Origin of the sequence: Halanaerobium sp. ST460_2HS_T2 (genome assembly GCF_003337665.1) — a bacterium.
Lineage (GTDB): Bacteria > Bacillota > Halanaerobiia > Halanaerobiales > Halanaerobiaceae > Halanaerobium > Halanaerobium kushneri.
The window spans coordinates 1-45,993 of sequence record NZ_QPJF01000024.1; the positions used below are offsets into that span (position 1 = coordinate 1).

Sequence of the window (45,993 nt, forward strand, 5' to 3'; positions counted from 1 at the left end):
AGAGCACCAATATCAGCACAGCCAATTGGCATTCCTGGATGTCCGGAATTTGCCTTTTCTACAATGTCTGCAGATAATCCTCTAACTGTGTTCGCAATTTTTTTTAGCAAATTAATCACTCCTGTTATTTTTTATAAATAAGATAATTATAAACTAATGTTCTTTAGTTTATCCTGTTTTTATGATATAATTAAACAAAATTAAATGGATTGAATCCTCAAAATTAAACATTTTGACTTTATTTATAAATTTATTTTTTATTACATTATAATCAATTTAGAATGGGTTGGTGATTATGTTAAAAGAAGAACGACAACAAAAAATCTTGGAAATTTTAAATGCTGAACAAAAAGTAATTACTAGTGATCTCAGTGAACGTTTATCTGTTTCTGAAGATACTATTCGTCGGGATCTAAAAGAACTCGATAATCAGGGCTTAATTAAAAGAGTCTACAGTGGTGCTCTCAGAAAGGGGCCACCGGTTGTTGATTTTTTTTCAAGACAGAATATCGCCAGTGATATAAAAACTAAATTAGCTCAAAAAGCACTTCGCTTTATCGAAGATGGTCAGGTTTTATTAATAGATGGAAGCACAACTAATCTCCATCTTGTAAATCAACTTCCTCTTTCATTAAAAGCCACAATAATAACAAATAGTCCCCCGATTAGTATGGCTTTGTCTAATCATAAAGATGTTGAGGTAATAATGTTAGGTGGAATTTTATTTAAACAATCAATGATAAATCTTGGCATCCAGACGGTAGAATCTTTAAATACAATGGTAGCTGACTTATATATTATGGGCATCTATAATATTGATGCAGAAATGGGAATCAGTGTTCCAACTTTGTCAGAATGCCTGGTAAAAAGAAAAATGGTTGAAGTTTCAACTGAAAAAATTGGTCTGGTAACTAAAGATAAGTTAGGAACAGTATCCAGTCAGATTATCTGCCCTTCTGAAGAGCTAACTTATATGATAACAGAAGATATTGATTCTGATATTAAAAATTTATATCAGAAAAAAAATATCATTGTTGTTACATAACTAAATAAACTTATATAGTCTCAGTTTTAAGTAATTAAAAACTGAGACTATTATTTATAATCATTCTTCCATTTCAGTTTTAATAAAGGACTCCAGTTTATTGATCGCTTCTTCTTCATCTTCCCCTTCTGCTTTAAGTATAATTTCGGTCCCCTGACTAATTCCCAGACTCATTACCCCCATAATACTCTTGGCATTAACTTCTTTTTCTCCAAACACAATTTCAATTTTTGATTTAAATTTATCAGCCTTTTTAACAAATTGCGAAGCAGGTCTTGCATGTAAACCAGTTTCGTTTGTTATGGTTACCTTTTTTTCAAAAGCCATTTTATTTAATCATCCTTTCTAATCATTTTATTAGTAGTCAATATTATTGGTTTATATCAATTTTCCTAATTTTAAAGTTAAAAGAAAACCCCACTAAAAATGTTTAACTATATTTTTAGCAGGGAGGTCTCAAGACCAATTTGTTATTTTAATTCAGCAAGCAGACTTTCAAGATTAGGATCACCAATAAAGTTCTCTATAGTAACAATTCTCTTCTTCTGATGTGAACGTCTGGCTCTATCTGCCAGATTTTTATGCACAACTATAATATCTGCATCTTCAGGAACATCCTCGATATTATAATGCTCTACTTCAATTCCTTCAATATTATTTTTCTTTAGCTTCTTTCTAAAGGTTGTAGCACCGAGAGCACTACTACCAGCACCCGCGTCACAAGCAAAAGCAATTTTACTAATGTTTTCAGCTGCAATAGTACTGCTTCCACCCCTGGAATTAAGAACTTTTTTACCTTCTTCTTTCATTGATTTTGACTTTTCAGCAGCCTGTTCAAAGCTTTCTTTGTCATCTTCTTCTTTTTCAGCACCAATAGCCTTTAAGGTAAAGGAGGTGATTATAAAGGAAACTACTGTAGCTACCAATACTCCAGCAATAATACCTAAAAAATTACCTTTAGGTGTCAGAGCAAGATAGGCAAAAATAGAGCCTGGACTGGGACCTGCTACCAGGCCAACATTAAATAGTTGGAAGGTTGCGATACCCGACATTGCACCACCAATCATACCGATAATTGTAATCGGATTCATTAAAACATAAGGGAAATATAGCTCGTGAATTCCACCAAAGAAATGAATAATTATAGCACCTGGAGCAGTACGCTTGGAAGTTTTAGAACCAAAAAATGTATAGGCTAACAACAAACCAAGACCCGGGCCAGGATTTGAAGCCACTGTAAAGTAAATTGATTTTCCAACTTCTGCAGCTCTCTGCATACCCAGAGGATAATAAATACCCTGGTCAATCGCATTATTTAGAAACAGAACTTTTGCAGGTTCATTAATCAGAGATAATAATGGCAGCATACCGGTATCAATCAGGACCTGAATACCACCTTTAACTAAATTATTAGCAAATTCAATAGCCGGTCCTGTAAAAAGATAAGATGAGATCATTAATAAGAAACCTAAAATACCCAGAGAGAAGTTATTAACGATCATTTCAAAACCAGCTGGAACTTTTCCATGAATGGCCTTATCAAACTTTTTAATAATCCAGCCACCCAGTGGTCCAACAATCATTGCCCCCAAAAACATCGGGATATCTGCACCTACTATTAAACCAAAGGTACCAACGGCACCCATTACTGCACCTCTTTTACCCCCAACCATTTTACCCCCAGTATAAGCAAGAAGTAAAGGTAGTAAGTAATTAATTGCCGGACCAACTATGTTAGCAAGACTCTCATTGGGGATCCAACCTGTAGGTATAAATAAAGCTGTTAAAATACCCCAGGCGATAAAGGCGCCAATATTAGGTAAAACCATATTTGTTAAAAATCCACCAAATGCCTGAACTTTAGCACGAATACCAGAAGACTGATCTGGAGATGGAGCTATATCTTTCATATTTATCACCTTTCTTAAAATAATTTTTTAATAAATTTTGATAATCTATCAAAATTACTCTTCTACTGTTTTAATAAGCTCTATTAACTCTTTTTCACTTTCAACATTTTTAAACTTAGTCAAAACTTCATCATCAGCTAAAATAGAAGATAAGTCAGCTATTAATTCCAGATGTTCAGAATTATCCTTTGCCGCCAGAACAAAGATTATTTTGACTTCTTTTTCTTCGGGATATTCTACTGCTTTTTCCAGCTTTAAAAAAGACATCCCTGTTTTATTAACACTTTCTTCATCCTTGGCATGAGGCATAGCAATTCCAGGCACTAAAACAATATAGGCACCATACTCATGGACATTATCAATCATTGACTTAATATATTTTTCTTTGATAAAATTCTTGACAAGTAATGGTTCTGCCGCTATTTTGATTGAATCTTCCCAGGATGAAACTTCTCCCATAAATTTAGTATTCCCCTTTAAATATTGACCTAACATTTCTTCACCCCTTTCATTTTTAATATTCAGACAGATATTAAGCCTCGTTTTTAATTAACTCTCCAATTTCTGTATTCTCTAATTTAAGATAATATTTTTCAATTTTATTTATAAGTTCTTCCTCTACAATCCCGGTAAAATGCGGTATTGCCTGTTCTATTCCCTTTTCCTGAATATACTTCTGTAAGCGGACTGCTTCTTCGTCTTCCGAATTATCAAATCGAAAGGCGGCTGCAATTACAATAGTTAACGATTCTAAAGGTAAGTCTAATTCAAATAAATTTCGCAGTGGTTTTACTAAACGCTCATCAGAACCCAATTTCCTGATTGGAGCTCTTCCAACTCTTCGAACATCATCACTAATATTTTCATTTTTAAAGCGACTGATTGTTTTTTCAATATAGGCATCTAATTCCTCAGCTGAAAAATGTGAATCTATCACGATATATTTTTTTACTTCATTTAGGACTGATTTAATAAATTCTCTCATTTTAGGATCTGCCAGAGTGCTCTGAATTGTTTTTTCTCCTGCCCTAAAGCCAACATAAGCAGTTGCAGCATGGGCCATATTAATCATATAAAACTTCCTATTAATATATGCTTCTAAATCATCAACATAAATAACATCTTCTATTGGCGGAAGATCGGTATTCTTCATTTCAGATTTATTAATTACCCACTCATAAACTGGTTCAACCAGAGCAACCTCTTCTCCATTAATTTCTTTTGATAAAGCCAGGCGATCAATAGCTGAATTTGGAAATCCCACATATTTTGATATTTCCTTTATTTCCTCTGCCGAGAGATTCTTTTCAACTTCTTTTTTTAAAGTTGAAGAGGCATTAACAGCATTTTCATTTGCTATTACATCAATCTCTGTTTTATTATTCTCTATTCTTTTCAGCAGTCCTGCAGCTATTAAACCCGCAATTTTCGGTAAATTTTCGATCCCCACTGAAGTCGTAATTAAGTCGGCTTCTGTAATAGAATCAATTACTCTGTCTCTCTGCTTAATGCTGTTTAAAGCTGAGACAGGCGAAATAATTTCTCTGGTTGAATCATCATCAAGTAGCTCAATTTTATAACTATTAGTCTTATTTATGGATTCAATAATATCTTGATTAACATCAACAAAACAAACTTTATAGTCGCTTTTGTTTAACAAATAACCAATAAATCCTCTTCCTATGTTCCCAGCACCAAAATGTAGTGCCTGCATTAGAGTTCCTCCTTTATTCTAAATTAGCATGATACTGCCAGAGACTTTCCATCTCAATATCTCTTTCTCTGACCATCATTAATGCTATTGTATCCCCGAATAATAATAAAGCCTGTTCAAATAAACTGGTCATTGGCTGTACTGATTCTACTCCTTCAACTTCCAAGTTAGCTTCCTTACTGGCGGGTATTCTAACAAAGAAATCCGAAAACTCTGCCATTGGACATTCTGGATTTCTTCCGATATGAAAAACAGTTGCATCATACTGCTTTGCTTTTTCGGCAATTGCCAGGGGAAAGGCAGTTCCTCCACTTCCTGAACCAACAATTAGTAAGTCATTTTCGGTAATTGCCGGTTCTGTTACCTGACCAACTATATAACAATCTACACCTAAGTGTGCCAGCCGCTTTGCAACTGATTTGAGAGAAAGCAGTACTCTCCCTACAGCTACAAAGAAAACTTTATCTGCCTTTTTAATTTCTTCTACTAATTTGTTAGTCTCCTCCGGATCAACTCTTTCCAGAGTTTTTCCAAGTTCTGAAACTATATCTTTTTGCGCTTCGTAATATTCTGACATCTTAGTTGTCCTCCCTCAATTTTAATCCTTTTTCTATTCCTTCTTCCATAATTTTTTTATTTTCAGAAAGACTTCTTTCTGTTCTGAAAAGACTTGTACTTCCTGCTACCAGCATATTTGCTCCAGCTTCAACAAGATCCGGGATTACTTCTAAAGAAACTCGGCCATCCACTTCAATATTAGTATCCAGACCTTTTTTCTGAATCATCTTATATAAATCACTGACTTTCTCTTTCGCATAATCGACCTGAGTCTCATTTTTATCGGCTGCAAAGCCAGGATTCATTAACATTAACATCACTGTATCACACATCGGCAGTACATAATCTAGATCATTAAGTGAGGTAGCTGGATTCAAAGCTATTCCTGCTTTAATTCCATTTTTCTTGATTAATTTTAAATGACGATCAATATGAGTACTGCTTTCATAGTGAAATGTAATCTGCTGCACACCAATGTCGATCATTTCTTTGATGAAAAATTCATTATTGTTTGACATTATATGAACATCAAAATCCATATCTGTAATTTCTCTAAGAGCTCTAATTGTACCTATACCTAAGGGCATACTCGGGCTAAATGCTCCATCTAATACATCAATATGAAGGGTGTCAATTCCTTCACTTTCAATTTTTCTAACACTTTCTTCCAGATTAACTAAATCTGCACACATAATTGACGGGCTAATTGTAACTTTTTCTCTGCTCATTTTTTTCCTCCTTTATTTAATCCATCTTCATTATAAAACAATAATTATGAAAAGTAAAGCACAAACATGCATATTTTTTAACTTTTTATGCATTTTTTATAGTTTTTTTGCGTTTTGTGTGCCAATTCTAACAATTATTCTGAAATATTTTACTTATTTTGCCAGTAAAATATTTTGATATACCTATTTTGAAATATTTATTTTAAAATTATTCGACTAAAATTTTTATAAATAAAAAGCCTGGCAATAAAAATCAATTTGCCAGGCTTTAAATTTAATATTATATTTTTATTTTAATTAATTGCAAAATTATAAACTAGCCTTTATTTTTTTTGCTATTTTTTCTGCTGTCAGGCCAAATTCTGCTGCTATTTGATCTCCATCAGCACTAAATCCAAAATCTTCAACTCCAAAAGCCAGTGCTTTTCCCTGCAGCACTCTGTACCAACCGTTTGGATTACCTGCTTCTATAGCTGCACTTAATTTTACATTCTTAAACAGCTGCTCCAGATATTCCGGCTTATGATATAATTTTTCTTTTTCAGGAGCAGAAATTATTCTAACTTTATAATCCTTTTTTAGAATCTCTTTAATTTTTAGAGCAGTCTCAACTTCACTTCCAGCAGCCATGATAGCAATATCAGGATTAATTTCATCAGATACTATAAAGGCTCCCTTATCAAATTCTTCATTATTAATTTCTTTATTATAGGCTTTTACAGCCTGTCTGGCCATAACCAGAGCAACTGGTCCATCTTTTTCGTTAGCCGCAGATTTCCAGGCCAGTTTAACTTCAGCAGCTGTGGATGGTCTAATGACTCTCAAATTAGGAATCATTCTTAAAGACTCCAGCTGCTCTATAGGTTGATGAGTTGGACCATCCTGTCCAACATGGATTGAATCATGAGTAAATACATAAATAACCGGCAGCCCCATCATTGCTGCCATCCTGATTGAAGGCCGCATATAATCAGAAAAGGTTAAATAAGTTGCAATAACAGGTCTTAAACCCCCATGCAGCATTAAACCTCCAGCTGCTGCAGCCATTGCGTGTTCTCTAACCCCAAATTTGATATTTCTGCCAGCAAAATTTCCTCTTTTAATATCAGCATACTGATCCAGATTTATTCTTGTTGAGGCAGAAAGATCTGCGGTTCCACCAATTAAATAAGGTAGTTTTTCCGCCAGCTTCTGATAATATTCACCTGCATAATTTCTAATTGCTTTTATTTCATTTAAATCAATTTTTAAATCATCGAAATTAATATCCACTTTAAGTTCAATTCCTGATTTAAATTCCTGATAATCTCTGTCAAATTTAATCGCATAATCGCTTTTTATTTCCTGCCATTCAGCAAATCGACTTTTGCAATCAGAAAGATGTGCTTTAAAATAATCATAAACTGCTGTCGGAACTTCAAACTCTTCTGTAGGCAGACCAACTTTTTTCTTCATTTTAATTATTTCTTCTTTTCCCAGAGGAGAAGCATGGGCTGAGCTGTCACCTTCTTTGGCTGCTATTCCTTTTGCAATTACTGTATCTGCAATTATTATAGTTGGCCGCTGCTTCTCTTCTTTAGCCTTCTTAAAAGCTGACTCTAAATCGGAAAAACTGCTGCCGTCTATAGCCGAAATCACCTGCCAGTTAGCAGAAGAAAACCTTTTTTTAATATCGTCTATAAAAGTTATATCGGTTGGACCATCAATTGAAACCTGATTATGATCATAGATGACTATCAGTTTATCAAGCTCCAGACTTCCAGCCAGAGAAGCAGCTTCATAACTAATGCCTTCCATTAAATCACCATCACCGGCAACAACATAAGTATAATGGTCAACTAAATTGTAATTTTTTTTATTATATTTTTTGGCTAAAATTTCTTCAGCCAGTGCCATTCCTACTGCATGAGCAAACCCCTGGCCCAGAGGACCAGTTGTCATTTCAACTCCAGGTGTAACTTTATATTCCGGATGTCCGGGAGTTTTAGATTGAAACCTCCTATACTGCTTTAGATCTTCAAGACTGAGATCATAACCGGCAAGATGAAGCAGTGAATAAAGCCAGATAGACCCATGTCCGGCAGATAAAACCAGCCGATCTCTATTGAACCAATCTGGAGCTTCTGGATTATATTTGATCTCTTTTGCAAATAAATAAGCACCAATTTCTGCACAGCCCAGCGGCATCCCGGCATGACCTGAGCCCGCAGATTCAACCGCATCGGCCGAAAGTGCCCGGACTGTATCAGCAATTTTCTGTAGCATTTATTTCACTCCCTTATTCTTCGGCCATTTGTTCGTGCAGAAAGTTAATCAGTTCTTCCAGCGCTGTTTCAGCATCTTCACCTTCACATTTTATTTTTATTTGATTGCCCTGACTTACTCCCAGACTCAAAACCCCCATAATACTCTTGGCATTAACTTCTTTTTCTCCATAAACAATTTTCACATCCGATTTAAATGTACCTGCTTTCTGAACAAATTTGGAAGCAGGTCTTGCATGCAGACCAGTTGCGTTAGTAATTTCAACATTTCTTTCTGCTTTCATATTAACACTCCTTCTACTTTGTAAAACTATTAATTTTATGGTCTTACAAATAAATAATATTTGCTATCATTAATCTATAAGTTTATCAACCAATCGTTATCTGGCAAAATCTTTTTCAAGCAGCTCATAAACTTCTGCTTCTGACTTAGCCGCTGTTATCCTGTTTCTTAATTCTTGGTTATTTGCAAATTCCATAATATCCGTCAGTGCTGGCATATGACCTTTTTTATCAATAGGTGCCAGCACAAAAACAAATTTTATTGGATCAAATTGATGACCAAGTTTAATTCCATTTTTAATAACCAGCAGACTAATTGCTGGCTGCCTGACACCATCTTCAATCCCTGCATGAGCAAGACAGATCTCCGGTGCAATTGCAATATATGGACCTTTATCCTCAACAATTTCGATCATTCTTTTAACATATCTGGCTTCAATAAAACCTTTATCCAAAAGCAGCTGGCCGGCTTTTTTTATCGCCTCTTTCCAGTCAATTGCCTGATCTATAATTTTAATTTGATCTCTTTTTAACAATTTTAGGAGATCATGTTTCTGGTTTTCAATTTGATAATTAACTGCTTTCCGATTTTTTTCTGCAGCAAAATAATTTTTTATTTTCTCTAAAGCTGCAGGAATCTGATTCTGATTCAGAAATGGGCGCAGTAAATCAATTATTTCTTCAGGTTTTAGATTATAATTTTTTGCCAGCAGAGACTTATAATCATTAGAGAATCTATCCTGACTTGCTTCTAGTTTGTCTTCAGTAAAAATGCCATATTCCATTTTTCTCTGCTGGAGATAGGATTTAATTTTATCAATATCATTTTCCTCCAGAAAAGGATTGACCTCAATTACATCCTTGGCCTCCAGACTTAAGGGAATAGTAGAGATCACAAAATCTATTTCTTTCAGGATATCGCTATTCTCTAAATCAAGACTTGAGAGACTTTCAATTATTTCAATTGCCTTAAACTCATTTTTTAGACGAACCTCTAAAAGATTGGTAGTTCCTACCCCACTTGAGCAGACAATTGCAACCTTTGCTTTTTTCTTTTCCTGATAGTTTATTCTCTCCAGGGCCGCCCCAAAGTGAATGGTAAGATAACCGACTTCATCTTCACTAATTTCTACATAAAACTCACTCTGAATTAACCTTGCTGCCAGTCTTGAGGCCTGAAACACCTCTTTATATTTTTCTTTAATATCTTCTAGAAGAGGATTCTGGATTGGCAGATCAAAAATAATACGATTTACAATCGCCTGCAGATGAACAAGCAGTCCTGAATATAACTTCTGATCCCCAGCCAGACTGGTAGAAAAATATTTTTCTACAACTCTAATCATTTCTTTGACCAGATATTTAAGCTCATTTTCTTTTAGTTCAGTGTTAACTTTTCCTTCTCGCATTTTTGCTCCCAGAAGATGAATTGTTATAAACCCGATCTCATCTTCAGGAATTTCTACTGGAAATTTGCCTTCCAGTAAATTTGCTATTTTTGCAGCAATTTCAAATTCCTTTTTCTTTTTTATAATTTGTAATCTTTCAGCACCAATTTTAATATCCTGTTCTGCCAGAAGTCTTGAGATTGCAAAAGCTATGTGAACAATCAGCCCGGTAAAAGCACTATCAGTAAAGCGGATGCCAAGATCATTTTCTGCTGCTTTTACAACAGCTTCGATTTCCCCCAAATTTAGCTCACCTAAAAGATTTTTTATTTCTTCATTATAACCGTGCTCCAGGCGACTTTTAAAATTCACCTTTTTATTACTTTTATTTAAAAGCTCAATCATATTACCTGTTTCATAACTTTCATTAAGCAGACTTTTCATGGCATGCCTGATATCAATTTCCGCTCCTTCAATTTGGACTCCATAATTTCTGCGTCTGATCAAAGCCAGACCTCTTTTAGTCAGCCATTCTTCCACCTGATCTAAATCTTTGCTAACTGTTGCAGAACTAACATCTAAAAGATCTGCCAGCTCAAAAATTAAGATTGGTTCCTTTTTCTGAAAAAGTCTGTATAAAATTAAATATTTTCTCATCTTAGCCGAACGAAAATGACGGCTATTATAAAATTCATTGAATTCTGCAAAAACTTTAAACTGTTCTTCCGCTTCGCCCTCTAAGAGTACACCAAAATTAGGTTTTTTAATCAGCTTTAACTCGTATTTTTGAATCAAGTCTTCAATCTCATTCAGGTCATAGCGAATTGTTCTACTGCTTACATCCAGAATTTCAGAAAGAACCTGTATAGATACAGGCTCTTTCTGATCAACCAGATATTTATATAACTCAAATAACCTTGTACTCTTTTTCATTTTAAGCGAACAGCTTCGCTATATAACCAATTATTATACCAACTACTCCGAAATCTGCATCACCAAAGGTTGTATTTGCAAAACCCAGTGATCCAAGAACTGGTAGCAAGAGAGCTGGTAAGAATGAGATTAAGATACCATTAACAAAAGCCCCCAGCATTGCTCCTTTTTTACCACCTGTGGCATTACCAAATACTCCGGCGGTTGCTCCAGTAAAGAAGTGGGGAACCATACCAGGAATAATTAAGGCAAGCCCTATTGGACCAAGTAAGAACATGCTGATAAGCCCACCTAAAAAGCTGAATAAAAAACCAATAATTACTGCATTTGGTGCATAGGTAAAGGTAATCGGGCAGTCCAGTGCAGGTTTTGCATCTGGAACTAACTTTTCGCCAATACCCTGGAAGGCCGGAACAATCTCACCAATAATCATTCGTACACCAGTTAGGATAATGTGTACACCTGCAGAAAAAGTAATACCCTGCATCAGTGAGAACATAAATATACTCTGACCATTTGAATATTGAGAGTAAATGTCACGGCCAGCAATTAAGGAAACTATAAAGAAAATAATTATCATAGTCAGCATTGTAGAAAGAACTGATTCTTTTAAGAAGCTTAAAGTTTTAGGAACTTCAATATCTTCAGTACTATCTTCCGGATCTCCAACTAAGTTACCAACCAGACCGGCTGCAACATAACCTGTGGTTCCAAAGTGTCCAAGTGCGACATCAGTACCTCCAGTTATTTTTTTCATAAATGGTTCTGCCAGAGCCGGGAAGAGAACCATTACAAAACCTAAAATCACAGCTCCAGCAACTATTAATGGTACTCCTGTTAAACCTGCAGTACTTAAAACAGCTGATAATAAAGCTGCCATAAAGAAAATATGATGACCGGTCAAAAACACATATTTTAATGGAGTAAATCTGGCAAAAAGAAGATTGGCTATAAAACCAAATGCCATTATTAAAGCTGTTTGAGTACCAAGCGTCTGCTGTGCAAGAGCAACTATTGCCTCATTGGTTGGAATTACTCCCTGAATATTAAATGCATCCTGGATCATTGGTCCTAAATTATTTAGACTTCCGATTAAAACATTGGCACCTGCACCCAGAATTACAAATCCTAAAATACTCTTTAAGGTTCCTGACATTATTTTAGAAAATGGTTTTTTTAGCAATATTAGTCCTAAAAATGCCATTAAACCAACTAAAGTTGCAGGTTGATTTAAAACCTCGTAAACTAAAAAATTAACAAAAGACATTAAAAAATCCATACACTATTCCCCTCCTTAAAGTTTTTTATAAGCAGCTAATACTTTTTCTCTAATCTCGTTTTTATCTGTCATATTTTTGACACTGATTACTTCTGCTGGATGTTCAATTTTTTCTCCAATTTCTTCACTGGCAAAAATATAGTCTGCCTGTTCCCCCTGAATTGAAGATAAATCCTTAACCTCGACTGACCCTTCAATACCTTCCTGTTCCATAATTTTTTCTATATTCATTTTTAAAACAAGACTGCTACCCAAACCCATTCCACATACTGCTAAAACTCTCATGCTTTTCTCCTCCTATTTTCTTTTTGATTGTTTTATAAAATTTAAGAATTTTAAAATTATTTTAAATAAAATTATTGCTGTGCCAGAATATCTTCAATATAGGTTAAGATTTCCTCCGCACTTCCCTTTTCAGCTATGTTATCAACTGCTGAATCTTCCATTAAAACTACGGATAGTTCTGAAATTGTTTTAACGTGTTTTTCATTATCCACTGTACCAAAAGCAAAAGCAATTTTTACAGGATCATTATTTTCATTCCCAAATTCAACTGGCTCTGCAAGTGTAATTAAACTGAGACAATTTTCTTTAACACCATCCTCCGGTCTGGCATGTAAAAGTGCAATCCCTTTTCCGATTACCACATAGGGGCCATTATCAATTATTGACTGTTTCATTGCTTCAATATATTTTTTTTCAATTTGACCAGCTTCCAGTAATAGCTTTCCAGTTTCATCAACTACTTCTTTCCAGTCGGCTGCTTTTACATTTACTGCAATGTTTTTCTTTTTCAAAAGATCTAAAATCAAATCTTTTCACCTCCTGATTTAATTCTTTTCTTTAACTTCTGTTTATATTATACTCCCAGGATCCCTGAGATGGCAAGAGTTAATAAACTAGTTCTTTTTCTAACCATTGTGGCAAAGCACTTTATTTATTAAAAAAAAAGACACCCTGTTGCCGGATTTTAACCGAATTTAAGGTGTCTTTAAATCTAATTATTTAACTATTTAGTATTAAACTTTGAGATATTTTAGCTTTAATTTTTATTTTTTATTTTAAAACGATCAGCTCTTAAACCCTTTACTCCGGCCTGATACTTAAAAATTCCACCCGCCAGCGGCTGCTCTCTCTTTTCCTGCTCGCTAAGTCCAACACTGGCTGTAGTGATATATAATTCATCTAAATTTCTACCGCCAAAGCTGCAGGAAGTAACATTTGAGACCGGTAAATCAACTCTGTCTATTTTTTCTCCAGTTTCCGGATCCCACCTTGAAACTTGAGCTCCCCCAAAGTGAGCGATCCAGAGCTTACCCTGATTATCAATTGTCATTCCATCAGGCACTCCTTTTCCTTCAGCAACTTTAATTATTTCCCTTTTATTTGAAATTTCACCAGTCTCTAAATTATAATCAAAGGCAACAACTTTTTTGGTCGGAGAATCTATATAATACATTGTCCTATTATCCAGGCTCCAGGCCAGACCATTAGAAATTTTTATGTCTTTAGCTTTCTCTTCTAAGGTTAAATTCTGATTCAAGCAGTATAAGGAGCCGATAGGTTTATCTTCTTCTAAATCCATCGTCCCTACCCAGAAGCGTCCATCTGGATCACATTTTCCATCATTAAATCTGGTCTCTTCAGTATTTGATTCTGGATTAACTAAAAACTGCTTTTCCAAAGTTTCCAAATCAATTATGTAAAGACCATCTTCCAGAGCTGTCAGCAATTCCCCTGGCTCAGTGGTAGGAATAAGAGCACCTATCATCTTATCCAGCTGAATAATTTTATTTTTAGCAGCTGCAGGATCATAGATATTTATTGTCTTTTTTAAAATATCTATCCAATATAATAACTGTTTATCCTGATCCCAGAAAGGGCCTTCTGCAATTTGAGCTCCAGCATCTAAAACTAAATCAAGTTTATCAGTAATTTTTTTCATTAAACTCACCTTTTATTATTCCATATTTTTGATTAAAGATAAATCACCAGTTTTCGCAGCTTCCAGTATTGGAGCCATATATTCATCTACCATTGAGGCATCAAGTGGGATCGGCATATTTTTTAATTTCATCTCCAGCTGGGGATCTTTAGCAGCTTTTAAGGCTCTTTCGATATGTCGATCAGTAAACCCATCTAATTCCGAAAGTTTTGTCGGGAAATTAATATCTCTGGCAAAATTAATCATTCCTGCCGCTACTGCCTCTCCCAATTCTCTCCCCTTGAGATTATCAATTTCTCTTTTTAAATATCCATTTCTTTTAAAGATATCTCCAATAACCTGTAACTGAGATTCTATAGCTGGAGCAAAAAAGACTGTATAATAGATATTCATTATTCCACAGGCCCGACCATGACTGCTGACATCAACAAGGGAAAAACTTGTTAGGTGACCGCCGTTAGTCCCACCAACCATAATCGAATAAGCACCTAAATCTGTAGCCAGTCCAAGTGCTTCCCTGGCTTTAGTATCTTTTAAGTCACTTATTAATTTTGGCGTATTTTCAACTATCAATTCTACTGCTGTTGAGGCAATATCTTTTTCTAAATCATAATGATCCTGATCAATACCATAAAAAACTTCCAGACAGTGGGCCAGACCATCAAAAGCACCATCAACTGTGACATCTAAAGGCATCGTCTCACTTATTTGATAATCAAAAATAGATTTATGAGGTATAATCGCATCATCAACAATTAATTTCTTCTGGCCGCTAACCAGATCAGTCACATTAGAATATTTAGTCAGATGGGCACCGGAGCTGGAAGCAGTCTGCACAGCAATAGTTGGTATTAGATGATTTTTGCTGTGTTTTAAGGCCTCAGTTACCATTCCGGTCCCAAAATAAGTATCGATCTCCGGACTGTAGTGTCCGAGAGAGGCCAGTACATTGGCTGCTTTAAGAGCATCAATGGTGCTGCCACCACCAACAACTATTATACTATCGGGCTCAAAAATATTAATATATCCTGCCAGTCGATAAACATCCTCTCGAGGTGCATTTGGATCTGCTCCGCGAAAAACTCTATTTCCTGCCAGCTTTAATTTATTCTGTTTAAGTGATTTTTTAATTGGCCTTACCGCTGAATCAAGATAAGTATCGTTGGAAATTAATAACACACTTTTACCATAATCTTTAGCATAATCACCAATTTCATTTAGAATGCCTATTCCTAAAGCATAATTATCTCCTCTAAATTCAGATAATAATTTTCTGGCTTTATCTTTTAAACTCATAAATTATCATCACCTCTTTAAAAATTATTTATTTCAATTTTAGCTGACTTAGTTTTTCTAACTTACCACATTCTGAGGCTCTTCTTTAAGCCAGGCTTCAATATTATTAAAGACAATTTCCGCCCGCTTAATGAAGGCTTCTTCGGTCGCAAAAGCTGTATGAGGAGTTAAAATAGTATTTTTAGCATTTAAAAGTGGGTGATCTGATGGAATTGGAGGCTCCATCTCAAAAACATCAATACCTGCTCCAGCAATCTTTTCTTTATTTAAAGCTTCAGCCAGCGCTTCACTGTTTACAACCGGACCGCGGGCTGTGTTAATCAAAATTGCATCCTTTTTCATTAGTCCAATCTCGTCTGCACTTATTAAATCTACAGTTGAATCTTTAAGTGGTACATGGAGACTTATAATATCACTCTTCTGCATCAGCTCAGAAATCGGTAGATATTCCACTCCCAGCTCCTCACCCAGCTGATGTTTTTTATGGTCATCAACCAGAATATTACAGCCGAAGGCAGCGGCAATCCGGGCAGTTTTCTGGCCAATTGAACCAAAACCAATTATACCAAAATTTTTGCCTGCCAGTTCATTACCAATTAGCCCGGCTCTTGTTTTACCAGCCCTCACAGCCTGATCGGAATCCTTAATCTTGCGCATTAAATCAATGGTCAGTCCAAAGGCAAGTTCTGCTACCGCCTGATTGGCATAACCGGAAGAATTGGAAACTAAAATATCATTTTCCCTGCAGGCATCCATTGCTATGTGATCAAAACCGGTAAAAGCAACTGAAATCATCTTTAAATTTTCTGCAGCCCTGATAACCTCTGACGGTAAGGGCTGATTGGCAATAATTAAAATATCCGCATTTTTAATTCTTTTAATCATTTCCTGATCATCTTCTGCCCGCGTGGAATAAGCAATTAGCTCATGTCCCTCAGCTTCCATTCTCTGCCTGCACTCTTCAATCTTCATCATTGAAATATTAATTGGCTCTATCATTACAATCTTCATTTTTTGCCTCCCAAATTTAATTTAAGCACCCTTTTCTTCTTTTATTTTCTCATAGGCCTCATTGATTTTTTTGAATTCCTGTTCAGCAAAATCAACAAATTCTTCCGGCAGTTCTTTAGCAGTTAACTTTTAACCTTATATCCTATTTTGAAGAGATAGGTAACTATAACAAGTAAAAATACCGCCAGACTGGAAATGACCAGCGCTGAAAAGTAAGGAGACATATCCGATTGTCCGATAAAAGCAAAGCGAACTGCATCCACCATATAAAATACCGGATTAAATAGAGAAACTTCACTCCAGATTCCAGGCAGACCCTTGACTGAATAAAAAACTCCACTTAAAAAAGTCAGGGGGGTGATAAAGAAATTAGAAAAAATCGAAACATGATCAAACTTTTCCGCCCAGAGGCCAGCAATAATCCCAAAGAGGGAAAATATCGAAGAAACTAAAATAGCAAAAAATAGAGCTAAAAACGGATGTGCAATTGCTCCTCCGTAAAAATAAATTGAAACTAGATAAGTTACAGTAGCAACCAGCAAACCTCTAACCATTCCCCCAATCATAAAACCCAGACTCAATTCAATATAGGAAAATGGGGCCAGCAGAAAATCAATGATAATCCCATTATATTTAGCTCCAATTAAGGAAGAAGATGTATTGGCAAATGAATTCTGAATTAAGCTCATCATAATTAAACCCGGAACAATAAAACTAATATAGGGAACTCCATATCCTGCAACTTCCCGATTCTGAAAAGAATAGGAAAAGATTATTAAATAAAGACCGGTGGAAATTAAAGGGGCAAAGATAGTCTGAATAGCGACTTTGGTAAATCTAGCAACCTCTCTTCTAACCAAACTTAAAAAGGTAATAGAATTAATTGTCATCACCTCCTAAGCTGGTAAGCTTAATAAAGACATCTTCTAATTTAGCACTTTCAATATTCATATCAACAATATCTAAATTTAACCTATTTATTTTTTTCAGAATCTTATCTAAATCCTGTTTGGCAGTTTCAATTTCAATCTCTCTTTTATCCTTATTTAAATCAAAATTAATTTCCTGCAGTTCATCTTCCAATCCCTGGACTGAATCAGCAAATTGAATTTTGATCAGCTTTTTATCAATGGAGTTAATCAGATTCTCTTTTGTGTCAACCTTAACTATTTTTCCCTTGTTCATAATAGCAATTCGATCACATAAGGCCTCCGCTTCTTCCAAATAATGAGTCGTTAAAATAATTGTTTTGCCCTGATTATTAAGATTAATTACATATTCCCAGAGGCTATTGCGCAGCTCAACATCCACTCCCGCCGTTGGCTCATCTAAAACAATAATCTCCGGATCATGAACAAGAGCTTTGGCAATCAAAAGCCTCCGCTTCATTCCACCTGATAGCTGCCGCGGACCAATCTCTGCTTTATCTGATAAACTTAAAGCATTGAGCAGTTCATCTATTTTTTGATCATTATCTTTAATGCCAAAATAACCAGAATGAATCTCTAAAGTTTCTCGCACAGTAAAATAGGGATCAAAGGTTATCTCCTGGGGAACAATTCCCAGAGATTTTTTAGTTTCCCTGTAATTTTTAATAATATCCTTACCTAAAACTGTCACATTACCCGAATCTTTTTTTACCAGCCCTCCCAGAATTCCAATCAGAGTACTTTTACCGGCCCCATTGGGACCCAAAAGCCCAAAAAATTCACCCTTTTTAATATCTAAATTCACATCATCTAAAGCCTGTAATTCTCCATATGTCTTATTAATATCTCTAATTTTAATTGCAGTCGTCACAAAATCCCCTCCATAAATATCTCTCAATCTATCTGAATAAACCATATTTGTTTACTAATTTAATACTTTCAATTACAGACAACAGTCTATAATAATTACAAAGTTTCTCTCATTTCGGCTACTGACTTTTTAATAACATAACTCAGCCAGATTGCAAGAATCACAAACGAAATTGATTCAGCCATCGGAAAAGCAAACCAGGTGGCATCAAGGCCGGATAACTCTCCCAGAATATACATCCCGGGGACTAAGAGAATTGCCTGTCTTAAAAATGTAATAGCAAAACTGGGCATTCCTTTACCAACAGCCTGAAATGTAGCGACTCCAATAATATTTAAAACCATAAAGAAATAGGAAAGACTAACCTTCTGTAAAGCTTCAACTCCTATATTTAAAAGTTTTGGGTCACTGTTAAATAATTTAATGATCGCTGTTGGAAAAAGTTGAAAAACAATAAAACCTAAAGTACCAAAGGCAAGAGCAGTTGAACTTCCAATTAAAATTGTCTTTTTCATTCTCTCCGGATTATTATGTCCATAATTATATCCTACCAGCGGCAGATATCCCTGGGTCAGACCAAAAACCATCATTAAAAAGAAAGACTGCATTCTAAAAATCAAACCCATTACTGCAATGGCGGTCGAATTAAAGGCACCAAGAATTAAATTAATAAATACAATTGAAACACTAAACAGAAGTCTATTAGCCATTGCCGGAATACCTACATTATAGATTTCTTTAATAATCTGAAAATCGAATTCAAAATCTTCCAGTCTTAAAGTCAGCTCATTCTTATCACTAAATAAGACAGAAATAATAAAGATTCCACCTATAATCCGAGAAAAAACTGTTGCATAGGCAGCACCAGCTACCCCCAGCTGTGGAAAAGGACCAAGTCCAAAAATTAAAAAAGGATCAATAATCATATTCAAAACTGCTCCAATAATCATTGTCAGCATTGGTAAAAATGTGTTTCCCTCTCCCCGCAGAATATAATTAAAAGTAGCGGGTATAAAAATTGCAATTGAGCCAGTTAAAATAATATTTATATACTGATAACCAAGATCAATCAAAACTGAATTATCAGTAAACAATCTTATAATATTTTCAGAAAAGAAAATACCAATTAAACCACCCAGAATTCCATAAATAATAGCGATAAAAAAGACATGTTCCGCTACATTATTCGCCCTGCATTTTTCTCCTCTACCTAAAAGTCTTGATATTAAAGAACTTGTTCCCACACCGGTACCTACCCCAATTGCAATTAAAAACATCTGGACCGGAAAAGAAATAGATAAAGCCGAAAGAGCATCTGTGCTGAGGCGGCCCACATAAATACTGTCAACAATATTATACATTGCCTGAATAATCATTCCAATTATTGCAGGTACCGATAATTTAAAAAGCAACTTTAAGATTGGTTCATTACCCATCCGAGCAGATTTTGATTTTAATGCCATACTAACCCTCCATTATTCAATCAAGATATTCATTTATCATTTTATAAAGTTTTTCCTTTTTTATTGGTTTAGTTAAATGACCGTCAAAACCAGCCTGAAGAGCTTTTTCTTTATCAGAATCCAGTGCATAAGCCGTTAGCGCAATTATTTTATTTCTGTTAATTTTATCTGCTTTTTCCAGTTCTCTAATTCTTCTAATTGCCTGGTAGCCATCCAATTTAGGCATCTGAATGTCCATCAGCACAAGATCATAATTATTTTTTTCAATTTTTTCTACACCTTCAAGCCCATTTACCGCCATTTCAACCTTATAATCTGATTTACTTAAATAAGCCCTAATTAACATTCTATTATCTGCATTATCTTCTACTATTAGTAATTTCTTTTCTTTATCCCCTAAATCAGAGGCTGCAGTTGTTTTTTTATCTAACTCTAGGGCCCCTTGATCTAATTTTTTATTCTTTTTACTTGCTTTATTCCTGCTTTTCCCAATTTCATCAGTTAACCTGTTTAATAAAGAAAAAAGCTCCTTTTTTCTGATTGGTTTCATAATATAATCATCAATATATTCTTTTTGAGCCTCAATATATTTATTTTCAAAATCAGATGAAGTAATAACTATTTTAATGTTATTTAATTCATATTTTTCTTTAATCTCACGGGCAGTTTCTAATCCAGTTTTTTGAGGCATAAAATTATCCATCAAAATTATCTTAAAAGGATTATTACTGCTAATACTTTTTTTCAGAGCAGATAGAGCTTCCTCTCCACTACCTGCAGTCTCAACTATTGCTCCCTTGTCAGAGAGCATTTCTTCCAGTATAAATAAATTAGTTGGATTATCATCTACAGCCAAAATACTTATGCTATCAAAATTAATATTTTTCTTTTTCTCAAATTTAACTGTGGTTTTTTCAGCTACCTTAAATGGTATTGAAAAATAAAAAGTACTGCCCAGACCTGGTTGACTTTTTACCCAGATTTTACCTCCCATAAGTTCTACTAACTGTTTAGAAATAGTCAGACCTAAACCAGTTCCCCCATATTTTCGGGTACTGGACGAATCTGCCTGAGTAAAATGATTGAATATTGTTTCCTGCTTTTCTTCTTCAATACCAATGCCGGTATCTTTTACCATGAAAGTAATCATCTTTTTACTTTCAGATTTAAAATTAGATTCTATTCTTAAATCTAAAAAGATTTCTCCTTGCTCAGTAAATTTCACCGCATTACCCAGCAGGTTAATTAATATCTGTCTCAGCCTTTCTGGATCGCCTATCACACATTGAGGAACCTCAGAAGAAATTCTTAAAGGCATCTCAAGCCCTTTTTTATAAGCTCTAACCGCTATCATCTCTGCAATACTTTCCACAGTTTCAATCAGATTAAATTTCTTCTTTTCTAATTCTATCTTTCCCGCCTCAATTTTTGATAGATTAAGAATATCATTTATTAAATTTAAAAGACTTTCCCCTGCCTTCTGAAAAATATCAACATATTTTTGCTGCTGTTTACTCAAATCAGTTTCTAAAAGCAATTCTGCCATTCCAATAATAGAATTCATCGGAGTCCTTATTTCATGACTCATTGTAGCCAGAAATTCAGATTTAGCTCTGGAAGCTTCCCAGGCTTTATCTCTCGCCTGCTCTAATTCAATATTTTTTATTTTAAGTTCCTTCGAATATTCTTCCAAACCTTTTAAGGCCTTAACTTTTTCAGTAATATCATAATTTACCCCAATAACTTTCTTACCACTGTCATAAATTGATTTACCAAAAGCTTTGATATGTTTTATCTTACCGGAATCTGTTTTGATTCTAAACTCATCTTCAAAAATATTCTCCTTATCCAGGGCGCGATTAAATTTAGCGACTACTCTTTCTTTATCTTCGGGGTGAAGATGTTTAACCCAGGCCTGGAAAGTTTTATTTTCTTCAGAAGTTAATTCATAAATCTTATTCATCTGCTGATCCCAGAGCAAAAAATTGTCTTTTAAATCTAATTTCCAGACACCTATTCCAGCAGCCTCTGTAGCCAGCTTATAGCACTGACTTAGCTCTCTATTTTCCATTTCTAACTTCTTTCTTTCAGTTATATTTCTGGCACTACCAACAATATGAGTAACTTTTCCTTCGTTTATAACAGGACTCAATTGGGTAGCCCAGGTTTTTTTGCCAGAGGGTAGATCTAAAACTTCTTCATAACTTATGGTTTCTTTTTTCTCCAGACATTCCCGATAATGTGACTCTACAATTTCTCCAATCTCCGGGCCAACTGCTTCTACTGGTGTTTTACCGGCAACATCTTCGGTTTTTAAACCTGTTAAATTCTCATGAGCTGGATTTAATTTCAAAAATCGAAGATCCTGATTTTCATCCACTTCCATTATAAAAAGTGCATCCTGAGTATTATTAAATAATATTTGATATCCCTGCTCAAAATTAAGCTCTACCACTATATCCCCCCTAATCTTCCTGATAAATAATCTCTAAATTATCCAGATAATTCTCTAATTTATTAATAATTAGCTCAATATCTTCTCTGTTTTTTAGTTCTGCATTTTTTTCTATCTGACTCCCTAATTCAGTTAAATAATCAAAACCATAGCCACCACCAGACCCCTTAAGACTGTGTCCAATTATTCTTATTTTTTCATAATTTTCTGCTTCTATTAAAGTCTTTAATCTTCTAATATCTTCTTCTCTATTATCTAAATATTGAGGGATTAAAGTCCCAAGGTCCTGATCAATATATACTTTATTTTTCTTCATTTTAAAACTCCTTAAATTTATTCAAAGTCAAGATAAACTACTCTATTTTTTCCTTTTTCTTTAGCCTGATACAATGCCTGATCAGCCTTTTCTATAAAGGAATTAACCATTTCTTCCGTTATTTCCCTTTTTACTTTAATACAGCTTACTCCCAGACTTAAAGTAACATATTTATCGGTATTCGAATTTCGATGTTCAATTTCTAATTCTCTAATATCTTCTCTGATATTTTCAGCAACTTTTACTGCCCCATCTTTATCTGTATCAGCCAGAATAACAGCAAATTCTTCTCCACCATAGCGGGCGGCAAAATCCGAAGCTCTTTTGGCATTTTTAGCTAAAACTGAAGCAACTTTTTTTTAACACTCATCTCCCTGCTGATGACCATAAGTATCATTATAAACCTTAAAATTATCTATATCTGCCATAATTAAAGCTAAACTATTTTTATTTCTTTTAGCTCGATTTAGTTCATCCTTTAAAGTTTTATCAAATAGCCTTCGATTTGCCAGACCTGTTAATCCATCCTGAAGAGCTATTTTTTCTAATTTTTTATTTACTGCTTTCAATTTAGCTGATATTTTAAGCAGCTCTTCTTCCCTTTTTATTCTCTTTTTCATTTCTTTTCTTAATTTTATGGCAGAATTAATTCTGGCCATAAACTCAATCTTATTTATTGGTTTTTTTATAAAGTCAAAGGCACCAGCCTCAAAAGCCCTCTTTAAAAATTTTGAAGCTTTTTGGGCAGTTACCATTATTACAGGAATTTCTTGATAAGTTTCTGAACTTTTTATTTTTTTACAAATTGCAATCCCATCTTCATCCTCTAAAATGATGTCCAGAATAATTAAATCAATTTTAGCTTCATTATTTTTATCCTTTAAATTCAGGAATTCATAGGTTTCGGCCGCAGTTTCTGTAAAATGAATCCTATCAACTTCTAATTTTTTTAAATAACTCTCTAATAACAATTTAATATCCCGGTCATCATCAACAACTAAAATGTTTATTTTTACCACCTCAGCAAAGTTTAAATATCTAATTACTAATCATTAAATTTTTTTCTTTTTTGACTTCCCCAGCTTTCTTTTTTAGAAAATAGATCAAATAAACCTCTCAATCTCCAGAAAGTATGCAGCTGGCGGTAGCCAAAATTTTCTAAAAAAGCATAGAGAACTAAGCTTAATTTATCTTTCAATTTTGTGTATTTATGAAAAGTCATCTCTTCAAAAAACAGTGAGAGAATAGATAAGAGTACCCCCATTAAAATAGCTGTTATAAAAAAGAGGATAACTACCTCATTGATTCTACCCCTGATAACTACTGTTAAAATAATGCTTATATAACCCAAAATTTCAATAACAGGCCCTAAAAGTTCTACAAAAAAGTAAAATGGATAGGTAAAGAGACCCAATAATCCATAATTTTTATTAAAAAATATTTCTTTATTCATCAACAGACTCTGTCCCAGGCCTCTCTGCCAGCGCCTTCTCTGGCTGGAAAGAATTTTAATCTCTTCTGGAACCTGAGTCCAGCAGACAGGGTCCGGAAAAAACAGCACTCGATAATCTCGATCACTTTTCTGCATCTCTTTATTTAGTTTTAAAACGAGTTCCATATCTTCGCCAACTGTCCTGGTGCTGTAGCCACCTACTTTAAGTAAATATTTACGTTTGAAAACTCCAAAAGCACCCGAAATAATCAATAAACTGTTAAGAGAAGCCCAACCTACTCGTCCAAATAAAAAAGCTCTTAAATATTCTAAAACTTGAAACCTGACAATTGGTTTTTTAGATAACCTGACTTCTTTTACCTGACCCCCTTTAATTCCACACTCATTAGCAACCCTGATCGTTCCTCCTGCAGCTATAACCCGCCAGTCACGATAAAAAGGTTCTACAATTTTTTGTAATGCCTGATCATCTATCAGAGAATCTGCATCTATATTACAGACCAGGGGAAATTGAGCAATATTTATGCCTGCATTGAGCGAATCAGCTTTACCTCCATTTTCTTTATCAATAACTACTAGATTTGGATAATCAAGAGAGTCATAAACTTTCTTTACCGGCTGAGTTGCTAGATCATCTCTGTAAGTTCTGCTTGATTCAACTAGACTGAAATAATCTTTTAATTCTTCAATTGTATTATCTTTTGATCCATCATTAACAACAATCACTTCCAGTTCCGGATACTGCAGTGATAAAATAGAAATAATATTATCGACAATTGTTAATTCCTCATTGTAGGCCGGAATTATAATTGACACCGGTTTATAGAACTCACTCTGAAATAAATTTTCAATATCAATTATCTCTCTGGAAGTCCAGTAATTTTTAATTGAAAAAAAGGCCTTCACATTTAAAAAAATATATGTCCCATTAACTAAAAAGAAGTATAAAACTGCAAAATAGTCAAATACTAATAAAAAATAATAGAAGTTCTCCACTACCTTCACCTACGTTTTTAAATATTATTTTGAGCTAAAACATATTCGCTCATTTCTTTCCCCTTTTTTTCACTCTTAATGATATCTTTTAAAACATCTATATTCCCAGTTTTTAAAATAGCCCAGGCAGAATAATAGCGAACCCACCAGTTTGAATCGTTAATTAAAACCTGCAGTTCTTCTAAATACCCGTCAGCGTTTATCACACCAATATAACGAGCGGTCTGACTTCTTACAACCCAGTCATCATGACTTAAAAAAACACTTAAATCTTTATCAACTGGATATTCCATCTTTACCAGTGATTTAAATATATGAATTAATACTTCATTATTATATTCCGGCATTAAAACTGGCTCCATTAATTGAACTCCTGAATGATATCTATAATAGCCAAATATGTCAAAAAACAGAGAAAGAGCTTGATATTCTGGTACCCCGAGAATAACTTCTAATTTATTTTCTTGATAAAAATTTTCTTTTAAAAAAACCTCTATTTCTCCACAGATATCTCTACCAAATCTAATTAATATTTCCGTTAAAATTTCAAACGTAAATCTGCTTTCCTTCAAAACGATTTTTAAAATCTTAAAGAAAAGACGCTGTTCACCAATGTCAGCAATCGCCCAGATACTGACTGTCTGTAAATCTTTATTATCTGAATCAAGATAAATTTCCAGTAATGGCAGTGCCTTTTTTTCTTCAACTTTACCCAGAAAAACAGCTGCTTTTATTTTTTCTTCTTTTCTCCCCTGCTCCAGCTTTTCTAAAAAAAATTTATTCATTCCATTTTCTTTTACAAGTTGCTTTATTTTTTCAAAATCATCGCCCTTTAAGTTTTTTAAATAAGGTTTTATAAAATCATATAAATAAAAATAATTACTGTTTAATTTTAAAGCTGCTTCTTCAACATTTATTTCTTCTGCCAGATATTTAAATAAATAATGCTCCCACTTTTTCTTTTGATTTTGATATTTTTTTTCTTTTCTCCTGTTTTTTAAATGATAAACTATAATAATTAATATCACCAGGACTATTAAAAACATTATGATCGAAGCAGCATAATATAAAATAGTGCGCAAAATTAATCAACTCCATCCAGCAGCATTTTTAATCTAATAATTAATTCATCCGGTCTAAAAGGTTTGGTTAAGTACTCATCAGCTCCGCTTTTAAGTGCTTTGAGTATATCTTTTTCCTGGCTCCTGGCCGATAATATTAAAACTGGTATTTCAATATTATTCTCCCTAATTTTATTTAAAATACTCATCCCATCTAAAACCGGCAGCATGAGATCTAAGATTAAAGCATCATAGACACCCTTTTCTATTTCCGGCAGCACCTGATCACCATCAGTAACTACTTCACTTTCCAAATTTTGATTTTTAAACTTATAAGATATTAATCGTGAAATTGACTCATCATCTTCAGCAATCAAAATCTTATAATCTCTCTCATCTCCCATTATAACCCCACCTTTAAACATTTTCTTTTTATCTTAAATTTAATCTAAAATCTAAATTACCAGTCTGCTGATTATTAAACCAGAGATTAAGATTTTCGAAAGAATATTTATGCTCAGAAAATAGATTAGAAAATTCAAAACCGACTCTAAATAAATTTTCTCCATCCTGATAATGACTTATTCTAAAATTTAAAAGATAATTATCACGCGGATAATAAAAATCTAAATGCTGGGAAAAATCAGAAATCCAGCCAGTGGAATAATGCCTTGACGAATTTTTTAATACCATTATTATTTTTTTAAATCTATATTCATATTCTAATTCAAGGTTTTGATAACTAGCATCATCTTTTACTATCTCAAAGCTGATGCCGGCTCTATTTTTGGAATTAAAGAAGTAATTAAGACTGTTATTTAATTCAATTTTATCCTTACTATCCCCCTGATAGAAGTTAAAAGTAGAACTAAAATTTGTTTTATTAAAAAGCAAAGGAGGAGCTAATTCAATTTCTGCGCCTAAAAGCAAATTAAACTCATCTTTAAAATGATTTACACCAGCAGAAATTTCAGAATTAATACCATCATTTAATGGCTTTTCTAAACCAAGTCGCAAACTTATATCGTCCCTGGCAGCTGGAGAATAAATAAATTTACCTTTTATAAATAATTCTGTCCTGATTTTCTGATTAATTATCTTTAATCGGCTTTGATATTCATTTTTTAATTCATTTGATTCTGCTTTAGTTAGAGCGATTTTAATCAATTTTTGTGCTTCAAACCAGTTACCCTGCCATTCTGCATGTCTGGCTAAAAGAGCCATTCTGGTTGAAGAATATTCCCTTTGCTGGGCTCTTGCAATAATTTTTTTGGCCTTTTCAAATTTCCGCTGCCAGCCATATATCCGGGCTAAATGATTATAAAATTCAAGCCTTTCCGGATAATCATCAATTAATTGCAGCAAAATTTTTTCGGATTCTACATATTCTTTTTCCCAGCTCAACAGAAGAGCTTTGTAATAGAGAAGATCAGGATTATTATTCAGATTATTCTCTGTCAAAATTTCTAAGGCCTGCTTATTATTATTTTCTGCAATTAATTTCTGTATATTTTCTAAACTTATATCTGAAGCTAATATACAGCTGCTACTTAAAAACACAAAAATAAAGAGCAGAATTATTATTTTTTTCAGCATCTACTTATCACCCTATATCTGGTATAGATTATTATTTTTAAATCCATAATTGCTATTATATATAAACTTATTTATAAATTCTGTATTTCCTCTTTTTATTCTGGAACTAATACTTAATCTGCTTTTATCTTCTTTTAGGTTATTATACCATTATTATATTAAATTTACTAAAAAAAGTCTGTAAGATTGATAACTATAGAAAAAGCCTACCAGTTAAGGTAGGCTTAGAATTAAATTATATTATCTAATAAAAATGTTTTTCGACATTTTTATTCATAAATCAAGTTTTACACGGCACCTGTACTTTATCTTACCGGACAGGCTCCTCCTTCACAGGAAGATTCATCGAGTTCTCTTTCTAAATACTCTGTTTCGTACTTAGATACTAAGGAAGGATTAAAGCGCTCCATCTCTTCCACCCGCTGATTGTATTCTTCCTCTGTAATTTCTTCATAAGGCATCAGATCATAGAAGTTATCATTGTAGGAAATAAAGGAAATACCAACTACGCTGTTCCAGTTTTCCCAGAGCCATTCTTCTACATCTTCCCATTCATCATCACGAACATGAACAGTAATTGAAGCATTATGATCAACATAATTTTCCATAAACATCTTATAAGTTTCCAGCTGATCAATTGCATTCACATCTCCTTTAACCTGTCCTTCAGGAGCTTTAACAGGGAATTCTACCACTAAAGTTTCTGGATCATCTGGATCCTGACCCACTTCTGGATGAATAGGATAGTCCAATTCTTCACAGACCCGGGCCAGCGGATCAGAAGCAGAAATTCTTACCCGGCGAACATAATGGGCACTGTGTGAATAATGAAGACCACTGGAAACTGTAGGCATCTGAGTCTGAGTTCCCTCAGGTTTAACAGTTGTAATCAGTTTAGGTTCATTATCTCCCACCTCTTTGGCAATTTCTCTTGCAGCCTGATGTGCAATCTCACGCAGTTCTTCCAGCAGCTGAGCTTCCTGAGCTTCATTTAAATCAGCAGCATTTTTCATGTCCTGCCAACCAGTCAGAGAAGTTCCAATCAATCGATCCCGTTTGTTGATCTGATCCCACTCCGGTAATTCAAACTCGATTAGAGCCATTCTGTAACCAGCTCTGGCAGAAAGTTTCTGAGATTCAAACATTGATTTTTTATCCAGATTACCTTCCTCATCAACAAAGGCCATCACATTTAAAGAAGTTAAATTGCAGACCCCTCTGGAATCAAGCAGAATTTCTGCACAGGGGTTAACTCCTTTGAAGTTTTCACGGCGGCGACTTCCTTCCACAGCATTGATAAAGCCAGGTTCACCACTAAAGCGCATCTGCTTAACATGCCACTTTAATTGTTCTTTAGAAGGCTTACCTTCGTAGAAAATACTATTGTTGCTCATCTGGCGGTGAGAAATTTCCTTATTAATTACCCACTCATCATCTTCTTTGACATATAAATTACTTTTAGCCTGAGCAATTTCTTTATCATCAGCACTAAAGAGACAGATCTGAGATGAGCGTCTAACTCCACCTGAAACCACATTTTCCGCTACAATATTGGCTAAATCCATAGCATCAATTGGCTTTAGTTTAACCCGATTAATATCATCTAAATCACGGTCCGGCTTTTCTTTTAATAATTTATCAATCTTAGTAAACATCCGCTTTAAACTCTGATGTCCAGAAGCTGTACCACCAAAAGTCTTAAGCTTTTCTCCCTTTGGACGCACAGAATCATAATTAAAAATAATTCTTTTTAGCGGACGATAGGCATGGTCAACCAGGAACTTAAAATAATATTCCAGTGACTGAATCCAGCCTTCTTTTGAGTCACCAACATTAATTGTTACTACATCATCTTCATCAAAATCAAAATCTGTATATTCTCTTCTTTCTTCTTTATCTACAGGCTCATAATATTTATGAATAACTTCAATATCCGTTCTAATTTTAGGCAACTTCTCCACATCACGCGGAAGCACGCGGAAGCCAACACCTGAACCAATCATTAAAAGATAAAACAAATCCTGATAGGCTTTAAAACTGTCAATAACTGTAAAAGAACAGTTGTAGTTTGACATTCCATATTTCTTAGAGGACTCTGTAGAAGCTGTCCAGAGTGTACGACCTGCCAGAAAGTTTCTTAAGTTATAAACATTATCATAAAGTTTTTCTGCTTCTTTTTTTGTTGTCTGAGCTAAGGAACAGTTATATTCCACAGCTCTTTTTACAGTTTCCCACCAGTACTCACGACGCTGCTCCTCTTCTAACCAGCGTGAATATGTTCTATAATAAATAAATTCTCCCAGCTCAGTTGGAAAAGGATTGGGCTGGTGTTTATACTTACTTAAAAATTCATTTGTTAAGAGCGGATTTTCTTTCTCCTGTTTTCTGGATAATCTTGACTGCTGTCTTTTATTTCTGTATAAAATATAAGCTTTGGCTGTTGTTACATAGGCAGCCTTCATTAATTTTTCTTCCACTAAATCCTGAATTTCTTCCACTTTTGGTATCTGATCCTGATTATAAAACTCTGTAATAAGTTCTGTTTCTACATCTAAGGCAACCTGTTCTGCATCATCTTCAGTCGCATCTTCACCAGATTCGACCATTGCCCGGTAAATCGCCTTAGTTATCTTATCCCGACTGTAAGCTACTTCTCTCTCATCCCGCTTGATTACCGTCATGTCGGATTTACTCAAAATAAAAACCTCCTTGGAATTTCAATAAATATTTCTGAAATATAATTATAACATATAAAAGAAGTCAATTTAAGTCTAAAATTAATATTTTATAATAATGTAATAGCCGTAACTTTCAAAATCATCATGCTTATACTACTATTTCAAAATTTGAAATCATTTTTAATTAACCTAAACTAACTTTATTCTTACCATTATTTTTGCTTCTATACATTAATGAATCTACTCGTTTTAATAATTTTTTATATTCATCAGTTTCTTTAATTAAAGAAGCTCCCCAGGATGTTGTAATCGAAACTTTAGTTTTATCCTCAATCATAAAATATGATTTATTAATAAAAATTAATAATCTTTTTATAATTTTTTTAAGATCTCTCTTGCTATCAATATTAAAAAGTAATAAGGCAAATTCGTCTCCACCCCAGCGAAATATTTTATCAGCAGGACGTAAATTAGCTTTAATAGTTTTAACTGTCATCTTAAGCGCCTGATCCCCAACTAAATGACCATAATTATCATTAATCAGCTTAAAATTATCTATATCAAAAAAACAAAAAGCTATATTTTGCTCCTCAAATACTTTTTCTGAGATAATTTTTTTTAAAACATATTCAAGGTGATGTCTATTACTTGCTCCGGTTAAATGATCAATAAAGTTTTTATTTTTTAGTTCAGTTATCTCTGTATCAAAATTTGGCTCTGTTTTATTATCAATAAAATATTCTACAGCCCCTATAACACCACCATTATTCTTTACAGGCACAGTTCTAACCTTTACCGGCATCCTATGTCCCTTTTTATGATGCAGAAAAACCTGGGCTTCTCTTACTTTACCATCTTCTAATGTTTTGTGTAGAGGGCATCCATTTTGACATAGATTAACCCCTTCAGAATTAATATGCTGCAAAATATTATCATAACAAAATTTATCTTTAACATGATCAAATTTATATCCACTTAATTTTAAAGCTTCTTGATTCCAATTTTTTATTTTTCGTTCCTGATCAACATAATAGGCGGGAGTAAAATTTTCATTAATAATTTTATGTAATTCTTCTTTTTTCATAAAAACACTCCTAAAGATCATCGATTATTTAATATTTAGATATTAAATTTCTAAAACATTTATCAAAGCTTCTGCTACATCCGGCGCAAATTGTAAACCTTTATTATCTTTGATTTCTGCCAGAGCATGATTAAAAGTAAGGGGTTCTCGATAAGTTCTTTTAGAACGCATTGCATCCCAGGCATCCGCTGCACAGATAACCTGAGATTCAATTGGAATCTGATCACCTTTAAGTCCATCCGGATAGCCTCTTCCATCCCAGCGTTCATGATGATAGCGTACATAATCAGCTAACTGTTTTAATGAACTTGAGCTTTTTAGTGCATTACTGCCAAGAACCGGATGTTCTTTAATAAGCTCATATTCGCTTTTGCTAAGTTTTCCCTCTTTGTTTAATACTTCCAAAGGAATTAACATTTTACCAATATCATGAACAAGACCGGTCCAGTATATATTATCAACAATGTTTTGTGATAACCCCATTTCTTCCGCTATTTGTACTGCCAGCTCTGCTACATTTTCCGAATGCCCCCGGGTATATAAATCATACATTTCTAGCATTTTAATAGTAGACGAAATAATCTCCCGGGTAAAATTGTTCTGAAGCAGGTTATATTCTTTTAATTTATAAAAAGAAGATGCTATATTATAAAAAGCTCTAAATATTTTTTTCGAATTAATAGTAAATGTATTTGTGCTGTCAGCTTTGATATCCAGAGTGACACCGGCCTTTTTTTCTCCATTTAGTTCTAAATCAAAATACATTATTTCTTTAATCTTATCCAAACTTTCCGCCTTTAAACTTTCAAAATCTTCCGGCTGCATATATTGTTTATTTCTCGCTTTAATTTCGGCGGCTGTCATAGTTTCTATAGCTGAATTGTAATTATAAAAAGCTTCATTTTTAATCTCATTCTGTTTTAAATTGCCAAGATCATACCCAATACAATCTACAAATTGAACATTTTCCTGTCCAAAAGTATAAACACTGCCTGCAGCAGCCTCCGGAATTATTGTAACAGCCTGTTTTAAAATTTTACTCAGAAATTCTTCTTCACTTATTGTACTTAAATTTTCTATATCCGAAACTAAACTAATCATTTTTTCAAATCTATTATTTAAATCTGCCAGCTCTTTAAAAGAATCCTCAAGTTCTTCATTCATTGACATAATTTCCTCATTATAGGCCTGCAACTGCTGGTTTGAAGCAGATAATTCTTCCTTTCTTCGCTTAATTTCTTTTTCATACTCTTTTTTTTCACTAATATCAAAAACAAAACCCTCTATGATAAAGCTGCCGTCATTATTTCTTTTAATAATTTTGGCATTCATATTAAGCCAGATATGTTCACCATTCTTCTTTTTAGCTTTAAATTCAAAATTCTCAACTTCATCGTTATTTCTCAATTCAGTTAAAAAATCATTTCTCCGCTCAAAGTTAACATAAAATTCAGTACCAAGATTATCGTATTTTTTGATCACTTCATAAACACTATCATAGCCAGCTATTTTTGCCATTCTCTGATTTATATGCAGCACTTTCCCCCGAGAAGTAGTTTTGATAATTCCTACCGGTGAATTATTAAAAAGTCTTAAATATCTTTTTTGACTCTGATTAATAGCCTTTCTATAAAGACTTTCTTTTTTTTGATATTCACTAATATTTTTGAGCCAGCTTTTTATTTCATATTCTTCTATTTTATTCTGGCGATAACCTTCGGGATCAATATAATAAGGATTTTCATGTAATTCTCCTCTCCAGACAATGTAGTCATGGAGTTCAACTGCCGCCTTGATTATTTGATTATCAAACTGATTAATATTATATCTACAAAGTGCAGTTACAGGATATTTTTTAAAAATTCGATCGTTAAGCTGCCACTCATATTTTATTATTTCTTCCTTGCCCCCACTAAAGTCAACTACTCCCGTTAATTCTCCCGTAATACTTAAACCACTATAGCCTTCATTTTCAGCTAGAATAACGCTTTCTTCAAGTAAATTTAACATTTTCTGAGCGTTAAAATTTGAAGGAACTCCATAAATTTCTTCTTTTTTTAAACAGAGAAATTGCCCGGTTTCTAGATATTTCTCCAGATCCAGATCTGTATTTTTTAATTCTGCTAACAGAAGCTCCTGATTTTCTTCCTGATCAATATAATAGCATTTTTGATTTTCTTTTAAAGAATTAATTACAAAGTCTCGTACAGAATTTAAACAATCACTGTTTTTTTCATAAAATAAAACTGCATGGTCTCCCTGAGAAAGTAAATCAATATTCTTTATTTCTTTCTCCCAATTAGGCATCAATGTCACCTCTTTTACTGTAATTAATAATCATTACTATTATAATTAACTGTAGCTGGCATATCTCCTTTATTTTATTAATAAATTTTAAATCTGTAAACAGCAAAAATAGTCAGTAATCAAACACCCTGACTATATAGTCGCTGCATTTGGAATAAATTATTAAATTATCTTAAGATAAATAAAAAGAAAAGTATGGCAATTTGTATTCTAAATAACAATTTCTTATTAAATAATATTCTTCATCAATAGTTATTTCCCTTTTTATTTTAATATTTTTTATACTGTAATTTAATACTGGAATATTCTGCAAATCTATAATATAATTAAATTGATAAATAAATATATTTTGGATTGTAAGAGGAATTTTTCTCATATTTTAACTTTAATATATTTATTGAGAAAGGCGTTGTTATATGGATAACAATCAGGTTAAATGGTATAAAAGCTTAATAGTTAAGGTTAACTGGCTTATAATTTTAATTTTAATTATTTTTATTTCAATCTTAAGTTGGTCTATTAATGAACTTACTTCTGAAGAAATAAGTGATCAAGTTAAAGAAGTTAATTTAGAAAATGCAAAGTCTTTAAAAACTAATGTTAATGACTTTTTAGATGACACTGAAAATATTATTAATTTAACAGCTTCTTTTATTGGTCACCATTTAGATAACGATCAGGAAATTCGGGAATTGTTAGAACAGGTTAAAGAAGAATATTCAGTTTTTAAATATATTTATTTTGCAGACACCAGTGGTAAAATGATTATTCATCCTGGTGTATATTTAAGTTCAGATTATAATCCCGGAGAGAGAGTTTGGTATAAAAAGGCTGTTAAAAAAGACAGGTTAATCTGGACCGACTCTTATTTAGACGCAAATGATAGGTATCTTATGATTACAGTCGCTTTACCAATTAAAAATGAACAGGGAGAGCTCTTGGGAGTTTTGGCGGGGGATATTTTACTTGATCAATTAAGCAGTACAATTGCCAGTAAAAAAATGGGTCAAACAGGTTATACATATATAGCCAATCAAAGTGGAGAAATTATAGCCCATCCCAATTTCGAACTTGTTAAAAACAAATATAATATCAATAAATTATTGGATTATGATCAGGTATATAATGAACAGATTGGTTCTTTGAACTATAAAAGGGATGATGAACAAATTTTAGCATCTTTTGTCTCTCTGGATCGTTTAAATAGTATTATTTTTTCTCAAATTAACACAGAAGAAGCTTTTTTAGTCAGAGATAAATTAAAATCACTTATTTTTAAAATAAGTTTAATAATATTATTTATTTTAATTCTAACTGTATATTTAATTAATAAAAAATATTTACTTAAACCACTTCATCAGTTAATTAATAATATTATAAAGGTAGCAAAAGGAGATTTTGAAGTCCAAATTAATAGTAACAGAGAGGATGAAATTGGCAAATTAGCTCAAAATTTTAATTATATGACAGAAGAAATTTCAGCAGCTTATCAGCAATTAGAAGCCTATAATCAGGAAATTACTGCTTTAAATGAAAATTTAGAATACCAGGCATATCATGACCCCTTAACCCAACTGGCCAATAGAAGAAATTTTAGGGAAAAATTAGATTCAGTCTTAGCTAATAAAATTGAAGGTTCCATTATTTTACTTGATTTTGATAACTTTAAAGAAATCAATGACACCTTTGGCCACATATATGGGGATAACCTATTAAAAAAATTCAGTCAGCTATTGCTTAATTCTTTTTCTGATAATGTCTTTGCCGCTAGATATGGTGGAGATGAATTTTTGCTTCTTTTAGAAGGGATTAATTCGAGTTATGAAATAAAGGAATATATCTATAAATTAGAAGCTTTGGTAGCCAGGCCATTTTTAATTGAAGAAAGTGAATTTTATCTTGATTTTAGTTTAGGAATAAGCTGTTTTCCAAAAGATTCTAGCGATAGTTACGAATTAATTACAATGGCAGACACTGCAATGTATCAGGCCAAAGAAAGCTACAATCAGGATTATCTGTTTTACCAGCCTGATATGTTTAATAAAATAAAGAATAAACAGGATATCAGAAAAATTCTTCGTCTGGCACTTAAAAATAATGGCTTTAAATTGAAATATCAACCTCAAGTTAACACTAAAACCGGAAATGTGGAAACTTTAGAGGCTCTAATTAGATTAAAAAATTATTCTATATCTCCTGCAGAATTCATTCCTGTGGCAGAAGAAAGTGGATTAATTATTGAAATATCAAGGTGGGTTACAAAGAGAGCAATTAAAGATTTAGCTGTTTTGAACAAGAAAAAAAATAAATCTTTAAAAATCTCTATTAACTTTTCTGTGCAGCAGTTAAATGATCTGGATTATATTAATTTTATTGAGGAAAATATGAGAGCAAATAAGGTAAATTTTGAGAATTTAGAAATTGAAATTACAGAAAGTCTCCTAATTCATCAGGAACAAAAGGCTATTAATTATTTGAATCAACTTACTGATCTGGGAATTAAACTTGCTTTAGATGATTTTGGAACCGGATATTCTTCTTTAAATTATTTAACCTATATCTCTTTTTCAAAAGTCAAATTAGATAAGATATTAATTGAAGAATTCTTAGAATATGATAATATTAACACTATTGATAGTTTAATTAGTTTGTTCCACAGTATGGAATTACCAGTTGTAGCTGAAGGTGTAGAAACAGAAAAACAGTTAGCTAAGTTAAAAACTGCTAACTGTGATTATATACAGGGATATATATTTAGCAAACCTCTTGTCTTTTCTCAAATAATTGAAAAAATAGATCAATTATAATCATAAATCTTTTAAAATAAACAATTTTATTATGATAAACAAACTGATTAATAAAAATCTATTTTATCAAAATCAGATTATACTTCCAGAGTAGACACTCCAAAGCAGTAAAACAGACTATCTACCTGGAAGTATTATTTTTTAACGATGGATTTCATCTTTTTTACCCTGATATACCTCAACCTGTTCCCAGGTGGGCAGCCCCTCTATGTCACCCTTAACAGTAATACAGAGAGCTCCAACTAAATTAGCAAGTTCCACAGCTTCTTTAATTGGTAATTCTCTTAAGAGACCGCTGATTAGACCGGCTGCAAAAGCATCTCCAGCTCCAATTAAATCCACAATATTATCAACACAGTACGGTTCAACATGCTCGATCTTATCCCCCTGATAATATAATGCTCCTTCTGCTCCAATTTTTAATACTATCAGAGAACCGGGGTCCATCATTTCATAAAAGCCCTTAATAATCTCTTCTGGATCAGAAAGTCCAAGTAATATTTCTCCTTCTTCAACTCCCGGGAGCAAAACATTAACCTGAGGAATAATCTTTAACATGACCTCTCTCATTTCTTCAATTGAATCCCAGAGTTTAAGTCTTAAATTAGGATCAAAAGAAATTTTTAAATTATTTTCCCTGGCCACTTTTAAAGCCTCAAAAAATGCCTCTCGAGCACTTGAGCTTAAAGCGGGGGTAATCCCTGTTAAATGAAGATGTCTGGCATTTTTTATATAATTTTCATCTATATCTTCTTTGCTGAGATGACTGGCAGCAGAATTATCACGATAATAAAAAACTTTTGGTTCCTTGGTTGTATGCATCTCTTTGATCAATAATCCGGTTCTGTGATCTTTATCCCTTTTAACCTGAGAGACATCTACTCCCTCACCCCGCACAAAAAATTCTACATAATCTCCAAGAGGGTCCTTACCCAGTTTACTAATCCAGCCAGAATTGAACCCAAGTCTTCTGACCCCAATTGCAACATTGGATTCTGCTCCTGCTATATATTTAGAAAAATTATTTAAATACTTTAAAGATCCTACTTCACCTGGTGCCATAGCCGCCATTGTCTCTCCAATAGTAACAAGATCAATCATTTGAAATTCCTCCTAAAAAAATAAAAATTTGTATTTAATGCTAAAATTGAAAAAAAGGCCACAGCCTGAAGCTGCAGCCTTCTTTAAGGAATAGAATTATTAACTATTTATCTTTTAACTCTACCGGAAGCATTTCCTCCAGCTAGAGTTTCTACCTCTTTAACACTCACATGGTTAAAGTCACCAGGGATTGACTGTTTTAAAGCAGATGCGGCAGCACCAAACTCAGCAGCTTCCTGAAGTTCTTTACCAGTTACTAGAGAATAAATTAAACCACCGGCAAAAGAATCTCCTCCACCCACACGGTCAATAATAGTGATTTCATATTTGGTTGACTGAACAAAGTTTTCTCCATCAAAGAGAATAACTAACCAGCCATTATTAGAAGCACTGTGGCTGATTCTTAAGTGACTTCCTACTAATTCTAAGTCAAAACGATCGATTAACTGTTTAGCAACATCCTTATAACCTTCAACATTTAGGTCACCACCAGTAATATCAGAGCCACTCTTAATGTCAAATACCATTTCAGCATCTTCTTCGTTAGCAATTACAACATCAGTATATTCCATTAAACCTTCCATTACCTGACCTGCTCTTTCTCTACTCCAGAGCTTAGCCCGGTAGTTTAAGTCACAGCTTACCTTTACCCCGTGCTTTTTAGCAGCCTTAACAGCTTCTAAAGTAACATCTGACATTTTTTCACTTAGAGCAGGAGTAATTCCTGTATAATGGAACCAATCTACATCAGCAAAGATTTCTTCCCAGTCAAAATCTCCACTTTCTGCTTCAGCAATTGCAGAATGAGCTCTATCGTAAACTACATTAGATGGTCTCTGACTTGCGCCATTCTCACAGTAATAAATTCCTAAACGGTCTCCACCACGAGCTATATAATCTGTATCAACACCAAAGCGGCGAACTTCGTTTAAAGCTGCCTGACCAATTGGATTGTCAGGTAACTTAGTTACAAAACGAGCATCCAGACCATAATTAGCTAAAGATACAGCAGTATTTGCCTCGCCTCCACCATAAATAACATTAAAAGAATCTGCCTGAATAAAACGCTCATGATCCGGTGGGGTCAAACGTAACATAATTTCTCCAAAAGTAACAACTTTCTTAGACATAATATAAAAACCTCCTGATAATTTTTGAATTAAATTTGATTTAAATAAATGATAATCCTATATTAAAAACTTAACAGTGTCAAAATGAACAATTCAAAATAGAATCTACATCTGCCAGTAAAATTGATCTTTCAGCTGGCTAAACTTCTCAGAGATATGAGGGCAACCAACCCACCCTTCTTAACTAGAAGAAATGATATTAAATTTTTATGAATTAGAATTTTTACTAGAATAACTTAATGAATATCTCCGCTAACTCAGCTCGAAAGACACGATGTCTTGAGCTGACCGCAGCACAGGAGGTGCTGATCGGGAAGGTAAGCTGAGTTAGCTGAGAGATGAATTTTAGTTATTCTTAAAAATTATTCTGAAATAAAAATTTAATTCATTTCTGCTCTGGCTTCCTTAATCAATCTAATAAACTCTTTAGCTGTTTCTGTTACCTGCTCATAGTCTCCTGTCTTAGCACCTTTACTTAGAGAACTACCAACACCAACTGCTAAACTACCAGCTTTAATCCAATCTTTAACATTATCTAAACTAACTCCACCAGTAGGCATTAGAGGTGCCTGTGGTAGAGGACCTTTAACAGCCTTAATAATCTTAGGACCAAATAAAGTAGCAGGGAATATCTTAACAATATCTGCACCAAATTTCATAGCTTTAACTACTTCAGTTACACTCATTGCACCAGGCATAACAGCTTTTTGATAGCGGTTACACATCGCAATAGTTTCTTCATCAAGTGATGGAGAAACTATATACTCTGCACCAGCTAAAATACAGGCACGAGCAGTTTCAGCATCTAAAACTGATCCAGCACCAATTAAAATTTCATCTCTGCTGTACTCATCAGTTAACTGCTTAATTACATCTACAGCTCCAGGAACAGTCATTGTAATTTCAATTGCATCAATACCACCAGCTTTTACAGCTTCAGTAATTTTTAATGCTTTTTCCGCATTTTCAGCTCTAACAACAGCCACAATCCCAGTCTCTTCAATTCTCTTTAAATCTTCAACTTTACTCATTAAATAAGCCTCCTTTTAATTTTAAAACTTTCCAGAAACAGCTCAGCATCCTATTCGAATCTCTCAGCCGGTATTTTAAGACAGTGTTTCTAATAGTAAAACACTGTTTTATTTATATCTCGTTTTATATTATTCTATACTCAAAGCCATATTCCTTCTTTTTTTAGAAAAAAATTTAAAATTTTATTTAAAAAACAGAAAGAGCCCTAAAAAGGGCCCTTTTAATTACAATATTATCTTTTTAAGTTAAAATATTATCTAATTGTATCTGTTCCCATAAATGGTCTTAAAACTTCTGGTACCGTGACTGTCCCATCTTCATTTTGATAATTTTCCAGAATAGCAGCTACTGTTCTCCCAATTGCCAGACCAGAACCATTTAAAGTATGAACAAATTCTGTACTGGCTTCTGGCTCAGGACGATAACGAATTCCGGCCCGTCTGGCCTGAAAATCTTCAAAATTGGAACAGGAAGAGATCTCTCTGTAGGTTTCATAAGCCGGCATCCAGACCTCTAAATCATAAGTTTTTGCAGATGAGAAAGTTAAATCTCCTGTACATAAACTTACTACTCTATAGGGAAGTTCTAATTTCTGCAGCACGTCCTCTGCATCAGCAGTTATTTTTTCCAATTCATCATAAGAGTCTTCTGGCTTAACAAACTTAACCATTTCGACTTTATTAAACTGATGCTGACGAATAATACCTCTTGTGTCTCGACCATGTGCCCCAGCTTCAGCTCTAAAACAGGCACTGTAAGCTGTTAAATATTCAGGCAGCTGTTCTACATCTAAAATTTCGTCTCTGTACATATTTGTAACTGGTACCTCAGCAGTTGGAATTAAATAATAGTCATGCCCTTCTAATTTAAACATATCCTTTTTAAATTTAGGCAGCTGACCAGTCCCGGTCATACTGTCAGCATTAGCAATAAATGGAGGGAAAACCTCTTTATAACCGTGTTCATCTGTATGCAGATTAAGCATAAAGTTAATTAAAGCTCTCTCCAGTCTGGCACCTGCCCCTTTAAGAAAGGTAAAGCGAGTACCTGTTACCTTTCCTCCTCTTTCAAAATCTAAGATATCTAACTCTTCACCAAGATCCCAATGAGCTTTATATTCAAAATCAAAATTTCTGGGTTCTCCCCATTTTCTTATCTCCTCATTGTCCTCCTCATCTGTTCCAACAGGTACGCTTGGATGTGGAATATTGGGAATTGATAAAAGCAGTTCATTTAATTCTGTTTCTACTTCAGCCACCTGCTGGTCCAGTTCTTTAATTCTAGCAGAAACCTCCTGCATCTCAGAAATTAAATCAGATGCATCTTCACCATTTCTTTTTAACTCACCAATTTTATCAGAATTAACGTTCCGCTTATGCTTTAACTGTTCCGCTTCGTATAAAAGATCACGCCTATTATCATCAAGTTTCTGAAATTTTGCTACCGGTGATTCCATATTTCTCTTCTCCATAGCCTTTTCAACAACTTCTGGATTTTCTCTAATAAATCTCATATCTAACATTTTTTATTCCCCCTTAAAATTTATTTTTAATCAAAATTGATATAGATCTGATTTTTAAAAAAAATTAAAAAATCATCTTAAAAACAAAAAAATCTCTCCCTAAAAAAGGGACGAGATTGCTCGTGGTGCCACCCTAATGACAGAAAAACTGCCGCTTAAATAGTTTTAACGGGCCCAACCGGTTCAGCTTAATCATTATATTTTCAGCTTCACAGCTCCAGACTGGATTCGAAAAATTAACTGACTGATTTGCAGCAGCCATCAGCTCTCTAATTTCAGTTAATTAATCTACTAATGTCTTTCTCAGCTTTTATAAAATTGGCTATTTAATTATTATGCCTATTATATTACAGCAGATTTCTAAATTCAAGTTAAAATAATAATTTATAAAAATAACTGCACTGAAAAAGAATATTTTTTTATTTAATTTTAGATTTTTTAATTCTGCTGCTCTAAAATAAACTATTATAAATACTTTTTACAGTACAGTCATTTTGTTTTTTACAAATCTTAAAAAAATGTTAATCATTTATTTTCTGTAATATTATCATGAATTATTTTCATAAATTCTTCAAACTGCTTATAATAACTTGCTGTATTAAATTCTACAACAAAATTTTCCTTACCTCCAGTTATTACTCTAAAATTTCCATTTAACATGCAGATATCTAACTCCACACTATCAATTTTATCATAATAAATTCTCTTTAATTTATAACCAAGATAATTATCATTTATTTCTTTAAATCCTTCCTCCATAAACAAAATACCATAATTAGTTGCTATTAAAAGCTTGGCTGGACTAATTGTCTCTGGTTTTAAATCAGGAGAATCCATACTTTTTCTTTGAATAAAGATTACATCTATAATATCTTTATTTTCCAAAAACAGGGTGTCATTTTGCAGCACTCTTCTCAACATATAATGAGCCTCATAGCCTTTTTCCAGGATTCCAGTTACCTTTTTGTTAACTCTTTCTTTATCTTTTATCATATTTGCCTCCTCATAATTTAAAAAATTATTATTAAATTCTAAGCAAAAATTTGAGAACTTATTAAAAGTTTATCAATCTCAAATGCAAAAATCCAATTTAATTACAAATATATCCTTTTTAGTCTTTCACTTAAATTACATATTATTTCATAATTGATAGTCCCTACTAAATCAGCTATCTCTGTAGCACTTATCTCTTCCTTACTCTGTTTTCCAATTAAGACAACTTCATCTCCAACTTCAACATTTTCTATCTGCTCAACACTGACAATAGTCTGTCCCATACAAACTCTACCTCTAATTGGAGCTCTCTTTCCGTTAATTAAAACCTCTCCCTGATTTGATAAAAGTCTTGGATAACCATCCTTATAACCAATTGGTAAAACTGCTATCCTCTCATCTTTTTCAGTTGTATAGGTAGAACCATAACTGACGGCTGAACCTGCAGGCAGAGTTCTAAGCTGAACAATTCTTGTTTTAAATGATAAAAGTGGCTTTAAATAGGCTTCATTTTTTAATTGATTGGATGGAAGTAGACCATAGAGCATAATTCCCGGTCTAACTAAATCCAGCGAAGTTTTAGCTAGATCTATTACAGCTGCACTGTTAGCTATATGTAGCTGAGGTAATTTAAAACCAGCGGCTTTAATTTTATTTAAAGCTGATTTAAATCTTTTTAGCTGTTGAAAAGAAAATTCCTTGTTTTTTTCATCTGCCCTGGCAAAATGGCTAAAAACACCCTCAACTTTAATATTTTTTAATTTTTCTGCTAACTGATAAATCTCAAGCAAATCCTCTGGAAAGAATCCAATTCTTCCCATACCTGTATCAAATTTTAAATGAACTTTAATTATTTTATTTGCTTTAATGCCAGCCTGATTTAAAGCTTTTAAAGTATTTATACTGGCAGCAGTCTGAATTAAATCTCCCTTAATAATATCCTGGTACTGAGATTCCAGTACCTCAGCCAGAACTAAAATTGGCTTTTTAATTCCTGCCTCTCTTAATTCAATACCTTCATCCGGGCTACCAACACAGAAATATTCCGCTCCCAGCTGAGATAATTTTTTAGCTACCTTTGCTGCACCATGACCATAGGCATTCGCCTTAACTACTGCCGCAATCTTAGTCTCTGAGTTGATTTTACTGCGAATAAATTTATAATTATGCTCTAAAGCACTAAGATCAATTTCAATCCAGGCTGGTCTTTTTAAATATTGTTCCATCATTTTACCTCCATCAACTGCTTTAACTTATCTATATAAATACTAATCAAATTATTATACTTTCTACTGCCAGGATTTTAATAAATTATCTATACTCCTATATTCCTGCCCAAAGCTTTCTGCTACTGCCTGACAGAATATTTCTCCCTGATAAATATTTAAACCTTTAGCTAGAGAATAATCATTAAGCATAGCTTCTTTATATCCATGAGCAGCTAATTTTTTAATATAGGAAAGTGTTGCATTGGTCAGAGCAAAGGTTGAAGTCCTAGCAACTGCTCCCGGCATATTGGCTACTGAATAATGAATTACACCATATTTAGTAAATACTGGGTTATCGTGAGTAGTTGGATAAGTTCCTTCTATACATCCCCCCTGATCAATTGCTACATCAACAACAACAGAACCATCTGTCATAGTTTTTATCATTTTTTCTGTAACCAAATTAGGGGCTTTAGCTCCCGGGATCAAAACTGCACCGATTACTACATCTGCCTGACTGACCTCTTCAGCCACATGAGCATTATTTGACATAATAGTTTTTATCTGTCCCTGAAAAATATCATCTATATAACGCATTGTCGACTGCTTAATATCCATAATTGTTACATCTGCTCCCATCCCAAGAGCAATTTTCGCTGCATTACGGCCAACAATTCCTCCACCAATTACAACTACTTTAGCTGGTTTAACTCCTGGTACTCCCCCCAGCAGCATTCCACTTCCACCTTTTGGTTTTTCCAGAAAAGCTGCCGCCGCCTGTACAGATAATCTTCCCGCTACCTCACTCATTGGAGTTAAAAGTGGTAGTTCACCATCTTCACTCTGAACAGTCTCATAAGCAACTGCAGTCACTCCTTTTTTCTTTAAAGCCTCTGTAAGTTTCTTATCTGCTGCTAAATGAAGATAGGTAAATAGAATCTGATCTTTTTTAAATAAATCATACTCTTCTTGTAAAGGTTCCTTGACTTTAATGATCATTTCTGCCCGGTCAAAAAGTTCTTTTTTATTATTAACTATTTCTGCACCTGCTTTATTATAATCCTGATCAGAGATTCCACTCCCCTGACCGGCATTTTTTTCAATTAAAATTTGGTGTCCGGCTTTTTTCAAGATTTCAGTACCCGCAGCTGTTAAAGCTACTCGATTTTCATTATTTTTAATCTCTTTTGGTACAGCAATTATCATTAAAATCAGCTCCCTATCTAATTTTTAAAATTATATCTATAACTATAATATCAGATATAAAGTCTTAATAAAAGCGAAAAATTCCTGCTCATTTTACTGAAACAGGAATTTTTACAGTTAATTATATTTATATTTGATTTATATTTAAAATTCTATTTTTTACAGTTTAACATCTATTTCTGCATCTTCTCTTAAGCCTTCAACAAAATCTTGAAAAGCCTGATTTTGTTTCTGACTTCTCAGCTGACTTTTAATTTGAGATTTAACTTCTTCGAAATCTCTGGTTCCTGCTTCTCTAGAATCAGTAACTTTAATTAAATGATAACCAAACTGAGTTTTTACAGGTTCAGAGCTAACTTCTCCAACACTTAATTTCATTGCAGCATCACGGAAAGTTTTATCTAGACCCTGCTCATTAGCAGTGATAAATCCTAAATCTCCACCATTTTCTGCTGTAGGACCGGTGGAATATTCTTTGGCCATTTCTGCAAAATCAGCACCATTATTAATTTTAGCTAAAACTTCTTCAGCTTTTTCTTTTTCATCAAATAAAATATGGCTTACTTTTTTCTGCTCAGAAGTTTCATATTTTTGCTTATTGTTATCATAATATTCCTTAGCTTCGTCATCACTTACACTAACATCACTTACTACTTCTTCGCGTAATTTATTAACTAAAAATCCATTCATATTATTTTCAAAAAACATATCTTTATACTGCTGCATGGATTCAAATCCCTGCTGCTGAATTGCTTTTTCCAGCTGCTCATCATTTAAATTATTTTGCTGCTTTAGAGCATTTACCTGCTGATCAAAAATGTTGTTCATTTCCTGATCACTAACTTCAATACCTCTGTCTTTTGCTTCCTGAACAAGCAGTTCATTTGTAATTAACTGTTCCAATTTTAATTTTCTAAATTCATCTACAACATTTTTACCTGCCTCTGTCTGCAGAATTACAGATGCAAATTCCTGATTTGACTGTAATAGCTGCATTAAAATATTTCTAACTCCAGCAAACTGCTCAAGTTCCTGCATCGAAATTTCTTCACCATTTACATATGCTGCCACTTCTGGAGTTTGTTCAGTTACAGCTTCTTTAACTTTTTCAGTCTTAGTTTCCTGAGCATTTTGTTCCTGAGCCATTACTGGCATTGATAAAACTAATAGAAATACTGCTGTGATAATTAAAAAGTTTTTCTTTAAATTCATTAATAAACACTCCCAATTTAAATATTCTAAATTTTTATCCATCGTTAATTATTATACCATAAATTTTGTTATAAGCAAGTCAACACAGGTGATTCTAATACTATTCTAATTATTAATAAATGGCAGAACAAAATGGCCTGACGGCCACCCTACTATAGAAGTTAATTAATATTTCTTTAGTAGGGTTTTATCTTTCAAATGTATATTTAAACTTCATTTC

38 protein-coding genes, 1 pseudogene and 1 other annotated feature are annotated in these 45,993 nt (G+C 33.5%); of the genes and pseudogenes, 2 read left to right on the forward strand and 37 right to left on the reverse strand.

Annotated elements, in window-relative coordinates:
• Positions 1–110, reverse strand: a 110-nt coding sequence (locus tag DFR80_RS15600) for a hypothetical protein (protein ID WP_369862762.1), incomplete at its 3' end; no start/stop codon positions are given.
• A 185-nt stretch (positions 111–295) separates the two neighbouring features.
• Here DFR80_RS15600 and DFR80_RS11665 point away from each other — a divergent pair.
• Entirely contained in the window at positions 296–1,045 is a 750-nt protein-coding gene (locus DFR80_RS11665; protein ID WP_114490065.1) for a DeoR/GlpR family DNA-binding transcription regulator, read from the forward strand.
• Positions 1,046–1,105: 60 nt separating this feature from the next.
• Here the strand turns inward: DFR80_RS11665 and DFR80_RS11670 are convergent, their stop codons facing one another.
• The 28 genes and pseudogenes from DFR80_RS11670 to DFR80_RS11810 form a co-directional block, all read right to left on the reverse strand.
• Positions 1,106–1,372, reverse strand: coding sequence for an HPr family phosphocarrier protein (locus tag DFR80_RS11670; protein WP_076545610.1), 267 nt, complete (start codon positions 1,370–1,372; stop codon positions 1,106–1,108).
• A 143-nt stretch (positions 1,373–1,515) separates the two neighbouring features.
• Positions 1,516–2,955 carry a PTS mannitol transporter subunit IICB gene (locus tag DFR80_RS11675; protein ID WP_114490066.1) on the reverse strand — a complete coding sequence of 480 codons (1,440 nt, stop codon included), beginning with the start codon at positions 2,953–2,955 and terminating at the stop codon, positions 1,516–1,518.
• Positions 2,956–3,009: 54 nt separating this feature from the next.
• Positions 3,010–3,450, reverse strand: a complete 441-nt coding sequence (locus DFR80_RS11680; RefSeq protein WP_114490067.1) for a PTS sugar transporter subunit IIA — start codon at positions 3,448–3,450, stop codon at positions 3,010–3,012.
• 37 nt (positions 3,451–3,487) lie between these two features.
• On the reverse strand, positions 3,488–4,669 hold the full coding sequence (locus tag DFR80_RS11685; protein WP_114490069.1) for a mannitol-1-phosphate 5-dehydrogenase: 1,182 nt from the start codon (positions 4,667–4,669) through the stop codon (positions 3,488–3,490).
• Between the two features lie 13 nt (positions 4,670–4,682).
• Entirely contained in the window at positions 4,683–5,246 is a 564-nt protein-coding gene (gene hxlB, locus DFR80_RS11690; protein ID WP_114490070.1) for a 6-phospho-3-hexuloisomerase, read from the reverse strand.
• A gap of 1 nt (position 5,247) precedes the next feature.
• On the reverse strand, positions 5,248–5,955 hold the full coding sequence (locus DFR80_RS11695) for a ribulose-phosphate 3-epimerase (RefSeq protein WP_114490071.1): 708 nt from the start codon (positions 5,953–5,955) through the stop codon (positions 5,248–5,250).
• Between the two features lie 309 nt (positions 5,956–6,264).
• Entirely contained in the window at positions 6,265–8,220 is a 1,956-nt protein-coding gene (gene tkt, locus DFR80_RS11700; protein ID WP_114490073.1) for a transketolase, read from the reverse strand.
• A 13-nt stretch (positions 8,221–8,233) separates the two neighbouring features.
• Positions 8,234–8,503 (reverse strand): HPr family phosphocarrier protein, encoded by a 270-nt coding sequence (locus tag DFR80_RS11705; protein WP_076545617.1) that lies wholly within the window; start codon positions 8,501–8,503, stop codon positions 8,234–8,236.
• A 96-nt stretch (positions 8,504–8,599) separates the two neighbouring features.
• Complete coding sequence (locus DFR80_RS11710) at positions 8,600–10,822, reverse strand: BglG family transcription antiterminator (protein ID WP_114490075.1); 2,223 nt, start codon at positions 10,820–10,822, stop codon at positions 8,600–8,602.
• 1 nt (position 10,823) lies between these two features.
• On the reverse strand, positions 10,824–12,101 hold the full coding sequence (locus DFR80_RS11715) for a PTS ascorbate transporter subunit IIC (protein ID WP_233493852.1): 1,278 nt from the start codon (positions 12,099–12,101) through the stop codon (positions 10,824–10,826).
• Between the two features lie 15 nt (positions 12,102–12,116).
• Positions 12,117–12,386, reverse strand: a complete 270-nt coding sequence (locus DFR80_RS11720) for a PTS sugar transporter subunit IIB (protein WP_076545619.1) — start codon at positions 12,384–12,386, stop codon at positions 12,117–12,119.
• Positions 12,387–12,457: 71 nt separating this feature from the next.
• Complete coding sequence (locus DFR80_RS11725; RefSeq protein WP_076545620.1) at positions 12,458–12,913, reverse strand: PTS sugar transporter subunit IIA; 456 nt, start codon at positions 12,911–12,913, stop codon at positions 12,458–12,460.
• 230 nt (positions 12,914–13,143) lie between these two features.
• Positions 13,144–14,046, reverse strand: a complete 903-nt coding sequence (locus DFR80_RS11730) for an SMP-30/gluconolactonase/LRE family protein (RefSeq protein WP_199505816.1) — start codon at positions 14,044–14,046, stop codon at positions 13,144–13,146.
• 15 nt (positions 14,047–14,061) lie between these two features.
• On the reverse strand, positions 14,062–15,342 hold the full coding sequence (locus DFR80_RS11735; RefSeq protein WP_114490076.1) for an iron-containing alcohol dehydrogenase: 1,281 nt from the start codon (positions 15,340–15,342) through the stop codon (positions 14,062–14,064).
• Positions 15,343–15,399: 57 nt separating this feature from the next.
• Positions 15,400–16,353, reverse strand: a complete 954-nt coding sequence (locus tag DFR80_RS11740; protein ID WP_114490078.1) for a 2-hydroxyacid dehydrogenase — start codon at positions 16,351–16,353, stop codon at positions 15,400–15,402.
• Between the two features lie 122 nt (positions 16,354–16,475).
• Entirely contained in the window at positions 16,476–17,243 is a 768-nt protein-coding gene (locus tag DFR80_RS11750) for an ABC transporter permease (RefSeq protein WP_114490080.1), read from the reverse strand.
• Positions 17,233–18,153: an ABC transporter ATP-binding protein gene (locus tag DFR80_RS11755; protein ID WP_076545625.1), complete on the reverse strand. Its 921-nt coding sequence runs from the start codon at positions 18,151–18,153 to the stop codon at positions 17,233–17,235. Before DFR80_RS11755 ends, DFR80_RS11750 begins: the two co-directional genes overlap by 11 nt.
• Before the next feature lie 95 nt (positions 18,154–18,248).
• The gene (locus DFR80_RS11760) at positions 18,249–19,616 is read right to left on the reverse strand and encodes an MATE family efflux transporter (protein WP_114490081.1); all 1,368 of its coding nucleotides are present in this window, start codon (positions 19,614–19,616) and stop codon (positions 18,249–18,251) included.
• A gap of 16 nt (positions 19,617–19,632) precedes the next feature.
• Positions 19,633–22,071: a response regulator gene (locus DFR80_RS11765; RefSeq protein WP_114490083.1), complete on the reverse strand. Its 2,439-nt coding sequence runs from the start codon at positions 22,069–22,071 to the stop codon at positions 19,633–19,635.
• A 10-nt stretch (positions 22,072–22,081) separates the two neighbouring features.
• The gene (locus tag DFR80_RS11770) at positions 22,082–22,387 is read right to left on the reverse strand and encodes an Hpt domain-containing protein (RefSeq protein ID WP_114490084.1); all 306 of its coding nucleotides are present in this window, start codon (positions 22,385–22,387) and stop codon (positions 22,082–22,084) included.
• Positions 22,388–22,404: 17 nt separating this feature from the next.
• A pseudogene (locus DFR80_RS11775) lies at positions 22,405–23,406 on the reverse strand (diguanylate cyclase).
• 26 nt (positions 23,407–23,432) lie between these two features.
• Positions 23,433–24,746 carry a glycosyltransferase family 2 protein gene (locus tag DFR80_RS11780; protein WP_199505817.1) on the reverse strand — a complete coding sequence of 438 codons (1,314 nt, stop codon included), beginning with the start codon at positions 24,744–24,746 and terminating at the stop codon, positions 23,433–23,435.
• A gap of 107 nt (positions 24,747–24,853) precedes the next feature.
• Complete coding sequence (locus DFR80_RS11785; RefSeq protein ID WP_114490088.1) at positions 24,854–25,918, reverse strand: HEAT repeat domain-containing protein; 1,065 nt, start codon at positions 25,916–25,918, stop codon at positions 24,854–24,856.
• Positions 25,919–25,920: 2 nt separating this feature from the next.
• Positions 25,921–26,301, reverse strand: a complete 381-nt coding sequence (locus DFR80_RS11790) for a response regulator transcription factor (RefSeq protein ID WP_158537716.1) — start codon at positions 26,299–26,301, stop codon at positions 25,921–25,923.
• A gap of 28 nt (positions 26,302–26,329) precedes the next feature.
• A complete protein-coding gene (locus DFR80_RS11795) occupies positions 26,330–27,493 on the reverse strand; it encodes a lipopolysaccharide assembly protein LapB (protein WP_114490092.1) in 1,164 nt (387 codons plus the stop codon).
• A 305-nt stretch (positions 27,494–27,798) separates the two neighbouring features.
• Positions 27,799–30,189, reverse strand: coding sequence for a ribonucleoside-triphosphate reductase, adenosylcobalamin-dependent (nrdJ, locus tag DFR80_RS11800; RefSeq protein ID WP_084566194.1), 2,391 nt, complete (start codon positions 30,187–30,189; stop codon positions 27,799–27,801).
• A gap of 166 nt (positions 30,190–30,355) precedes the next feature.
• Positions 30,356–31,255 carry a sensor domain-containing diguanylate cyclase gene (locus DFR80_RS11805; RefSeq protein ID WP_158537717.1) on the reverse strand — a complete coding sequence of 300 codons (900 nt, stop codon included), beginning with the start codon at positions 31,253–31,255 and terminating at the stop codon, positions 30,356–30,358.
• A gap of 42 nt (positions 31,256–31,297) precedes the next feature.
• The gene (locus tag DFR80_RS11810; protein WP_114490096.1) at positions 31,298–33,562 is read right to left on the reverse strand and encodes an HD domain-containing phosphohydrolase; all 2,265 of its coding nucleotides are present in this window, start codon (positions 33,560–33,562) and stop codon (positions 31,298–31,300) included.
• 416 nt (positions 33,563–33,978) lie between these two features.
• Here DFR80_RS11810 and DFR80_RS11815 point away from each other — a divergent pair, with 416 nt between their 5' ends.
• Entirely contained in the window at positions 33,979–36,369 is a 2,391-nt protein-coding gene (locus DFR80_RS11815; RefSeq protein WP_114490097.1) for an EAL domain-containing protein, read from the forward strand.
• Positions 36,370–36,510: 141 nt separating this feature from the next.
• Here the strand turns inward: DFR80_RS11815 and DFR80_RS11820 are convergent, their stop codons facing one another.
• The 8 genes from DFR80_RS11820 to DFR80_RS11855 all read right to left on the reverse strand — a co-directional run bounded on the left by DFR80_RS11820 (position 36,511) and on the right by DFR80_RS11855 (position 45,773).
• Positions 36,511–37,470: a sugar kinase gene (locus DFR80_RS11820; RefSeq protein WP_076545635.1), complete on the reverse strand. Its 960-nt coding sequence runs from the start codon at positions 37,468–37,470 to the stop codon at positions 36,511–36,513.
• Positions 37,471–37,577: 107 nt separating this feature from the next.
• A complete protein-coding gene (locus DFR80_RS11825) occupies positions 37,578–38,600 on the reverse strand; it encodes a sugar kinase (protein ID WP_114490099.1) in 1,023 nt (340 codons plus the stop codon).
• 380 nt (positions 38,601–38,980) lie between these two features.
• Positions 38,981–39,631 (reverse strand): bifunctional 2-keto-4-hydroxyglutarate aldolase/2-keto-3-deoxy-6-phosphogluconate aldolase, encoded by a 651-nt coding sequence (locus tag DFR80_RS11830; RefSeq protein WP_076545637.1) that lies wholly within the window; start codon positions 39,629–39,631, stop codon positions 38,981–38,983.
• Between the two features lie 254 nt (positions 39,632–39,885).
• Complete coding sequence (gene serS, locus DFR80_RS11835; protein WP_076545638.1) at positions 39,886–41,154, reverse strand: serine--tRNA ligase; 1,269 nt, start codon at positions 41,152–41,154, stop codon at positions 39,886–39,888.
• Between the two features lie 103 nt (positions 41,155–41,257).
• Positions 41,258–41,468 (reverse strand) — a binding site (T-box leader).
• A 211-nt stretch (positions 41,469–41,679) separates the two neighbouring features.
• Positions 41,680–42,147: a hypothetical protein gene (locus DFR80_RS11840; RefSeq protein ID WP_076545639.1), complete on the reverse strand. Its 468-nt coding sequence runs from the start codon at positions 42,145–42,147 to the stop codon at positions 41,680–41,682.
• Between the two features lie 101 nt (positions 42,148–42,248).
• A complete protein-coding gene (gene alr / locus DFR80_RS11845; RefSeq protein WP_114490100.1) occupies positions 42,249–43,373 on the reverse strand; it encodes an alanine racemase in 1,125 nt (374 codons plus the stop codon).
• 63 nt (positions 43,374–43,436) lie between these two features.
• Complete coding sequence (gene ald / locus DFR80_RS11850) at positions 43,437–44,561, reverse strand: alanine dehydrogenase (protein ID WP_114490102.1); 1,125 nt, start codon at positions 44,559–44,561, stop codon at positions 43,437–43,439.
• A 159-nt stretch (positions 44,562–44,720) separates the two neighbouring features.
• Positions 44,721–45,773: a peptidyl-prolyl cis-trans isomerase gene (locus tag DFR80_RS11855; protein WP_114490103.1), complete on the reverse strand. Its 1,053-nt coding sequence runs from the start codon at positions 45,771–45,773 to the stop codon at positions 44,721–44,723.
• Positions 45,774–45,993 lie beyond the last annotated feature (220 nt).

Coding starts and splice junctions, on each gene's coding strand:
- DFR80_RS11740 (WP_114490078.1), bottom strand. CDS start 16,353: ATGAAGATTGTAATGATAGAGCCAATTAATATTTCAATGATGAAGATT.
- DFR80_RS11790 (WP_158537716.1), bottom strand. CDS start 26,301: ATGGGAGATGAGAGAGATTATAAGATTTTGATTGCTGAAGATGATGAG.
- DFR80_RS11855 (WP_114490103.1), bottom strand. CDS start 45,773: ATGAATTTAAAGAAAAACTTTTTAATTATCACAGCAGTATTTCTATTA.
- DFR80_RS11710 (WP_114490075.1), bottom strand. CDS start 10,822: ATGAAAAAGAGTACAAGGTTATTTGAGTTATATAAATATCTGGTTGAT.
- alr (WP_114490100.1), bottom strand. CDS start 43,373: ATGGAACAATATTTAAAAAGACCAGCCTGGATTGAAATTGATCTTAGT.
- ald (WP_114490102.1), bottom strand. CDS start 44,561: ATGATAATTGCTGTACCAAAAGAGATTAAAAATAATGAAAATCGAGTA.
- DFR80_RS11680 (WP_114490067.1), bottom strand. CDS start 3,450: ATGTTAGGTCAATATTTAAAGGGGAATACTAAATTTATGGGAGAAGTT.
- DFR80_RS11825 (WP_114490099.1), bottom strand. CDS start 38,600: ATGTCTAAGAAAGTTGTTACTTTTGGAGAAATTATGTTACGTTTGACC.
- DFR80_RS11820 (WP_076545635.1), bottom strand. CDS start 37,470: ATGATTGATCTTGTTACTATTGGAGAGACAATGGCGGCTATGGCACCA.
- DFR80_RS11665 (WP_114490065.1), top strand. CDS start 296: ATGTTAAAAGAAGAACGACAACAAAAAATCTTGGAAATTTTAAATGCT.
- DFR80_RS11760 (WP_114490081.1), bottom strand. CDS start 19,616: ATGGCATTAAAATCAAAATCTGCTCGGATGGGTAATGAACCAATCTTA.
- DFR80_RS11670 (WP_076545610.1), bottom strand. CDS start 1,372: ATGGCTTTTGAAAAAAAGGTAACCATAACAAACGAAACTGGTTTACAT.
- DFR80_RS11720 (WP_076545619.1), bottom strand. CDS start 12,386: ATGAGAGTTTTAGCAGTATGTGGAATGGGTTTGGGTAGCAGTCTTGTT.
- DFR80_RS11750 (WP_114490080.1), bottom strand. CDS start 17,243: ATGACAATTAATTCTATTACCTTTTTAAGTTTGGTTAGAAGAGAGGTT.
- DFR80_RS11735 (WP_114490076.1), bottom strand. CDS start 15,342: ATGAGTTTAAAAGATAAAGCCAGAAAATTATTATCTGAATTTAGAGGA.
- DFR80_RS11685 (WP_114490069.1), bottom strand. CDS start 4,669: ATGCAGGCACTACATTTTGGTGCTGGGAACATAGGAAGAGGATTTATT.
- DFR80_RS11715 (WP_233493852.1), bottom strand. CDS start 12,101: ATGGATTTTTTAATGTCTTTTGTTAATTTTTTAGTTTACGAGGTTTTA.
- DFR80_RS11795 (WP_114490092.1), bottom strand. CDS start 27,493: ATGCTGAAAAAAATAATAATTCTGCTCTTTATTTTTGTGTTTTTAAGT.
- DFR80_RS11810 (WP_114490096.1), bottom strand. CDS start 33,562: ATGCCTAATTGGGAGAAAGAAATAAAGAATATTGATTTACTTTCTCAG.
- tkt (WP_114490073.1), bottom strand. CDS start 8,220: ATGCTACAGAAAATTGCTGATACAGTCCGGGCACTTTCGGCCGATGCG.
- DFR80_RS11705 (WP_076545617.1), bottom strand. CDS start 8,503: ATGAAAGCAGAAAGAAATGTTGAAATTACTAACGCAACTGGTCTGCAT.
- DFR80_RS11805 (WP_158537717.1), bottom strand. CDS start 31,255: ATGAAAAAAGAAGAATTACATAAAATTATTAATGAAAATTTTACTCCC.
- hxlB (WP_114490070.1), bottom strand. CDS start 5,246: ATGTCAGAATATTACGAAGCGCAAAAAGATATAGTTTCAGAACTTGGA.
- DFR80_RS11675 (WP_114490066.1), bottom strand. CDS start 2,955: ATGAAAGATATAGCTCCATCTCCAGATCAGTCTTCTGGTATTCGTGCT.
- DFR80_RS11695 (WP_114490071.1), bottom strand. CDS start 5,955: ATGAGCAGAGAAAAAGTTACAATTAGCCCGTCAATTATGTGTGCAGAT.
- DFR80_RS11815 (WP_114490097.1), top strand. CDS start 33,979: ATGGATAACAATCAGGTTAAATGGTATAAAAGCTTAATAGTTAAGGTT.
- DFR80_RS11830 (WP_076545637.1), bottom strand. CDS start 39,631: ATGAGTAAAGTTGAAGATTTAAAGAGAATTGAAGAGACTGGGATTGTG.
- serS (WP_076545638.1), bottom strand. CDS start 41,154: ATGTTAGATATGAGATTTATTAGAGAAAATCCAGAAGTTGTTGAAAAG.
- DFR80_RS11770 (WP_114490084.1), bottom strand. CDS start 22,387: ATGAAGAAAAATAAAGTATATATTGATCAGGACCTTGGGACTTTAATC.
- DFR80_RS11840 (WP_076545639.1), bottom strand. CDS start 42,147: ATGATAAAAGATAAAGAAAGAGTTAACAAAAAGGTAACTGGAATCCTG.
- DFR80_RS11730 (WP_199505816.1), bottom strand. CDS start 14,046: ATGAAAAAAATTACTGATAAACTTGATTTAGTTTTAGATGCTGGAGCT.